Raw genomic sequence first — 57,671 nt, forward strand, 5'->3', positions numbered from 1 at the left:
GGTCTTCACGGCGGTCTCGCCGATGTAGCGTCCGATCAGCCCGGACCGGGACGTCTCGACCAGGTGGCCCGAGGACAGGACGCCGAGGTCCTTGAGGACGCGGGCGAAGAGGCGCGCGACGACGGTCTTGCCGGTGCCGGGGTTGCCGGTGAAGACCATGTGCCGGGCCGGGCCCGCGGGGACGGGCAGCCCGGCGTCGCCGCGCAGCTTCGCGGCCTTCGCGCCGGCGATGATGAGCTCGATCTCGTGCTTGACGGTGCCGAGGCCCACCAGGGCGTCGAGTTCGGCCATCGGGTCGTCGGCGGGCGTGTCGAACGAGGCGGGGATGTCCGGGCGCTTGACGACGAGCTCCTGGCCGGGCTCGGTCCGCTCGCGGACGGCTTCGACGACGATGTCGGCCAGCCGCTGGGCGAGGCGGGCGTTGCGCAGGTTCCGGACGGGCGGCGTGCGGGCGAGCAGCTGTCCGGCGGCGGTCAGGGCGCGCTTGTGGGCGCGCGCCCCGCGCTGCTGGATGGCCCGGTTGAACAGCTCCGAGTACCCCTCGGCGGTGAACGGGTGCGTCCTGACGACCTGGAACCGCAGGGCGAGCCCGGGGTTCACCTCGCGGATGCGCGCATCCCCACCCGGCTCGCACAGAGCGACGACGTGGAGGTCGTCGTGGACGTCGAGGGCCCGGTGCAGTTGTTCGACGATGGCCTCGCCGCTCTGCGTGTCGCGGGACATGTCGTCCAGGCCGTCGATGACCATCAGCCGCGTTCCGGCGCAGTCGCGCGCGTCGTTGTAGAGGTGGATGGTCGCGGCGGAGACCTCCTTGGCGGCGAAGAAGTCGTCGGCCAGCCAGAGGGGCTCCTCGGTGATGCCGTGCCGCTGGACGAGCCGCGCGATCTCCTGGGCGGCGTCCCGCTTGCCGGTGCCGTCCGGGCCGACGATCATCAGCCGGACCGGGCCGGTGCCGTCGGCGATCTCCTCCAGCGCGGCCACGACGTCCGGCTGGCCGATCAGGCCGGTGGTGATCGGGGGGCGGCGGGCGCCGCGGGGACGGGACGCGGCGGCCTTGCCGAGGTTGGCGGCGAGCGGGTTGACCATCCGGCGGCGCGGCGCGAACAGGCGCCGGACGTCCTTCTGGAACCCTGCGATCGGGATCCACGCGGGGTCGGGAGCGGCGGCGGGGCCGGGGAGCCCCTGGACGACGCCGGTGAAGCGCGTCGCCATGTCGAGCCAGCCGCGGCAGGCGTCGATGGCGCCGGCGCCGAGGGCGCGCGCGAGCCACGCCCATTCGCCGAGGGACCAGGGGTCCGGGTCGAAGGAGCCGCGGGTGTCGTCGAAGTTCGCGAGCAGCGCGCCGTACTGGTCTTCGGTCAGGACGGTCGACAGCTCGGCGGGCACCTGCTTGAGCCCGGCCTGCAACAGCAGGTGGACGAGCAGCTCGTCGACGGTTTCCTCATGCGGGGCGACGTTGCGCAGGTGCTCGTGTACGGGAAGGAGCCCCGAGCACACCCATTCCAGGTAGCCGATGGGGCCGGCCAGTTCGGGCAGGACGGCGATGGTCTCGTCGTCCGCCTGGGCGGCCCACAGGTCGCGCCTTTCCTCCAGCGGTCGCGAGAGCCACTCGCCCGGGGGAGGGGTCTCGAAGAGCTTGACCAGCGCCTGCCGCCGGGCCTCGATCGGTTCGAGGCCCTCGAACACCGTGAGCGCCTCGCGGGCGAGGGTGAGGGAGAGGTCCTGGTCGCCGGACTCCTCAAGCCAGTCGAACGGCCGGAACGCGCCCGAGCCCGCACTCCAGTCGACGCTGTTCTGCTGAGGGTCGAGCGGTTCGGTCAGGAGACGTCCGAAGACCTCGTGGAACAGCTTCGTGCTCGACCCGGACAGGACGGTCGCGGAGCCTTGCAGGAAGCCGAACAGGGTCATCATCTCGGCGACGACCAGCGGGGCCGGGTTGGCCATCAGCGCGTGGTGGTCGGTGGTCAGCGGGACGCCGCGCGGGTCGGCGGCGAGGGCGTCGATCCGGTCGCGGATCTGGTCGAACAGCCCGTCCGGAACGCGCCACGGTCCCGCCGCGTAGAAGTCGAGGACGGGCTCGTCCGAGACGAGCAGTTCCAGATGTTCCGGCAGCCGCACCGCGTTCCTCTCAAAGCACACAACCCCGGCGGAACAGCCTAACGAGCGCGGCGTCGCCCGGGGCCCCGGACGCCGAGACGGTCCCGGACGCCGAGACGGTCCCGCGTTCCAGCAGGTCGCCGGACACACCGGACACGCCGAAAGAACCGTGCAAATTTCTCAGTAGACGCGATCTATCACTTTGTTCACAAACCACGATCGGTTCCCGGTGCTCGCCGAACCGTTCAACTGGGTAGGTATCCGAGGATTCAGCCTGTGCCCGCCCGTCTGGGAGAGTTACGTGATCGCAAAGCTGCTCGTCGCCAACCGGGGCGAGATCGCCGTGCGCGCCTTCCGCGCGGCCTACGAACTCGGCATCGCCAGCGTCGCCGTCTACGCCCACGAGGACCGGCTGTCCCTGCACCGGCAGAAGGCAGACGAGGCGTACGAGATCGGCGAGCACGGCCACCCCGTCCGCGCCTACCTGGACGTGGACGGGATCGTGGAGACCGCGCTGCGGGTGGGCGCCGACGCCGTCTACCCCGGGTACGGGTTCCTGTCGGAGAGCCCCGAGCTGGCGAAGGCGTGCGAGCGCAACGGGATCAGGTTCGTCGGCCCGCCGTCCCGCGTGCTGAGCCTGGCCGGCAACAAGATCGAGGCGGTCGCGGCGGCGCGGCGGGCGGGCCTGCCGGTGCTGCGCTCGGCGACGCCGGAGCCGGGGCGGGAGCTGGAGGCGGCCGACGAGGTCGGGTTCCCGCTCTTCGTGAAGGCCGCGGCGGGCGGCGGCGGGCGGGGCCTGCGCCGGGTCGACCACCGCGAGGAACTGGAGGCCGCCGTCGACACGGCGCGCCGCGAGGCCGAGAGCGCGTTCGGCGACCCGACGGTGTTCCTGGAGCAGGCGGTCGACCGCCCCCGCCACATCGAGGTGCAGATCCTCGCGGACGGCGCCGGGAGCGTCGTCCATCTGCGCGAGCGCGACTGCTCGGTGCAGCGCCGCCACCAGAAGGTCGTGGAGATCGCGCCCGCGCCGCGGCTGGACCCGGACGTGGCGCGGCGGCTCTGCGACGACGCGGTCCGGTTCGCCCGGGAGATCGGGTACGAGAACGCGGGCACGGTCGAGTTCCTCGTGGACGACCGCGGCGAGCACGTGTTCATCGAGATGAACCCGCGCATCCAGGTCGAGCACACCGTGACCGAGGAGGTCACCGGCGTCGACCTGGTGCAGAGCCAGCTGCGCATCGCGGGCGGCGAGACCCTCGCCGACCTCGGCATCGCGCAGGACCAGGTGAGCGTGAGCGGCTTCGCCGTGCAGTGCCGCATCACGACCGAGGACCCCGCGAACGGGTTCCGCCCCGACACCGGGAAGATCTCGGCCTACCGGTCGCCGGGCGGCGCCGGGGTGCGCCTCGACACCGGGACGGCGTACGGCGGCGCGATCGTCTCCCCGCACTTCGACTCGCTGCTGGTGAAGCTGACCTGCCGCGGCCGGACGTTCGAGGAGGCCGTGCGGCGGGCGCGCCGGGCCGTCGCCGAGTTCCGCATCCGCGGTGTCGCGTCCAACATCCCGTTCCTGCGGGCGCTGCTGGACGAGCCCGACTTCCGCGCGGGCGGGGTCACGACGTCCTACATCGCCGACCATCCCGAGCTGCTCACGGCCCGCTCCAGCGGTGACCGCGCCACACGGCTCGTCCGGTACCTGGCGGACGTCACCGTCAACAAGCCGCACGGTGATGCGCCCACGGACCTGGACCCGGCGACGAAGCTGCCGCCGCTCGACCTGGACGGCCCGTTCCCGGAGGGCTCACGCGACCGGCTGCTGGCGCTCGGCCCGCGCGCGTTCGCCGAGCGGCTCCGGGACCAGAACGCCCTGGCCGTCACCGACACGACGTTCCGTGACGCCCATCAGTCGCTCCTCGCCACGCGAGTACGCACCTACGACCTGCTGGCGGCCGCGCCCTACCTCGCCCGCATGACCCCGGAGCTGCTGTCCGTCGAGGCGTGGGGCGGTGCGACGTACGACGTCGCCCTTCGCTTCCTGGGCGAGTCGCCCTGGGACAGGCTGGCCGCGATCCGGGAAGCCGCACCCAACCTGTGCATCCAGATGCTCCTGCGTGGGCGCAACACGGTCGGCTACACCCCGTACCCCGACTCGGTGGCGCGCGCCTTCGTGAAGGAGGCGGCCAGTACGGGCGTCGACATCTTCCGGGTGTTCGACGCCCTCAACGACGTCGAACGCATGCGGCCGGCCATTGACGCCGCGCTTCAAACCCACGCGCTGGTCGAAGGAACCCTCTGCTACACCGGCGACCTGTCGGCCCCGGGCGAACGGCTCTACACGCTCGACTACTACCTGCGGCTCGCAGAGGAACTCGTCGAAGCGGGCGTCCACATCCTGTGCATCAAGGACATGGCCGGCCTCCTTCGCGCCCCTGCCGCGCGCACACTGGTGAAGGCACTCCGCGACCGGTTCGACCTGCCCGTCCACCTGCACACCCATGACACGGCCGGCGGCCAGATCGGCACCTACATCGCCGCCATCGAAGCGGGTGTCGACGCCGTCGACGGTGCCGCGGCACCGCTGTCGGGCACCACGAGCCAGCCGCCCCTGCAGGCGATCGTGGCCGCGACCGACTTCACCGACCACGCGACCGGCATCGACCTGGACGCGCTGACCGTCATGGAGCCCTACTGGGAGGCCGTGCGGAAGCTCTACGCGCCGTTCGAGATGGGCCTTCCGTCGCCGACCGGACGCGTCTACCAGCACGAGATCCCGGGCGGCCAGCTGTCGAACCTGCGGCAGCAGGCGGTCGCGCTCGGCCTCGGCGACCGCTTCGAGGAGATCGAGCGCCTGTACGCGGCGGCCGACGCGATCCTCGGGCGGCTCGTGAAGGTCACCCCGTCCAGCAAGGTCGTCGGCGACCTGGCCCTGCACCTCGTCGCCGCGGGCGCCGACCCGGACGACTTCGCCGAGAACCCCGACCGCTACGACATCCCGGACAGCGTCATCGGGTTCCTGAACGGCGAGCTGGGCGACCCTCCGGGCGGCTGGCCCGAGCCGTTCCGCACCAAGGCCCTTGCGGGACGGCAGTACACGCCCGCCCGTGCCGAGCTGGACGGAGCCGAGGAGAAGGCCCTGGACGGTCCGGACGTGCGCGACACCCTCGATCGCCTGCTCTTCCCCGGCCCCGCGAAGGACTACCGCGAAGCCCGTGCGGCCTATGGCGACCTGTCCCTCCTGCCGACCGGCCCGTTCCTCTACGGGCTGCGCACGGGCCACGAGGTCGCGTTCGACCTCGAACCCGGTGTGCGCGTCCTCGCCGGGCTGGAGGCGGTCGGCGACATCGACGAGGCCGGCGTCCGGCAGGTCATCTGCACGGTGAACGGGCAGCTCCGCACCCTGTCCGTGCGCGACAAGTCCGTCGTGTCGGACGCGCCGCCGGTCGAGCGCGCCGACCCCGCGGAGCCCGGCCACGTCGCCGCGCCCTTCGACGGCTCCGTCACGCTGCGGGTGGCCAAGGGCGAGGAGGTCGCGGCCGGGGACGTCGTCGCCACCATCGAGGCGATGAAGATGGAGGCCGCCATCACCGCACCCGTCGGCGGCACCGTCGCGCGGCTGGCCGTCCCGGAGGCCACCCCGGTCCAGGCGGGCGATCTCCTCCTCGTGATCCAGGAGTAGCCGTGAACCGGTCCTGGGCGCCAGCGCCGCGGCTCGCGGCGCGCGCTACGGCCTGCGGATCGCGTAGGCGCCCAGGGACGGTTCCAGAAGGTCGAAGGCGGTTGTCGCGGACTCGGCCAGAGCGGCCGCGATCTCGTCGTTCGTCTCACCGTCGAGGGTCCGGCGGAGGATCTCCTGGAACAGGACGCGGTGGACCCCGCCGACCTGCGCGGCGACGAGGCGGGGGAGGACGCCGTCCGGCCCGGCGCCCGTCTCCTCGGCCAGGACGGCGGCGAGGGCGTCCTCCCGCTCCTCGTGGAACTCGCGGAGCCGCGCCACCAGCGCCGGGCTCTCCACGATCATGCGGGCGAAGTCGGGGCCGGAGAACCCGATCACGGCGTCGTGCTTGGCGACGGCCTCCAGGAAGGCCCGGCGGAGGGCTGTCAGCGCCGACTCGCCCGGCGCCCGTCCGGCGACCGTGCGGGCCAGGAGCGCGACGAACTCCTCGTGCAGGTCGAGGGCCAGGTCCTCCTTGCGCGGGAAGTAGTTGGTGACGGTCATCTTCGCCACCTGGGCCGCCGCGGCGACGTCGGCGATCGTCACCCGGTCGAAGCCGTGCCGCATGAACAGGCGCGTCGCCTGGTTCGAGATGTTCTGCCGTGTCTGCCGCTTCTTCATCTCCCGCAGTCCCATGCCCGCCATCCTCTCACAGCTCGACCTAAATTTATAGTTGACATACTTCTAGGTCCATTCTAAGTTTATGTCGCAGGGCAGGCGGGTACCGAGATCGGGTGACCCGTTCCCTCCCGGCAGGACGAGCAAAGGACACCGCCCTGAACGCCAGCCACGCGCCGAGCGCGTCCCCCCGCGCCACCGTGACCCTCGTCGACCCGATGAAGGACTACCTCTCCCGCATCGGGCGCACCGCACTGCTCACCGCCGAGCAGGAGGTCGACCTGGCCAAGCGCATCGAGGCCGGTCTGTTCGCCCGAGAGCGTCTCGAAACCCTCGGCGACGAGCTGAGCCTCCAGGACAAGCAGGACCTGGAGTGGATCGCCGCCGACGGGCGCCGTGCCAAGGAGCACATGGTCGAGGCGAACCTCCGCCTCGTCGTTTCACTGGCCAAGCGCTACATGGGCCACGGCCTGCCGCTGAACGACCTCGTCCAGGAGGGCAACCTCGGGTTGATCCGCGCCGTGGAGAAGTTCGAGTACCGCCGCGGCCTGAAGTTCTCCACCTACGCCGTCTGGTGGATCAAGCAGGCGATCAGCCGCGCCCTCGCCGACCAGAGCCGGACGATCCGCATCCCCGTGCACGTCGTGGAGGTGCTGAACCGGATGACGCGGGTGCGGCGGCGGATGATGCAGGACCTCGGCCGCGAGCCGACCTCGCAGGAGCTGGCCGCCGAGCTGGACGTCACGCCGGAGAAGGTCGACTGGCTGCGCCGGCAGTCCCGGGAGCCGCTGTCCCTGCACACCCCGCTCGGCGAGGACGGCGACGGCGAGCTCGGCGACGTCATCGAGGACCCGGACGGCGGCGACCCCGCCGACGTCGTCGCGTCCTCGATGCTGCGCGGGCGCCTCGACGCCGTCCTGGAGACGCTCACCGAGCGCGAGGCGGGCGTGATCTCGCTGCGGTTCGGGCTGTCCGGCGGCGAGCCCAAGACCCTTGAGGAGGTCGGCAAGGTCTACGGGGTGACGCGCGAGCGCATCCGGCAGATCGAGTCGAAGGGCATGCACAAGCTGCGCCACCCGTCCCGCAGGGAGACCCTCGCCGACCTGCTCAGCTGACCGTCACCCAGGGGGCGGCACCCGTGTCGCCCCCGGGTGATGCTCACCGCTTTTTCGTGGTTGCGGACGGATTTTCCCCCGCCGGGGTGAGAGAGTGGATGATCTCTCGAGTATCCGGCGGGTGGGGAGACGATGGCGAGGCGGTCGGGACGGCTGGGGCGGCTCACGGGCACCCGTGCGGTGCGGGGAGCCGCGGCCGGCGGCGCACTGGCGCTGACCCTCGCCCTGGCACAGGCGCCCGCGACGGCGGCGCCCGGTCCGGTCGCCACCGCGCGGCCCGGCGCGTCGACGATGCCGTTCGACCCGGCGAAGCTGCGCGCGACGCTGGACGCCACCCACGACGCGGGCATGTACGGGATCTTCTCCGAGGCCCGGGACGGCAACACCTCGTGGGACGGAGCGTCCGGCGTCGCGGACGTCGACACCGGCCGCCCGGTCACCTCGACCATGCGGCAGCGGGTCGGCAGCATCACCAAGTCGTTCGTCGCCACGGCGCTCCTTCAGCAGGTGGAGAGGGGCCGCGTCAGCCTCGACGCTCCGATCGCCTGGTACGCGCCCGACCTCGTTCCGGGGCCGCTCGGCCGGCAGATCACGGTGCGGATGCTCCTCAACCACACCAGCGGCATCGGTGACTACGTCGGCACGGCGTTCCCGTCGTTCATGGAGCTGTCGCCCGCGAGCCTGGACGAGTTCCGCTTCCGCGACGTCCGGCCCGAGCGGCTCGTCAAGTGGGGACTCCAGGCGCCGCGAACCGGTGAGCCGGGCGAGCGCTGGTCGTACTCCAACACCAACTACATCATCGCCGGGCGGATCCTGGAGAAGGTGACCGGGACCAAGGCGGAGAAGTACATCACCCGGAACGTCATCGCCAAGGCCGGGCTGAAGCACACCTACTTCCCGTCCTCGCCGTGGATCTCCGGACCCCACTCGCGTATGTACGAATCGCTGTACCAGCACGTGAAACCACCACGTGACTACAGCACCTACGACATGAGCTGGGCCTGGACGGCCGGCGAGCTGGTCTCCACCATGGACGACCTCAACCGCTTCTACCGTAGGCTCCTCACCGGCGGCCTCATCGGCACGAACACGCTGGCGCAGATGAAGCGGACCGTCCCGGTGAAGGACGCCGACGGCAACCTCCTGATGAACTACGGGCTCGGGCTGTACTCCCTCGACCTGCCGTGCGGGACGTTCTGGGGCCACGACGGCGCCGTCTTCGGCGCCGGTACCCAGTCGCTGTCGTCCGCCGGTGGCGCGCGGCAGATCTCGCTGGCCCTCAACCTGATGAAGTACCAGCAGCTCAACGCGAACGGCACGCCCGTCCCGCACCCGATCGACAACGCGCTGGGCGCGCACGTGGTGGAGGCGCTCTGCGGCACCCAGGCCGCCACCCGCTCGACCGCCGCCGAGCGCCCCCTCCGCCTGCTACCGCTCCAGTCCCTCCGCGCCCCCCGGTGAACCGCCGCTGACCGCCGGCGGAGCCCAGGGGCACCTCACGGGCTGAGGGCGAGGTCGGACGGGTCGGTGTTCGCGCCGCACAGGACGACCACGACCCGTTCGCCCGGGGCCGGGCGGTAGGCGCCGGTGCGCAGCGCGGCGACCGCGGCGGCGGTGCCGTGCTCGACGACCAGCCGGTACTCGGCCCACAGGAACCGGCGGGCCTCGATGATCGCCTCGTCCGTGACGAGGACCGGCCGCACCCCGGTGCGGGACGCGACGGCGAACGCGATGTCGCCGAGCCGGGTGGCGCCGAGGGAGTCGGCGGCGATCCCGGAGACGTCCACGTCGACCGGGCGCCCGGCGTGCAGGGCGCGCTCCAGGGTCGGGATGGTCTCGGGCTCCACGCCGACGACGCGCGCCGTCCCTTCGAGGGCGGCGGCGACGCCCGCCATCAGCCCTCCGCCGCCGACCGCCAGCAGCACGGTGTCGGCCTCGCCGCCGGTCTGCTCCAGGACCTCGGCGCCCAGGGTGCCCTGCCCGGCGCACACGGCGGGCAGGTCGTAGGCGTGGCAGAACAGGGCGCCGGTGTCGGCGGCCCGCTTGGTCGCGGCGTCCTGCGCCTCGGCGTACCGGGTGCCGACCTGGACGACCGTGGCGCCGAGCGCGCGCAGCCGGGCGACCTTCACCGCGGGCGCGGTCTCCGGGACGAACACCTCGGCGGGGACGCCCACCTCCGCCGCCGCGTACGCGAACGCCAGGCCGGCGTTGCCGCCCGAGGCCGCGACGACGCCGACGCCGGGCAGCCGGCCCTCGTCCCGCGCCGCCAGGATGTGGTTGAACGCGCCGCGCGCCTTGAACGACCCGGTGTGCTGCGCCAGTTCGAGCTTCAGCCACGTCCGCCCGGCGGGGGCGAGCGGGGCCGGGTCGACCTCGATCAGCGGCGTGCGCCGGATGCGGCCCGCGACGCGGTCCGCCGCGGCCTGGACGTCCGAATGTGCGATCACCGGGGGTTCCTCTCCGAGGCATCAGTAGCCAATCCAAGTTTGGGACATGACCAACGGTACGGCGACCCAGCGGTCAGCGAGCGGTGCGAGGACGGTCAGCGGCTCGCGCTCACCAACCGGGCGCGGGTCGAGGCGCGGCGCGACGCCGCGACGGGCGGCGGTGAAGGCGGCGGTGACCAGGCGGTCGACTTCCAGGACTTCGGGGAGATCGTCAGCTCGTTTCGGCCGAAGGCCTACTGAGGGCGGCGGCGCGGTCCAGCAGGACCCGGCGTTCGGGCGTGTTGCGGGTGAGCTCCGCGGCGCGCTCGAACTGCGCGCGGGCCTCGTCCGCCCGGCCGAGGCGGGCGAGCAGGTCGCCGCGGACGCTCGCCAGCAGGTGGTGGTCGCGCAGCGGCGGCTCGTCCACCAGGGAGTCGGCGATCTCCAGGCCCTTCTCCGGGCCGTGCGCCATGCCGACCGCGACCGCGCGGTTCAGCTCCACGACCGGGGACGGCGCCACGGTCGCGAGGATCTCGTAGAGGGACGCGATCTGCGTCCAGTCGGTGTCCTCGGCGGTGGCCGCCTGCGCGTGGCTCGCGGCGATCGCGGCCTGGAGGACGTAGGGGCCCGGCGGCTCGCCGATGGCCTTGGCGCGGAGCAGGGCGGCGAACCCGCGGTGGATGAGGAGCCGGTCCCAGCGCCCGCGGTCCTGCTCCTGGATCGGGACGGGCTCGCCGGACGGCCCGGTGCGCGCCCGCGTCCGCGACGCCTGGATCTCCATCAGCGCGACCAGCCCGTGCACCTCCGGCTCGCCGGGGGCCAGCTCGGCGAGGACGCGGCCGAGGCGCAGCGCCTCCCGGCACAGGTCGGCCCGCACCCAGGCGTCGCCGGCGGTGGCCGCGTACCCCTCGTTGAAGATCAGGTAGACGACCTCCAGGACGGACGACAGCCGCGCGGCGCGGTCCGGCCCCTCCGGGACCTCGAACGGCACGCCCGCCTCCGACAGCGTCCGCTTCGCCCGGACGATCCGCTGGGCCACGGTCGGCTCGGAGACGAGGAACGCGCGCGCGATCTCGTCGGTGGTGAGGCCGCCGAGCATCCGGAGCGTCAGCGCGACCCGCGCCTGCGTGGACAGGACCGGGTGGCAGGCGGTGAAGATCAGCCGCAGCACGTCGTCCTCGATGTGCTCGTCGTCCGGCACGTCGAACTCCGGCGGCGGCCGGCTCTCCAGGTCGCGGCCGATCTCCTCGATCCTGTTCTCCAGCCGCCGGAGCCGCCGGATCCGGTCGATGGCGCGGCGCTTGCCGACGGCCATGAGCCAGGCGCCCGGGTTGTCCGGGACGCCTGACTCCGGCCACTGTTCGAGCGCGGCGACCAGCGCGTCCTGCGCGAGTTCCTCGGCGAGCCCGACGTCGTGCACCATCCGGGCGAGGCCGGCGATGATGCGGGCGGCCTCCAGCCGCCACACCGCGTCGACGCGCGCGTGCACGTCGGACCTGCTCGAATCCGTCACGCCGCCGATGAGAGCACCCGCACCGGCCGCCGCGCAAGCTCAGCGGGCGCTCACTCCCCGGGGAACGGGTCGCCCGGCCCGAAGACCTGCTTGATGACGCCCTCGCCGTCCCCGACGATCGAGTAGAACCGCGAGGACAGCTCGATCGCCTCCTCGCGGGACCGCACCTCGACCAGCGCGAACCCGACGACGCTCTCCTTCGCCTCGGTGAACGGGCCGTCGGTGACGGTGACCTTCCCGCCGGACGACTTGATGTAGGTGCCCCTCGGCTCCAGCCCGCCGGTCGCGAGCAGGACCCCGGACTTGGACATCTCCTCGATGAACCGGCCCATCTCGGCCTGCATCTTCTCGTCCGGCGGGGTGTCGTCGGCGTCCGTCGTCATCATCAGGAACCGCATCGTGTGCCTCCTCATGTCCGCCGGGCTCCTCCCGGCCTCTCGCTGACGCGTCGAAGAAGGGGTGACCGGATCGACATTCCGGCCGGACTTTCTCCGGATTTCTTCGCCGGAACCGGATCGTGCCAGGTCAGGACCGTGTCTGCCAGAGAAGTTCAGTAAACCCGGGCGGACTAGGACGGAACAGGATGTGCCGGGCCGGTGGGCAAGCGGGCTCCCGCCGAGTAACTTCTTCTCCGAAGGAAGGTTTCTTGCGCGTCGAGGAGGCGTCCCGTGGGAGAACCGGCCCCGGGTGCCGGCGTTCCGCCCGTCCCCGAGATCGACGGCACGGTGCCGCACTCCGCGCGCATCTGGAACTACTGGCTGGGCGGCAAGGACAACTACCCCGCCGACCGCGCGGCCGGCGACGAGTTCATCGCCGTCTACCCCCAGATCGTCGACATCGCCAAGCACTCGCGGACCTTCCTCTCCCGCGTCGTCCGGTACCTGGCCGGCGAGGCGGGCGTCCGGCAGTTCCTGGACGTCGGCACCGGCCTGCCGACGGTCGACAACACCCACGAGGTGGCGCAGCGCGTCGCGCCCGACGCCCGCATCGTCTACGTCGACAACGACCCGCTCGTCCTCGCGCACGCCCGCGCGCTGCTCACCGGCACCCGGCAGGGCGCCACCGACTACATCGACGCCGACATGCGGGACCCCGACCGCATCCTCGCCGAGGCCGCCCGCACGCTCGACCTCGACCGGCCCGTCGGGCTGATGCTGCTGAACATCCTCGGGCACGTCGCGGACTACGACGAGGCGCGCTCCATCGTCCGCCGCCTCCTCGGCGGGCTGCCCCCGGGCAGCCACCTCGTGGTCGCGGACGGCACCGACGTCATCACCGGCGAGGCGTTCCGCACCGCGATCGACCTGTGGAACCGCGCCGGCGACACTCCCTACCACCTGCGCACGCCCGAGCTGATCGGCGGCTTCTTCGCGGGGCTGGAGCTGCTGGAGCCCGGCGTGGTGCCGGTGTCGCGGTGGCGCGCCGAGCCGGAGCCGGCCGGTGAGCCGGACGACGTCGACGAGTTCTGCGCCGTGGGGCGCAAGGCCTCGTGAGCCCCGCCGAACCCCGCGAACCCGCCCGCGTCGACCCCGGCCTCCGGACGGCGGGCCCGACGGTGCTGCGCATGGTGGTGGGCGCGCAGCTGCGCCGGTTCCGGGAGGCCGCCGGCATCTCCACCGAGGCCGCCGGCTACGAGATCCGCGGCTCCCACTCCAAGATCAGCCGGATGGAGCTCGGGCGCGTCGGGTTCAAGGAGCGCGACGTCGCCGACCTGCTGACCCTCTACGGCGTGACCGAACCCGACCTTCGCGAGCCGCTCATGGAACTGGCCGAACACGCAAACACACCGGGATGGTGGCAGCAGTACGGCGACCTCGTCCCCGGGTGGTTCGAGCCGTACCTCGGCCTCGAACAGGGCGCGGTGCTCGTCCGCGTCTACGCCGTCCACGAGATCCCCGAGCTGCTGCAGGCCCCCGGCTACGCCCGCGCCCTGATCGCGGCGCGGTACCCCGACGCGCCGCAGGAGGAGATCGACCGCCGGGCCGAGCTGCGGGCGCGCCGCCGCCGCGTCTTCGAGCGCGCCGACCCGCTGCGGCTGTGGGCGATCCTGGACGAGGCGGCGCTGCGCCGGACGGTCGGCGGCACCGCGGTCATGCGCGCCCAGATCGAGCATCTGATCGAGATGGCGGAGCTGCCGCACATCACCATGCAGATCCTGCCGTTCGCCTCCGGCGGCCACGCGGCGGAGAGCGGGCCGGTGACGCTGCTGCGGTTCGCCGAGCCCGAACTGCCCGACGTGGTCTACCTGGAGCAGCTCACCGGCGCCCTCTACCCCGACCGGCCGTCCGACATCACCCGGTACCGGGACGTCATGAACCGCATCGGGGTCCAGGCCGAGCGGCCGGCCCGGACCGCCGCGATCCTGCGGGACGTCCTGTCCCGGCTCCGCTGACGCGCGGGCTACTTCTTCGCGGGCTACTTCTTCGCGGGCACGTAGGTCGCGACGATGACGCCGGTCTCGAACGTCGTCGTGCCGGCCAGCTCGAAGGTCGCGGAGAAGTCCTCGCGGGTGAGCAGCTCCGCCGGGTCGCCGGTGCCGACGACGACCGGGTGGATCCACAGGCGCAGTTCGTCCAGCAGGCCGTGCTCGACGAGCGTCCGCGAGACGGGGCCGAAGCCGTACTGCAGGATGTCCTGGCCGTCCTGCTCCTTCAGCTTGGTGATCTCGGCGACGGCGTCCGCGCGCGGGATGACGGTCGTGTCCCCCCAGCCGGGCTTGCGCAGGGTGTCGGAGACGACGTAGTGGGGCAGGGTGTTCATCCGGACGCCGAAGTCGCCGGTGGCCTCCTCCATCGCCGGCCACGCCTGCGAGAAGCCGTCGAACGTCGCCCGGCCCATCAGCAGCGCGCCGCAGGAGAACAGCAGCTCCTGCGCGTAGGCCGCGGCCTCGTCCTGGAAGTAGGCCGACGTCCAGTTCTGCGGGTTCTCGATGACGCCGTCGAGCGAGATGTAGGTCGAGCTGATGATCTTGCGCATGGTGTCCTCCGTGGTCGATCGTTCGCGGTCTCGCGATCCGGGACCACTGTGCGCGACACCGTTTACGGGATCCTTACGGTTTCTCTGCGCTGGTCGGTGCGCATTAGGGTCACCGCATGCGCTTCGGGGTGCTCGGGCCGCTCGCCGTCTGGACCGACCAGGGCGGGCTCGTCCCGGTGCCCGGGTTGAAGGTGCGGGCCCTGCTGGCGGACCTGCTGGTGCACGAGGGCCGTCCGGTGCCCGCCGACCGGCTCGTCGACGACCTGTGGGGAGACGCGCCGCCCGGCAATCCGATGGGCGCGCTGTCGGCGAAGGTGTCGCAGCTGCGCCGGGTGCTGGAGGACGCGGAGCCGGGCGCCCGGACGCTGGTGGAGTCGCGCCCGGCCGGATACCTGCTCGGGGCGGGCGACGAGCGGGTGGACGCCCGCAGGTTCCAGGATCTGGTCGGTACGGCGCGCCGGGCGGAGGAGCCGAAGGAGAAGTCGGCGCTGTTCGCGGAGGCGCTGGGCCTGTGGCGCGGCCCCGCGTTCGCCGACCTCCGGGACGAGCCGTTCACCCGGGCGGCGGTCACCCGGCTGGAAGAGCTGCGGCTGACCGCGCTGGAGGAGCACGCCGAGGTCCGGCTCGACCTGGGCGAGCACGGGGCGCTGGCGGCCGACCTCGGCGACGCGGTGGAGGAGCACCCGCTGCGGGAGCGGCTGAGGGCCGCGCACATGCGCGCGCTCTACCGGGCGGGGCGGCAGAACGAGGCGCTGGAGAGCTACGAGCGCTACCGGACGCTGCTCGCCGACGAGCTGGGCCTCGATCCCGGGGCCGAGCTCGCCGACCTCCAGCGGGCGATCCTGCGCCAGGACCCGGGCCTGGACGCGCCCGCTCCGTCTCGCGGGCGGTCGAACCTGCCCGTCCCGCCGACGGAGCTGATCGGGCGGGACGGGGCCGTCCGGGAGATCCGGGCGCGGATCGGCACCGACCGGCTGGTCACGCTGACCGGGCCGGGCGGGGTCGGCAAGACGCGGCTCGCGATCGAGACGGCGGGCGGCCTCGTGGACGCCTTCGCCGACGGCGTGTGGATGGCGGAGCTGGCGGGCTTCGAGCGCTCGACGGTCCCCGACCTGGCGGAGGTCGTCACGGCGATCCTCGACATCCGGGACGCGCCGGGCGCGCCGGAGGCCGCGCTGGACCGGCTCGCGGCGGCGCTCGGCGCCCGCCGGCTGCTGCTCGTCCTGGACAACTGCGAGCACGTGGTCGAGCAGGCGGCCGGGCTGGCGGAGCTGCTGCTGCGCAGGGTGCCGGGCGTGCGGGTGCTCGCGACGAGCCGGGAGCCGCTCGGGCTGCCCGGCGAGGTGGTGTGGGCGGTCCCGCCGCTGGACGTGCCCGGCGATGGGGACGATCCGGCCGCGGCGAGCGCGGTCCGGCTGTTCGCGGCGCGGGCGGAGGCGGCGTCGCGGGACTTCCGGCTGGACGAGGCGACGGCCGGTCCGGCCGGCGAGCTGTGCCGGCGGCTGGACGGCATCCCGCTCGCGCTGGAACTGGCCGCGACCAGGGTGCGGACGCTCGGGGTGGAGGGGCTCGTCCGGCGGCTCGACGACCGGTTCCGGCTGCTGTCGTCCGGGCACCGCGGCGCCCCGGCCCGGCAGCGGACGCTCACCGCGATGATCGACTGGAGCTGGGACCTGCTGACCGGGCCGGAGCGGGCGGTGCTGCGGCGGCTGGCGGTGCACGCCGACGGCTGCGCGGCCGAGTCGGCGGAGGCGGTGTGCGCGGGAGAGGACGTCCCCGAGGAGGAGGTCCTCGACCTGCTGGTCCGGCTGGTCGACCGGTCGCTGGTCGTGATGACGGAGCGCCCCGGCGAGGGCCCCCGGTACCGGCTGCTGGAGTCCGTCGCCGCGTACGCGGCCGAGCGGCTGGCCGAGGCGGGCGAGGCCGAACGGGCGCGGGCCGCGCACCGCCGCTACTACCTGGACCTCGCCGAACGGGCGGAGTCCCGGCTCAGGGGAGCGGAGCAGGCGGCCGAACTCCGCGGGCTCGACATCGAGTCGCCGAACCTGCGGGCCGCGCTCGACGCCGCCCCGGGCGAGGAGGCGTTGCGGCTGGTCAACGCGCTCGCGTGGTACTGGTTCCTGCGCGGCAGGCTGACCGAGGCGCTGCGGTCGCTGGAGGCGGCGCTCGCGCGGGACGGCGGGTCGCCCGCCGCGCGGGCCAGGGCGCTGGCGTGGCAGGCGGGGCTGGCCGTGCTGAAGGGCGTCCCCGGCGACTGGGCGGCCCGCCGCGACGAGGCCCTCCGGCTCGCCGACGCGACGGGCGACGCCGAACTGAAGGCCTGGGCGCGCTGGTTCCTGGCCTTCGCCCGGTTCGAGGTGGACGACGTCACGGCGAGCACCGTTCTCCTGGACGAGGCGCTGGCCGGCTTCCGGGCGCTGGGCGACCGCTGGGGCGAGGCGGCGGCGCTGGCGCAGCGCGCCATGTTCGCCCACGCCCGCGGCGACCCGGCCGCGCTGGAGCGCGACGCACAGCGGGCCGAGGCCCTGTTCACCGGGCTCGGCGACCGGTGGGGGCGGCTCCAGGCGGTGGAGTGGCTCGGCGGGCTGGCGGAGCTGACCGGCGACTACGACCGGGCCGAGCGGCTCCAGCACGACGCGCAGCGGATGGCCGAGGAGCTGCGGATGTGGCCGGACGTCGCCATGCGGATGGCGTGGCGCGGCTGGATCGCCCATCTGCGCCGCGACCAGGCGTCCGCCCGCCGGCTGTTCGGGCGGGCGCACCGGGTCGCCGTCGAGCAGGGGTTCGCGCAGGCCGTGACGTTCGCCGAGCTCGGGCTCGGGCTGGCGGCGCGCTGCGAGGGCCGGCCGGACGACGCGGAGGACCGGCTGCGGCCCATGCTGGCGGCGGTGTCGCCCGAGGAGTTCCCGCCGCTGTACCTGCCGATGATCCAGACCGCGCTCGGGTTCGCGGCGGAGGCGCGCGGCGACGCGGTGTCCGCCGTCCGCTACCAGCGGGACGCGCTGGCCGTGGCGATCCGGCTGGAGGCCCCGCGCGACCTGGCGGGCTCCCTGGAGGGCCTGGCCGGAGCGCTGTCCCTGGCGGGCCGGGCGGACGACGCGGCGATCGCGCTGGGGAAGGCGGCGGCCGTCCGGAAGGCGGCCGGCGTGCCGGCCGGGCCCGTGGAACAGGACGACATCGACCGGGCCGCCGCGCGGATCGGGGACGCGGCGGGCGCGGACGCGTTCGCCGCCGGAGCCGCCCTTGAGCCCGGGGAGATCCTGCGCCGCGCGGAGGCCGTCCCGCCCGAAGGCCGCTCGGTCTGGGCGGACGATAGGTGATTTGTCCGTATTGCAGGAAGGTTGCGAAAGGTCAAGAAGTCGTCACACCCCCTTGTGGCGCCCCCGCCCTTGAATGATCATGATCCGCCGTGGGACGACGGGGGCTGGTGCTGAGCCGGATGGCCGGCGATCGCACGCTGGTGCTCGCCGCGTGCGCGACCGCGCTGTTCGCGACCACCGTCCTCGCGGCCCTGGTCGGCTACACCGGGTCGGTGACGCGCGAAGGGCTCCGGCGCACGCTCGCCGACGCCACGTTCGCGTCCGTCGGGACGACCCTCGGCACGCAGGTCCCCCCGAACGGGCTCGCCGAGGTGCGGGGGCAGGTCGACCGGGCGCTGAAGCAGATCTACCGGGACGTCCCGCTCGCGGTCTCGATGAGCGTGCGCAGCGACTCCTACACGCTTCCCGGGCAGGAGGAGAGCGACCACCCCGAGCTGACCGCCTTCGGGACCTACACCGGCATCGAGCGGCACGCGCGGCTCGCCGAGGGCCGCTGGCCCGGCGCCGGCTCCGGGAAGGGCGCCGGCTCCGGGGAGATCGAGGCCGTCCTGCCCGTGGCCGCCGCCCGCGCCATGCGCGCCGAGCCGGACGACGTCCTCACGCTCCACGGGCGCGTCGACAAGAAGTCGGTCGTGAAGGTGCGCGTCGTCGGGCTCTTCGAGGTCCCGAACCCGCAGGACTACTTCTGGCAGGACGACAAGCTCGTCACGACCGGTGTCGAGAAGCTCGACTACACGACCTACGGGCCGTTCGTGGCGTCCCCCGAGGTGTTCGCCGACCGGTTCACCGGGACCGGCTCCGAGGCCCGCTTCACCGTCATGCCCGACCTGCGCGGCGTCGCGCCCGGCGACCTCGGCCCCCTCGGCGACCGCGTCGCCGGCGGGGCCGACACCTTCAAGGAGGCCGGCGACGGCGCGCAGTTCAGCGTCGCGACGGACCTGCCCGAGCTGACCGGCCAGCTGCGCACCGCCCTCCAGGTGGCACGGTCCACGATGCTCATCCCGGTGCTCCAGCTCGTCCTGCTGGCGGGCTGCGCGTGGCTGCTCGTCGCCCGGCTGCTCGCCGACCACCGGCGCGGCGAGGTCGCGCTGCTGCGCACCCGCGGCCTCGGGATGCGGCAGCTCGCCCGGCTCGGCCTCGCCGAGGGCCTGCTGATCGTGCTGCCCGCCGCGGTGCTCGGCCCGCTGCTCGCCCGGCCGCTGCTGCGGCTCGCCGGGCACGCGCCGGCCGTCCACGCGTCCGGGCTGCGGCTGGACGCCGGGCCCGCCGCGCCGCTGTGGATCGTGTCCGCGCTGACGGCCCTCGCCTGCGCCGCCGTCCTGACGATCCCGACGCTGCGCGGCGCGAACCGCACGTTCGTCGAGGCGCAGGCCGGGATCGGGCGGCAGGGGCGCGGCGGCCTGCGCGGCTCGGGCGTCGACCTCGCGCTCCTGCTCGTCGCGGGGCTCGCGATCTGGCAGCTCACCCGGTACGGGGCGGACGGCGCGGGCGCCGGGGACGGCACGTCCGGCATCGACCCGTTCATCGTGTCCGGCCCGGCGCTGGCGCTGCTCGCCGGCGGGGTGCTGCTGCTCCGGGTGGTGCCGCTGGTCTCCCGCGCCGCCGAACGGGTCGCCACCCGGGGCCGCGGGCTCGTGCCCGTCCTCGGCACCCGGCAGGTCGGCCGGCGCCAGCTCCGGTACACCGGGCCGGTGCTGCTGCTCGTCATGGCGATGGCCGTCGGGGTGCTGTCGGTGACGACGATGGCGACTTGGCGCCGGTCGCAGACCGATCAGGCCGACTTCCAGAGCGGCGCCGACCTGCGGCTGTCCGCCTCGACCCGCGAGGCGGGCCCGGGGCCGCTCGGGCAGGGCGCGCGGTTCGCGGGGCTGCCCGGCGTCACGGCCGCGTCGCCGGTGCTGCGCACGGACGCCGACCTCGGCACCGAACCCGCGACGCTGCTCGGCGTCGACGCCGGAGGGCTCGGGCCGCTGCTGAGCGTCCAGCCCGGCCTGCGGGACGACCTGCGGCTGGACGAGCTGGCGAGGGCCCGCCCCGCCGCCCCCGCGCTGACCGTCCCCGGCAGGCCCCGGCGGGTGCTGTTCGACCTGCGGCTCCGCCGCACCGGCCCCGTCCCCGAGGTCCCGCCCGCGTACACGCCGCCGCCCGGCAAGGGGTACCGGGTCGCGGTGACCGTCGTGGACGCGCGCGGGCTGACGCGGCGGGTGACCCTGCCCTCGATCGACGCGGACGGCGAGGAGCACACCGTCGCCCTCGACACCGCGGAGCTGGCCGGGCCCGGCGGCGTGCCGTCCTACCCGCTGTCCGTCCGGAGCGTCCACTACCTCTACGACGACAACACGTTCTCCGGCACCCTCGACCTGGAGCTGCTCGGCGTGCGCGGCGACGGCACCGGGCAGGCCGCGCTGCCCGCCGGATCCCGCTGGGACGCGTTCGCCGACTCCCCGAACGCCGAGAACCCGATCAAGCCGAGTGTCAAGGACCCGGGGGACGCGCTAGCCGAGTTCGCGCTCCCCGCGTCCCCGGCACCGAACCCGAACCGGGGCATCTACGGCTTCGCGACCGGCGCGGGCGTGCACGCCGTCCTCGGCACGTCCGCCCCGCCGTCGCACGACGCGCAGAACACCGACCTCCTCCCGGCCGTCCCCGGCGTGGTCACCGGCGAGATGGCCGGACGCGCCAGGACCGGCGTCGGCGGCACCCTCACCGTCAGCACCGTGGACGGCGACCAGCCGATCAAGGTCATGGGCATCGTGCCGGCCCTGCCGAGCGTGCCGGCCGGCCGGCCCGGCGTCCTGGTCGACCTGCCCACCCTCACCCAGAGCCGGATCTCCGTGCTCGGCGCGGCCGGCGACAGCGTCACGCCCCGCGAATGGTGGGCGTCGGCGCGCGCCGGCCGCACGGGCCCGGCCGTCCGGGAGCTCGCCCGGCACCCCGGCTGGGGCGAGGTCGCCGCCGACCGCGCCCGGACCCGCGCCCGGCTCCGCGACGCCCCGCTCGGCGCGGCCCTCCAGGGCGCCCTCATCCTCGGCTTCGGCGCGGCGCTGGCGTTCGCCGTCATCGCGTTCGTGGTGAACGCGGCCGTCACCGCCGGGGAGCGGCACCGCGAGTTCGCCGTGCTGCGGGCGCTCGGCGTCCACCCCCGGCAGGTCGCGGGGATGCTCGCGATCGAGCAGGCCTACCTGGTCGCGCTGGGGCTGCTCGGCGGGACGGTCCTCGGGCTGGTCGTGGCGCGGCTCGTCGTCCCGCACATCGTGCTCAGCGTCCAGGCCGCGCAGCCGTACCCGCCCGCCGACCTCGTCGTCCAGTGGCCCGTGGTGCTCGGCGTGCTCGCGGCCGTGGCCGCCGTGCTCGGGCTCGTCCTCGCGCCCGTCGTCCGGACGCTGCGGCGCCGCGACCCCGGCGCCGGCCTGCGGGTGGGGGAGGACCGATGAGGGGCACCGGGGCCCGGCTCGCCCGCGCGCAGTGGGCGCCGCTCGCCGCGCTGGCCGTGCTGACGTTCGTGGCCGCGCTGCTCGCCACCGCCGTCCCGTCCCGCACGACCGCCGGATACGACCGCGCCGCGGCCGCCGCCGTCGGCCCGGCGGCCGACATCCGGGTGCGCGGGGAGGCGGGCGGCAGCACCGCCTTCGCCGCCGTGCCCAGCGAGGCCGCCCTCGGCGCCAACGCCATCTCCTGGCAGCAGCGGCTGCCCCGCTCGCTGAGCGACGTCTCCGGCGAGCCGGAGTCGTCGGTCACCTCCTCCGTCAACACCGTCGAGGGGACGTTCCGGCGGCCCCGGCTGCTCTATCTCGGCTGGGACCCTGGCGCGTGGCGGCGGATCCGCCTCGTCGAAGGCACGCCGGCCTACAACCGGCAGGGGCAGACGAGCGGCGACATGGCGGTGATGATCGCCAAGGAGTACGCCGGACGGCTCGGCTACAAGGTCGGCGACCGGATCGTCCTCGACGCCGTGACCGTCCGCGTCTCCGGCCTGTACGAACCGGTCGACCCTCGCGACCCCTTCTGGGCGCCGAGGGAGCGGCTCGTGCGCCCGACCGTCGAGTTCCTGCCCAAGACCACCATCGAGGCCGACGCGGGAACCGCGCTGATCGACGCCGCCGCCTACGCCCGCCTCACGCGCGACCCGACCCGGAAACTGAGCTACGAATGGCGGTTCCCGGTCCGCGCCGGCCAGGTCAGCGCCACGCAGGCCGAGGGCATGGCCGCCGACCTGGACGCCTTCCGCTCCGCCGTCGAGGGGCGCGCCGACCTGTTCCCCTGCGAGGTCTCCACCCCGCTGGACAACCGGCTGAAGGAGTTCACCGACCGGCTCCGCACCGCGCAGTCCGTCCTCGGCCTCGCCCTCGGCGGCCTCGTCGCCGTCGCCGCCGGGTTGCTGCTCCTCGCCGCCGGGCTGCTCGCCGGGCGGCTCCGCCCGGTCCTCGGGCTGATGCGGGCGCGCGGGGCGTCGCTGCGCCAGCTCGCGGTGCCCGCCTGCGGGCTGACCGCGCTCGCCGCCGTCCCGTCCGCCGGGCTCGGCTACGCGGCCGGACGGCTTCTGGACGCCGGGCCGCCGCAGGCCACGTCGGTGTACGCGATCGTCCTGCTCCTCGCGGCCGTGCTCGGCGTGCCGGCGGCGATGGTGGCGCGGGAGCGCGGCGGCGCGCTCGGCTCGGTCACCACCCGGCGCGACGACCTGGTCACCGCCCGCCCGTCCCCGCGGCGGCTCGTCCTGGACGTCCTGCTGGTGGCGCTCGCGGTGATCGGCGTCGTGCTGCTCCGGGAACGCGGCGGGACGTCCGGGACCGACCCGCTGGTCGCCGCCGTCCCCGTGCTGCTCGGCGCGGCGCTCGGCGTGCTCGTCCTGCGCGCCTACCCGTCCCTGCTGCGCGCGGCCGGGCCCCTCCTGCGGCGCCGCAGCGGCGCCGTCGCGTTCCTCGGCATCGCCCGCGCGTCCCGGCAGAACCTCGTCGGCGCGCTGCCGCTGGTCGTCCTGCTGCTGGCCGCGACCGTCGCCGGCTTCGCCGCCACCGTCGACACCGCCCTGCGCGACGGCCAGGTGCGCGCGTCCTGGGCCGAGACGGGCGCCGACGCCCGCGTCGAGGCCGCGGCGATGGACGACGCGGGCCTGCGCCGCATCCGCGCCGTGCCCGGCGTGACGGGCGCGGTCCGGGTCCGCGTCATCGCCCGGGCCTCGGCCGCCTCGGACCCCGCGCCGATCACCATCGTCGGCGTCGACCTGGACGCCTACCGGAGACTCGCGCCCGAGGTGCCCGGCATCCCCGGCTCGGGCTCGGTGCTCGCGTCGCCGCTGGCCTCCCGCACCATGGGCCCGGGCGCGGTGACGCTCGGCCGCGCCGGGATGGACCCGATCCGCGTCACGCCGTCCGGGCGGATCGAGCGCTTCCCCGGGCAGGAGACGGGGTCGGCGTTCGTGCTCGTCCCGTACGACATGGTCGCCGGGGCGACCGGGTTCCCGTCCCAGGTCTTCGTCGCCGGGCACGACCTGGACGCCGCGGCACTCCGCGCGGCGGCCCCCGGAAGCGACGTCCAGACGCGGGACCGGGTCCTGCGGGACATGACGCGGCTGCCGCTGGTGTCCGTCGTCCACGAGACGTTCCAGAGCGGCGCGCTCATCGCCGGCGTGCTGGGGCTGCTCGCCGTCCTGCTCGTCCTCGTCGTCGGCGCCCGCGCCCGCGGCCGGACGATCGCGCACCTGCGCGCCCTCGGGCTCAGCCGGCGGCAGAGCCGGGCCCTCGCGCTCGTCGAGATCGCGCCCGTCCTGCTGTGCGCGGTCGGCGCCGGCTGGGTGCTCGGCCTGCTCCTGCCCGACATCACCGGCCCGGTCGTCGACCTCGGCCCCTACACCGGCGGCTTCGCCGCCACCGCACACGTCCCGGGCCTTTCCGCGCTGCTCGGTCTGCTCGCCGCCCTGCTGCTCGCCGCCGCCGCCGCTGCCGTCGCCGTCGACCGCGCCTTCGACACCGACCCCGGAAACGTCCTGAGAACGGGGGACTCATGACCGACACACCGGACCTCGCCGAACTGGAGCGCCGCGCCGCCGAACGCGGACCCGTCTACGGCGAGGGCGCCCACATCGTCTGCGACAACCTCGTCCGCATCTACAAGACCGACGGCGTCGAGGTCGTCGCGCTCCAGGGCCTCGACCTGCTCGTCGACCCCGGCGAGCTCGTCGCCATCGTGGGCGCGTCCGGCTCGGGCAAGTCGACGCTGCTGAACATCCTGTCGGGCCTGGACGTGCCGACCGCCGGCGTCGCCCGCGTCGCCGGGTCCGACCTGCTCACCATGGCGTCCAGGGAGCGGCTGAGGTTCCGGCGCGAGCAGGTCGGGTTCATCTGGCAGCAGACGTCCCGCAACCTGCTCCCGTACCTGACCGCCGCGCAGAACGTCGAGCTGCCCATGAAGTTCGCCGGCCGGTCGCGGCGGGCCCGCGCCACCCGCGCCGCCGAGCTGCTCGGCATGCTGGACGTCGGCGACTGCGCGGCCCGCCGCCCGGACGAGCTGTCCGGCGGCCAGCAGCAGCGCATCGCGATCGCCGTCGCCGTCGCCAACGAGCCGCACGTCGTGCTGGCCGACGAGCCCACCGGCGAGCTCGACACCGTCACCGCCGCCGGGGTGTTCGCCGCCCTCCGCCGCGTCAACGAGGAACTGGGCACCACCACCGTCGTGGTCACCCACGACACGCAGGTGTCCGAGCGCGTCGACCGCACGGTCGGCATCCGGGACGGCCGCACCAGCGTCGAGGTCCGCCGCGGCGGCGGCACCGCCGAGGAGTACGCCGTCCTCGACCGCGCCGGCCGCGTCCAGCTCCCCGCCGCCTTCACCTCGGCCCTCGACATGCGCGACCGCGTCCGCCTCGCCCTGGAAAGCGACCACGTCGGCGTCTGGCCCGACCGGGAGGAAGCAGAATGACCGACCCGATGGTGGCCGTCGAAGGGCTCGTCCGGACCTACCGCACCGGAAAGATCGAGGTCCCCGCGCTGCGCGGCGCGTCCTTCACCGTCGGCGCTGGGGAGCTCGTCGCGATCAAGGGCCGTTCGGGCTCCGGCAAGACGACCCTGCTCAACCTGATCGGCGGCCTCGACGGCCCGGACGGCGGCACCGTCCGCGTCGACAGCCGCGACGTCGGCGCCCTCCCGGAGGACGACCTGCTCGCCCTCCGCCGCGACGACATCGGGTACGTCTTCCAGTCGCACGGCCTGATCCCCGTCCTGTCGGCCGCCGAGAACGTCGAGGTCCCGCTGCGCCTCGTCCGCACGCCGCCGGCGGAACGCGACGAACGCGTCCGCGTCCTGCTCGGTCTCGTCGGCCTGGCCGACCACGCGGCCCAGCGCCCCTACGAGCTCTCCGGCGGCCAGCGCCAGCGCGTCGCCATCGCCCGCGCCCTCGCCAACCGTCCCCGCCTGCTGCTCGCCGACGAGCCCACGGGACAGCTCGACTCCGAGACCGCCGCCGCCATCATGCCCCTGCTCCGCGCGGTCGTCTCCAGCGAGGGCGTGACCGTCCTGGTGGCCACCCACGACCAGGCCCTGCTGGCCGAGGCCGACCGCGTCCTGAACCTGGAGGACGGCGTGATCACCGAAACACCCGTCCCCGCCTGACGTCGCGGGACGGCCAGCGGTTTTATCTCGCCTTTCAACGGTCCTTGATCTATTGGCGGCACCGACACCGATGATCTTGGAGGTCCGATGAAACGCGTGCTTCGCGCCGGGCTCGTGGCCGCGGTCCTGGCCGGAGCGGCGGCACCCGCCGCCGCGGCCACGACCCCGCCCGACCCCGCTCCCGGTGGCCCCCAGCGGCCCTTCGAGCCCGACGTGGCGGGACCGCGCAACCTCGACTCGCTCCGGGTGACCGCGACCAAGGGCGAAGGTCGCAGCGTGACGGTCGCCTTCGACCGCCGCAGCCGCACCGCCGAGGGCACGGTCCCCGCGGGCGCCCGCCGGTTCGTCTTCCTCTTCGACCGGGCGATCTCCTTCAACCCCCAGGCGTTCCCGACGTGCGCGCGCACGGTCATCACCGAAGACGGCCCGGACGCCTGCCCGCCGGGCTCCCAGGTCGGCAGTGGCATCGGCACCTCCTTCGACGGGACCGAGCAGCCGGTTCTGGTGTTCAACACCGGGGTCGGATCGCTGCCCGGGGTTCTCGTCGTCCTCCCCGAAACGAACGTCGTCCTGAAGCAGACGTTCGAACGGGTCTCCACCCCCTACCGGGGCACCTACAGGTGGACTCTGGACGAGATCCTGCCGCCCACCTCCGTCCCGCCCCAGGACCGCGCCGGCACCTCACGGTTCAGGCTCGCCTTCGGCGCCACCACCCACCGTCACGGCCGCCCGATCGGTTTCGCCGAGACCTCCGCGCGTCCCGGCACCCCGATGCGGTTCGGCCTGTGGAGCGAGTTCGTCACAGGCCAGGTGGTCCTGCCCACCTCCACGACCGCTCTCCGGTAAGCCGCACCCGGCCGCGGTGGGTGAGGGTCATGGCGATGCGGTGCGGGTGGTGAGGGTGTGCTTCCGGGTCACGTAGATGCGGGCCACGGCGGTCAGGACGACGGCCTGCGGAAGCCACACGGCCACCATGATCGGGAAGTTCTCGCCGCCCGCACTGGCCAGGAGCGGGGTGAAGAGGCCCGCGAAGAACAGGGTCACGGCCAGGCCGAGCATGGCGGCGAAGCCCCGGGTCGCTTCCGGGTCCCCACGGCGGGCCAGGCGCCATGCGCACGCGGCCGCCACGAGGAGGGCCGGGGGGACCACGATCAGCGCGGCGATGAGGAACCGCGCGCGCATGTCGGCCGGGGCGACGGAGGTGTCCTGGGTGTCCCCGTTCGCCGCGATCTCCGTCAGCCGTCCGCGCCAGATGGTGCCGGTGACCCGGTCGCCCTTGCCGAGGTCGTCCAGGACGGGACCTGAGTTGGGGTAGGACGTCTCCCACCTGACGCCGTCCGGGTCCGTCAGGAACGCGCGATCCAGCTCGCCGCGCTTGGCGGTCCTGTGGACGCCCGTCACGGTGAACTCCCGGGTCCAGCGGCATTCGGCGGGCGCGGGCGGCTCGGCCGGGCAGCGCGGCGCGGCGTTGTAGGCGTCCAGGGCGCGGGTTCCGCCCGGGGCCTCCGTCGCGACGAAGTACGCGGTGATCGCCGCAACGGCGACGGCAGCGAGCAGAGCGAGCACGGTCGCGACCGTGCCGCCCAAGCTTCCGGAATGTCGCATGTCCTGATTATCCCATTTGGTGGATCTTGGTGGCGCACGCCGCGGTCGAGGTCCACCGCGTGGTCGCCGTGTCGCCTGAGCGCATCGGCCAGGCGACCGCGGCGACCCGGATGCCGAGGGCCGTGGATGGCGTGGCCGACCGCCGCGGGCCGGTTGGACGGTGATCGGCAGGGGCATATCTCGTGCCGTAGGTCGGCTCGGGACGGGAGTTTCACTGTGGCGACCGTTGTGCTCGTGGGGACACTCGACACAAAGGGCGCGGAGTACGCATGGCTGCGTGACCGGGTGCGGGAGCTGGGGTGCGACACCGTGCTCGTTGACGCGGGGGTCGGGCCGTCCGACGTGGCCGCCGACGTCTCCGCGGAGGAGGTCGCGCGGGCCGGTGGGGCGTCGCTGGAGGCGCTGCGGGACGCGGGGGATCGCGGGGCCGCCGTCACGGCGATGGGGGAGGGCGCGGCGGCCGTGCTGGCGGGGCTGGAACGGGTGGACGCCGTCCTCGCGGTCGGTGGGAGCGGTGGATCGTCGATCGCGGCGCGGGCCGTCCGGGACCTGCCGATCGGGCTGCCGAAGCTGATCGTGTCCACGATGGCGTCCGGGGACGTGACGCCGTACGTCGGCGCCAAGGACGTGACGCTGATGTACAGCGTCGTCGACATCGCGGGCGTGAACCGGGTGTCGCGGCTCATCCTCGGGAACGCGGCGGCGGCCGCGGCCGGGATGGCGAAGGCGTACGAGCCGTCGGGCGCGGAGGACGACCGTCCCCTCGTCGGGGCGTCCATGTTCGGGGTGACGACGCCGGCGGTGGACGCGGCCCGCGAACGGCTGGACGAACTCGGCTACGAGGTGCTCGTCTTCCACGCGACCGGGGCCGGAGGCCGTGCGCTCGAAGGACTCGTCGAGAGCGGGCTGCTGGCCGGAGTACTGGACCTGACCACGACCGAGCTGGCCGACGACCTCGTCGGCGGCGTCCTGTCCGCCGGGCCGGACCGGCTGACGGCGGCGGGAAAGCACGGAATCCCGCAGGTCGTGGCGCCCGGAGCCCTCGACATGGTCAACTTCGGGCCGCGCGAGACCGTCCCGGAACGCTTCCAAGGACGCAACCTCTACGTCCACAACCCGACCGTGACGCTGATGCGCACGACCCTGGAGGAAATGGCCGAACTGGGACGGCGGGTCGCGTCCAAGCTGGCCGCGGCGACCGGCCCGGCCGTGCTCTTCCTCCCGCTCGGCGGCGTGTCGGCGCTGGACGCGTCCGGGATGCCGTTCCACGATCCGGAGGCGGACGCGGCCTGCTTCGCCGCCATGGAGGGCGCCGTGGAGACGGAGAGGCTCGACATGAACATCAACGATCCGGCCTTCGGCCGCGCCATGGCCGACCGGCTGCACCGGATGATCTCGGAGGAGGCGCAGTGAACCGCGAGACCGTCCTCTACCGGCTGCGGAACACCGTCGCGGAGGGCAGGCCCGTCATCGGCGCCGGGGCGGGCACCGGGCTGTCGGCCAAGTGCGCCGAGGCCGGCGGCGTCGACCTGATCATCATCTACAACTCGGGCCGCTACCGGATGGCCGGGCGCGGCTCGCTCGCCGGGCTCCTGCCGTACGGGGACGCCAACCAGATCGTGGTGGAGATGGCGTCCGAGGTCCTCCCGGTCGTGGCGGACACGCCCGTCCTCGCCGGGGTGTGCGGCACCGACCCGTTCCGGGTGATGCCCGTCTTCCTCGACCAGCTCAAGGCCATGGGGTTCGCCGGCGTGCAGAACTTCCCCACCGTCGGGCTCTACGACGGGGTGTTCCGGCAGAACCTCGAAGAGACCGGCATGGGGTACGACCTGGAGGTCGAGATGGTGCGGCTCGCCCACGAGCGCGGCCTCGTCACCGCCCCGTACGTGTTCGACGAGGACCAGGCGCGCGCGATGGCGGAGGCCGGCGCCGACGTCCTCGTCCCGCACGTCGGCCTCACCACCAAGGGCAGCATCGGCGCCGGCACCGCCCTGACGCTGGACGAGGCGGTCGAACGCGTCCAGGCCATGCGCGACGCCGCGTCCGCCGTCCGCCCGGACATCCTCGTCCTCTGCCACGGCGGCCCCATCGCCGAACCGGACGACGCTTCCTACGTCCTGTCGCGGACCGAGGGGGTCGCCGGCTTCTTCGGCGCCTCCTCCGTCGAGCGGCTGCCCACCGAGCGCGCCATCACCCGGCAGGTGGCCGCCTTCAAGAACCTGGAGCTCTGAATGCTGGTCAAACCCGGCGACGTGACCACGATGACCTTCGGCTGGGGGTCGATCAAGTGGTTCGTCACCCCGTCCACCGTGCCCGCCGCGGGCAGCACCCTGGGCGAGGTCATCGTCAACCCCGGCCAGGGCCATGCGCGCCACCACCACGCGAACGCCGAGGAGATCATCTACGTCGTCTCCGGCGAGGCCGCCCAGATGGTCGACGACGGAGAGCCGTTCACGATCGGCGAGGGCGACGCCGTCCACATCCCGAAGGGCGTCTGGCACTCCACCTACAACACCACCTGGCGCCCGCTCCGCCTGATCGTCACCTACACCCCCGGCGGCGAGGAAAAGGCCCTGGAAGCCGCCCCGGACTACACCCTCCACGCCGCCGGCGCCATCCCCGAATGGCACCAAACCTAACCCACCACCTCGGCAAGGCGACCGAGCGTTCACCCGCAGGCAAGGACGGCGAGGCCCACGTGCCGCAGCCGGACGATAAGACGGCCGAGCATGGCCACTCCTCGACCCCCAGAGCGCCGCGGCGTCGCCTCCCCGCGGCGCCGAGGCCAGGCGGCATTAAGGCCAGGCGGCGTCGCCTCCCCGCGGCGTCGCCTCCACGCGGCGTCGCCTCCACGCGGCGTCGCCTCCACGCGGCGTTGAGGCCAGGCGGCGCCGAGACCACGCGGCGTTGAGGCCAGGCGGCGCCGAGACCACGCGGCGTTGAGGCCAGGCGGCGCCGAGACCGGGTGGCGCCGAGACCGGGCGGCGTTGAGGTCAGGCGGCGTTGAGACCGGGCGGCGCCGAGGCCAGGCGGCGCCGAGACCGGGCGGCGTTGAGGTCAGGCGGCGTCGCCTCCACGCGGCGCCGAGACCGGGCGGGAATGCGGCACGCAGCCAGTCCAGCGGGTTTGGCATGCAGGCCGGGCGTGAACCCGTCGGGTCGGCGACATGTGGGCGGGGGGCGGGACTCTAGGTGTTTGACCAGGCGGCGAGGCCGTCTTCGGTGAGGATGTTGTCGAATGCGGCGTCGGCGGCGCCGGTCACGGGGCCCAGGGCGCCCAAGGCTGTCGGGCGGACGGGGGGTGGTGTCGCCCGGCGGTAGCGCATGAGGGCGGCGTTGTAGCCGGTTTCGAGGGCCACGGGCGCCGTCTCGGCGAGGTCGGTCGCGAGGCCGGAGAGGGTGACCACGTCGGGGTCGAGGCCGTTGACGAGGGCGCCGATGCCGCGTCCGAGCGCGTGCGCGGCTGCGGCGACGGCCGTGCGGGACTTCGGGTCGGCAGCAGCGGCGGCGATGATCTGCTCGGCCGTCGTGCGGGGGTCGCGGGGCGCGGGGCGGCCGAGCGTCCGGGCCATGGCGCGGCCGTCGACCTCCAGGTCCCAGCAGCCGCGGGCGCCGCACGGGCATTCGCGCGCGGGATCGCCGAACGGCATGTGGCCGAACTCGCCGCCCGCGCCGGTCGCGCCGTCCACCGGGCGCCCGTCCACGACGAGGATGCCGCCGACGCCGACCTCGACGGTGAGGTGCAGGACGACCCGCGCCCCGGTGCCCGCGCCGCGCCTGGCCTCGGCCAGCCCGGCGAGCGAGGCGTCGTTGCCGACGAGCAGGGGGACTCCGGCGAGTTCGAGCGGCTCCAGGGCGACGTCGCGCCACCCCATGCCGGACGCCTGGACGACCGTCGTCCCGCTGACCGTCCCGGCCACGCACGCGGACACCGCACGGAGCCGCCGTCCGAAGCGGGCGTGCAAGGCCGATACCTGCTCGCCGAGCGTTCCGAGGACCGCGAGGGAGCCGGAATGGCGGCCCGCCTCCTCCGTGATGACGCGGCCGCCGAGTTCCACGCAGGCCACGCGCCAGCGCTCGTGGCTGATGTCGGCCACGCACACCAGCGGGCCGTCCGGATGGGCGGTGAGCGCGGGGGAGGGGCGGCCGCGTCCGCCGGTTCGGGTGGACGTGCTCTCGTCGACCAGCCGGGACGCCTTGAGCCGGCCGGTGATCTCCGTGGCCGATCCGCTGCTCAACCCCAGCGCGCGTGCCGCGTCCGCGCGTGTCGCGGACGGGTGTGCGTGGACGTACCGGAGCACGGCCAGCGCCCCCTGGCTGCGCAGGGCGCGTGCGGAGTGCGCGGTCTTCTGCATGGTGACATCCTGGCGCTTGGCGATTATCCTCGTTGCACGAGCATATTCCGGGAGGCGTGCGACGATGGACTCTGCCGACACGGACCGGGCGCCCGCCGCGGCAACCGCCCCCGCCTCGTCCGGACGGGGAACACTCGCGCTCTATGGCACGTTCGGGTGCCTCGGCTACCTGCTCACCGCGCTCGGTGCCGTCCTGCCCGAGTTGCGCGAGGAGCGAGGGCTGCCGCGAGCCGAGGCCGCCCTCTACCCTTCGGCCTTCGCGCTCGGCCTCGTCGTGGTCGGCCTGGTGGGCCACCGCCTCGCGGAGCGGCTCGGACGGTACGCATTGCCGACGGCCTTGACCGCCCTCGTCGGCGGCGCCGCGCTGCTGGCCGCCGGCGGTGGACGTCTCGGAACGGCAGCCGGCGCCCTGGTCCTCGGCCTCGGTGGCGCGGGCCTCGTCCAACTCGTCCCGGCGGCTCTGCGCGCGGCACACCAAGGCGATGGAACGATCCAGATCGGTCAGGCCAACGCCGTCTCCAGCGCCGCGTCCGTCCTCTCCCCGGTCATCATCGGCGTCACCCTCGCCCACAACCTCGGCTGGCGCGCCGCCTTCGCCATCCCCCCAGCTCTCCTGGCCGTCACCATCCTCCTTCCCCTAACCCGAACCGCTGCCCCGTCCACAAACCCCACCGCTCCCACCGTCCCCAACAAACCTGCTACACCTGAAGGATCTCCCGCCCCCATCATCAACCCCACGGCTGCCCCCACCGACCCCACCGTCCCCGCTCCCGCCGTCCCCAGTGACCCTGCCGTTCCCAGCGGGTCTGCTGTCTCCCGCGGGCCTGCCGTCCCCGGTGATCCTGCCGTTCCCAGCGGGTCTGTTGTCTCCCGCGGGCCTGCCGTTCTGAGCGTTCCGGTCGGCGATGGGGTGGTCGGTGGTTGGGGTGTTCTGTGGGGGTTTTGGGGGCGGTGGGTTGATCTTGTGCTGGCGGTGGGGGTGGAGTTCTGCATGGTGTTCTGGGCGGCGGACTTCTTGCGGTCGGTGAAGGAGTTCGGGGCCGGGACGGCGACGACGTTGTCGGCGGCCTTCGTGCTGGGCATGGCGGTCGGGCGAGCCGTGGCGGGGCCGGCCGTGAGGTTCGGGGGACGGCCCGACCGGCTGCTCGCGTTCGCGGCGCTGGTCGGCATCGGCGGGTTCGCGATCCTCTGGACGTCGCCGGCACCCGTCGCGGTCGCCGGGCTGCTGGTCACCGGGCTCGGTGTGGCGCTGCTCTACCCGGTGATCCTGGGGCAGGCGCTGGCCGCGTGGGAGTCCCAGCCGGTGCGGGCCGCCGCGCGGTGCGCGCTCGCGTCCGGGGTGGCGATCGGCGTGGCCCCGCTCGCTCTCGGGACGCTCGCCGACCTCACCACTCTGCGCGCCGCCGTCTTCGTCGCCCCCGTCCTGCTGGTGGTCCTGCTGGTGCGGTGCGCGTGGCGGCTCAAGGCATCGATGCGGTTTCCGCTCAGCTCGACGGTGGCCGGACGCTGACGGCACGGCGAGCCCCACGGGTGTGAGGATCGCCGTGCCGACATGCTGGACGGCGTCCAGTGTCAGAAGGGGATGGGGGTTGTGATCATGCCTGCGTGGGCGAGGATCGTGGGGGCGTCGTCCACGGGTGGGTGGATGACGTCCATGAGCCAGCGCTTGACCCACTTGCCCTCCGCGCCGGACAGGGCGATGCGGCGGTCCCAGCCGCGGGTGTAGACGGCGCCGGCGGCGCCCAGGTCCACGTCGGTGACGTAGGGCGCGGGGGCGAAGTCGACCAGCGGGACGCCCAGGAGGTCGGCCGCTGCGTTGTGTCCGGCCGTCTTGCCCATCGGGGTCGCGTGCTGGCAGCTCTGCACCGTCCAGTGGTCCTGGTCCGCGCGGGCGGCGGCGACGTCGCCGGCGGCGAAGACGTGCGGGTGGGCGCGCAGGTGCGCGTCGACCTCCAGGCGGCCCAGGTGGTCGCGCTCGCCGGGAATGTGGGACGTGAGCGGGCTCGCTTCCAGGCCCGCCGTCCACACGACGGCGTCCGCCGGGATCCGGGAGCCGTCGGCCAGTACCGCGCCGCCGTCCAGGACTTCGGCCACGGTGGCGCCCAGGCGCCGCTCGATGCCGAGCCGGTCCAGCGCCACCTCGATCGCCGGGCGCGGGCCGAGGCCGAGGTCGGGGGCCACTTCGGAGGCCTTCTCGACGAGGACGACGCGGCCCCGCCCGGCGAGTTCCGTGGCGACCTCCAGGCCGGCGAAACCGGCGCCGACCACGACGGCCGTGTAGCCGTCCCGGCCGCGCAGGTGGCCGCGGAGCCGCTGGGCGCCCTCCAGCGTGTCCACGTCGAACAGCCGCTCGGCGCCCGGAATGTCCGGCCGGACGAGGTGGCTGCCCGCGGCGAGGACGAGCCGGTCGTACTCGATCGGGCGGCCGTCGGCGATCACCACGCGGCCGTCCACGTCGATGTCCTGGACCACCGCGCGGACGTGCTCGACGCCCACCGGTTCCAGGATCCGCTTCAGCGCGACCGTCGCGCGTGCGGGCTCCGGCTCGTAGAGGCGGGGGCGCAGCACGAGGTCCTTTCCGGGCGCGACCAGCGTGATGCGCAGGTCTTCCGAGCCCCGCACCCGGGCCGCCGCGGCGGCGCTCCACACCCCGGCGAAACCACCGCCCACGATCACAACATGCGACATGTCCGTCTCCCTCATCTCGGTTCGCGCCAGGAAGACAAGACACGCCCCGCACATGTGACCGAACGCCCGCGGGCTCGACGCCCTACCTCAGCCCCCGTCCACGTCCGCTGCCGCCCGACCCTGGGGTGAGGGCCCGGTGGACGGGCGAAGGTGGCGCCGCGAAAGGTTGATAGGTGGCTGTCGTGTGCGGCCTGGTTGGAGGCGCTGGGCAGGCGAAAGCGGCACCGAAGGGGTCGAGGGCGTGTGGTGCTGGGTGCGCTGCTTGGTGAGGTGGTTGTAGGGGGCCAGTGACTATCGGTGGTGGGGCCGGCGCGGTTCTTGCGGTGTGCTGGGGCCTCGGCGGCTGGGGGCCAGAGAGTATTGGCGTCCTGCTGGTCTGGGTGGGTGGGTTAGAGGTGGGTTAGCTTTTCGGGGTTGGCTAGGCGGTGGTACTTCGTTATGCGGCCGTTTTGGATTTCTAGGGTGTCGATCCAGATGATGCGGCCGTCGCGGTGGGCGGCCAGGGCCGGTTCGCCGTTGATTTCGATGGGCTCGATGCGTTCGACCCGGTAGTGGGTGGTGACGTGGGCGAGCAGGCGGGCGACGCGGTCGGCTCCGACGACCGGGCGGCGGGACGCGACGACCTTGCCGCCGCCGTCCGCCACGTAGACGGCGTCCGGGTGCAGGAGTTCGACGAGGCGGGCGAGGTCGCCGCGCTCGGTGGCCGCGCGGAACGCGGTGAGGACGCGTTCGCGTTCCGCGCGGCTCGACCTCGGGTGCTCGCCGCGGGCGTCCGCGACCCGCTTGCGGGCGCGGGACGCGAGCTTGCGCGAGGCCGCCGCCGAGTTGCCGAGCACCTCCGCGACCTGGGCGAACGGGACCTCGAACACGTCGTGCAGGACGAACGCGACCCGCTCCGGCGGTGTCAGCTCATCCATCACCAGCAGCATCGCGGTGCCGATCGAGTCGTCCACGATCACGCGTTCGGACGCGTCCGGGCCGGTCGGGAGGGGTTCCGGCAGCCACGGCCCGGGGTAGCGCTCGCGCCGTACGCGGGCTGATTTCAGGACGTTGTACGCGAGCCTGGCCGCGATGGTCACCAGCCACGCGCGGGGGTCGGCGACGGCCGAGCGGTCGGCTGCGGAGGCGCGGAGCCAGACGTCCTGGACGACGTCCTCGGCCTCGGCCACGCTGCCGAGCAGCCGGTACGCGGCGCCGAACACCGCCGGGCGGTGCGCCTCCCAGTCCAGGTCGTCCACGTAGGCGGAGCCTACTCGTCGGCGAACGAGCAGTCGGGCGGGAAGTCCGGCGGCTGGAAGCCGCCGGAGGGGATCTCCAGCGGCGCGTCCTTCACCGTGTACCCCTTCAGCCATTTGCCGAATGGGCCGGAACTGGCCGGGCTGAACGGCGCCGGACCGCTGCCCATCTGCTGGCACTGCGGGAACACGACGCCCCAGGAGAAGCCCATCCGGTCGTGCTTGTGCCCGCGCGGCGACTGGTAGAAGGTCAGGTTCGCGCGTTTCTGGTTCGGCGGGACCTCGTGGGCGCCCGAGACCCGGATTCCGGACACGACCGCGACCGGCCCGGACGCCATGACGTAGTCGACCTTGATCTCGCCCCAGTGGTGCTGGGACGGGCCGCCGGGCTCGTCCGGCGAGAAATGGTCGAACTTGACCGTTCCGCGGGCGGCTCCCATGACCATCTTCCCGTCGACGAACTTCCACGGCCCGCCGTGCGCGTCCACGATGAAGCGCCGGTACGGGTACTCCTTGTCACCCGGGAACGTCACCCACGCGTCGCCCGTCACATGGGCTTCCTTGGGTGCCCTCGCGCCGTTGTCCTGCGCCATCGCACTGCCGGTCCCGATCGCTCCGGCGGCGCCGAGCAGGGCGACTCCGGTGATCAGGACGCGCCTTTTCCGCGACATGTGGATCCCCTTTCCGCGGACGTCCGTCGTCCGCTTTCCACAACGTTCGCAGTGGTGGGGAGGCCGTTCCTCCCCCGCGCGACCGAACCGGCCTACCCGCGCGGGGGATCGTCAGGTCACTTTTCCCCTGACGTAGGTCCAGAGGCCGTCATGGCGGACGAATCTGCTGACCTCGTGCAGTTCTCCCGGCTCGGATCCCGCCAGGTAATGGGCGCGGAATTCGACGACGCCCCTGTCGTCGTCCGGTCCGCCCGCCTCTTCCCGGACGATCTCCAGCCGCGTCCAGCGCGTTCCGTCGTCGAACCCGATCCGCTCCGGGCGGGTGGCGGGATGCCAGGTGCTCAGCAGGTAGGACTCGTCCTGTACCGCGAACGCGCTGAACCGCGACCGCATCAATTCGCCGGCGGTTTCGGCGGACGCCTCGCCCCGGTGCAACCGTCCGCAACAATCCCGGTACCGTGCGCCGACACCGCAGAAACATCTCTTGGCCACATCCGAATTCTGCCTTGCGGCGCGGGGTGGGCGCGGCCACGATGAGCGCCATGTCCGCACAGGAGCCACCCGAGATCGACACTTCCCGGCCGCATCCCGCCCGCATGTGGAACTACTGGATCGGCGGCAAGGACTACTACGAGATCGACAAGGTGGTCGGCGACCAGGCCGCCGCGGCCTTCCCCTCCATCGGGGACATCGCCCGGCATTCCCGGGCCTGCCTGGGCCGCATGGTCCGCCACCTCGTCGAGGAGGAGGGCGTCCGGCAGTTCCTCGACATCGGCACCGGGCTGCCCACCCACGACAACACCCACGAGGTCGCGCAGCGCGTCGCGCCCGAGGCGCGCGTGGTCTACGTCGACAACGACCCGCTCGTCCTCGTCCACGCGCGGGCGCTGCTGGTCGGACGCCAGGAGGGGAGGACCGACTACATCCAGTGCGACGTGCGCGACCCGGACCGGATCCTCGCGGAGGCGGCCCGCACCCTCGACCTCTCCCGGCCGGTCGCCCTGATCATGTTCGGCATCATGGGCAACGTCGTGGACGACGGGGAGGCGTACGCCGTCGTCCGCCGCCTCCTCGGCGCGCTCGCCCCGGGCAGTTTCCTGGCCTTCAACGACGGCACCGGCGTGCTGGACGCGAAGGGCCGTGAGGAGGGCATCCGGATCGCCACGGAGCAGGGCTCGACCCCCTATGTCGTGCGCACCCCGGAGCAGATCGAGGGCTTCTTCGAGGGCCTCGACCTGCTCGAACCGGGCGTCGTCTCGACGTCCCGGTGGCGGCCCGGGCCCACCCCGTTCGGCGTGCCGCCCGAGGTGGACGCGGCCTGCGGTCTCGGCCGCAAGCCCTGACGGCGGGGTAATTTCCGCGGCATGTCGGATCCGGGCGTCTCCCGATCGTCTAGGGGGTGTCGGCCCTTGAAAGGAGCACGCCATGGATCTGACGATGAACACGATCGACATCGTGGTGTCCGACATGGACGCCGCCGTCGCCTTCTACCGCCGTCTCGGGCTGGAGTTCACCGTGGACGCGTCCTACCCCGACCACGCGGACTGCGCCCTGCCCGGAGGGCTGCAGCTGATGCTCGACACCGAGAAGTTCCGGGGGCCCACGGTCGATGGCTGGACGCCGCCGTCCGGCGGGCCCCGGACGTTCCTCGCCTTCCAGGCGGCGAGCCCGGCGGACGTGGACGCCGCGTACGCCGAGATGACCGCGGCCGGGTACACCGGTGCCAAGGAGCCGTGGGACGCGTTCTGGGGGATGCGGTACGCCACCGTCCTCGACCCGGACGGCAACGGCGTCGACCTGTACGCTCCGCTGCCCGCCGGATGAGGGGGAGACCGATGAAGTACGTGCTGATGTTCGTCGAGACCGAGAAGTTCGCCAAAGAGCTGGCCGACATGACCGAGGGCGAGCGCCAGGCGTCCTACGAGCAGGTCGCGGAATGGTTCGCGCGGCACTCCGACACGATCACCCATCACGGGCACCTCCAGCCCGCGCACACCGCCACCACCATGCTCCTGGACGGGGGAGAGGCGGTCCTCACCGACGGCCCGTTCGTCGAGGGCAAGGAGGTCGTCAGCGGATACGCCGAGGTGGAGGTCGCCGATCTGGACGAGGCGCTGGCCATCGCCCGCACCTGGCCCGCGTGCCCGCTGATCGAGATCCGCCCGCTGACCTGATGGACCCGGCGCACGCCGAGCTGGCCCGCGTGCTGCGCGAGCACGCGGGCCGGCTCACCGCCTGCCTGGTCCGGGTCCTCGGCGACTTCGCCGCGGCGGAGGACGTCATGCAGGACGCCGTCGAGACCGCGCTGCGGCGCTGGCCGCAGGAGGGCGTCCCGGAGCATCCGGACGCCTGGCTGCTCACCACGGCCCGCCGCCGCGGCATCGACCTGCTGCGGCGCCAGGCCGCCTACCGCGACAAGCTGGCCCGGCTCCAGTGGCCGGTGCCGGGCGAGCCGGACGACCGGCTCAAGCTGATCTTCACCTGCTGCCATCCGGCGCTGCCCGTCGCGGCCCAGGTCGCGCTGACGCTGCGGACGGTGTGCGGGCTGACGACCGGGCAGATCGCCGCCGCGTTCCTCGTCCCGGAGGCGACCGTCGGGCAGCGCATCACCCGCGCCAAGCGCAAGATCACCGACGCGGGTATCCCGTACCGGATCCCGGCGCAGGACGAGCTGGACGAGCGGGTGGGCCAGGTGCTGGCCGTGGTGTACCTGCTGTTCAACGAGGGGTACCTGACGAGCCGCGGCGACCGCGGCCACGCCCGCGACCTGGCGGAGGAGGCGCGGTGGCTCGCGGAGCAGCTCGCCTGGCTGATGCCGCGCCGCCCGGAGGTCCTCGGCCTGCTCGCGCTCTTCCGGCTCCACCAGGCGCGCACCGCCGCCCGTTTCGACGACGAGGGCCGCCTCGTCCTCCTGCGCGACCAGGACCGCGCCAAGTGGGACCACGACGCGGTCAAGGAGGCCGGACGGCTGATCGAGCGCGCCGCCGCGATGCGCGCCCCTGGCCCGTACCAGATCCAGGCGGCGATCGTCGCGTGCCATGCCGAGGCTCCCACCTGGGACGACACCGACTGGGACCAGATCCTCGTCCTCTACGACATCCTCGTGCACATGACGGGCACACCGATCGTCCGCCTGCACCGGGCCATCGCCGTCCGGTACGTCCATGGTTCCGCGGCGGCGCTGGACGAGCTCGCCCCGCTCGCGAAGGCCCTCGACGGCCACCACCTCTACCACGCCACCCGCGCCGAACTGCTGCGCGACCTGGGCCGCCGCCGCGAAGCGCACGCGGCCGACCGCCGCGCCCTCGCGCTCACCGGCAATCCCGCGCAGCAGGCGCTCCTCAGCCAACGCCTCGCCTGGACGTGACGCGTAGGTCCTGCGTCAGGATCGGCGGTCACGGTGTCAATATCGCGTAGCTGAAGGCTCCGTAGCCGGAACACGTCCATATCGTGTGCCTTATAGGCGGGTTTCAAGAATTGCAGACCGTGCCCGCCGAAACCGGAAATCCGACTGGGGTGGACGTACGTGAGCGACGTGGTCTTCGTGATGCTGACAGTGGCGGTGTTCGTCCTGCTCGGCCTGCTGGTGAAGGGCGTGGAGAGGCTGTGACCGCGGAGAACGCCGTAGGGCTCGTCCTGGCGGTGGCGCTGGTCCTTTTCCTCGTCGTCGCGCTGTTGTTCCCGGAGCGTTTCTGAATGATCACGACCTTCGCGGGGATCCTTTTCGTAGGGTCCCTCATCGTCGCCCTGGCCGTCGTTTATCGGCCATTGGGCGACTACATGTATCGCGTCTACAGCCGTCCCGGCCACAGCCGGGTGGAACGGGTCGTGTACCGCGCCGTGGGCGCCGACCCGGACGGTGAGCAGACCTGGGGTGTCTACGCCCGCAGTGTGCTGGCCTTCTCGATGGCCGGCGTCCTCTTCCTCTACGGGCTGCAGCGGCTCCAGGGCGATCTGGCGCTGAGCCTGGGACGCGACCCGGTGCGGCCCGACCAGGCATGGAACACCGCAGTCAGCTTCGTCACCAACACCAACTGGCAGTCGTACGCGGGCGAGTCGACGATGGGCCATCTGGTGCAGATGACGGGGCTCGCGGTGCAGAACTTCGTGTCCGCGGCCGTCGGCATGTGCGTCGCCGTCGCGCTGATCCGCGGTTTCACGCGGAACAGGACCGGCCGCCTCGGCAACTTCTGGGTGGACGTGACCCGGACATGCCTCCGGATCCTGCTGCCCCTGGCGTTCGCCGCCGCGGTCGTGCTGATCGCGGGCGGGGTCGTGCAGAACTTCGGTGACGGCCGTTCCGCCGACACGCTCGTCGGGGCCCGCCAGTGGATCCCCGGCGGGCCGGTGGCGAGCCAGGAGGCGATCAAGGAACTCGGCACCAACGGCGGCGGCTTCTACAACGCCAACTCGGCCCACCCGTTCGAGAACCCCACGGCCTGGACGAACTGGCTGGAGATCCTGCTGATGCTGGCGATCCCCTTCGCGCTGTGCCGGACGTTCGGCCGGATGGCGCGGCAGAACCGGCAGGGCTACGCGATCCTCGCGGTGATGGGCTTGATCGCGCTCGTCAGCGTCACGCTGGTCACCGCCTTCCAGCTGATGCACCACGGCACCGTCCCGATGGCCGCGGGTGCGTCCATGGAAGGGGTGGAGACGCGGTTCGGCGTCGCGAACTCGGCGACGTTCGCCGGCGCGACCACGCTGACGTCCACCGGCGCCGTCGACTCCGCCCACGACTCCTTCACGAGCCTCGGCGGCATGGTGACGCTGCTCAACATGATGCTCGGCGAGGTCGCGCCCGGCGGCACCGGATCCGGTCTCTACGGGATGCTCGTCCTGGCCGTGATCACCGTGTTCGTCGCCGGCCTGATGGTCGGCCGCACGCCCGAGTACCTCGGCAAGAGGATCGGCTCCCGCGAGATCAAGTTCGCGGCGATGTACTTCCTGATCACGCCGCTTCTCGTCCTGACGGGGACGGCCGCCGCGATGGCGACGCCCGCCGGACGCGCCGGCATGCTCAACCGCGGCCCGCACGGCTTCAGCGAGGTGCTGTACGCGTTCACGTCGGCGTCCAACAACAACGGGTCGGCGTTCGCGGGGCTGACCGCGAGCACGGTCTTCTACGACACGGCGCTCGGGCTATGCATGGCGCTCGGGCGGTTCCTGCCGATCGTCTTCGTCCTCGCCCTGGCCGGGGCGCTGGCGAGGCAGGGGCACGTCCCCGCGTCGGCCGGGACGCTGCCGACCCACCGGCCGCAGTTCGTCGGGATGGTCGCCGGTGTCACCGTCGTCCTGGTGGCGCTCACGTTCCTGCCCGCGCTCGCGCTCGGCCCGCTCGCCGAAGGGATCCACTCATGACGACGCAGGCGGCGTCGCCTTCGCGCCCGTCCGCCGGCGCGCCGCTCGGCCCGGCGCGCCTGCTCGACGCGCTGCCGGACGCGTGCCGCAAGCTCGACCCGCGCACGCTGTGGCGCAACCCCGTCATGCTCGTCGTCGAGATCGGCGCCCTGTGGACGACCGTCCTGGCGGCCGCGGACCCGAGCGTGTTCGGGTGGCTGATCAGCGGCTGGCTCTGGCTCACCGTGATCTTCGCGAACCTGGCCGAGGCGGTGGCGGAGGGGCGTGGCAGGGCGCAGGCCGACTCGCTGCGCAGGGCCAGGACGGACGCCGTCGCGCGCCGCCTCACCGCCTGGACCCCCGGCCGCACGGGCGCCCCCGAGGAGCGGATCCCGGCGTCCGAGCTGCGGAAGGGCGATCACGTGGTGGTCGAGGCCGGGGAGGTCGTCCCGGGCGACGGCGACGTGATCGAGGGCATCGCCAGCGTGGACGAGTCGGCCATCACCGGGGAGTCCGCCCCGGTGATCCGCGAGTCGGGCGGCGACCGGTCCGCGGTGACCGGCGGCACGAAGGTGCTGTCCGACCGGATCGTCGTCGAGATCACCCAGGAGCCGGGCCGGTCGTTCGTCGACCGGATGATCGCGCTCGTGGAGGGCGCGAGCCGGCAGAAGACGCCCAACGAGATCGCGCTCAGCATCCTGCTCGCCGCGCTCACCATCGTGTTCCTGCTGGCGGTCGCGACGCTGCAGCCGATGGCGATCTACGCCAGGGAAGTCAACCCGGGCGTTCCAGGCTCCCCCGCCCTCGGCACCGGCGGCGTGACCGGCATCGTGCTGGTGTCCCTGCTGGTCTGCCTGATCCCGACGACGATCGGGGCGCTGCTGTCGGCGATCGGCATCGCCGGGATGGACCGGCTCGTCCAGCGCAACGTGCTCGCGATGAGCGGGCGCGCGGTCGAGGCGGCGGGCGACGTCGGCACGCTGCTGCTCGACAAGACCGGCACGATCACGCTCGGGGACCGCCAGGCCGCCGGGTTCGTCCCGGTCGAGGGCACCGCGGAGGACGAACTGGCCGACGCGGCGCAGCTGGCGAGCCTCGCCGACGAGACCCCGGAGGGGCGGTCGGTCGTCGTCTTCGCCAAGCAGCGCTACGGCCTGCGGGAACGCGCGCCGGGCGAGCTGTCCCACGCCACCTGGGTGCCGTTCACCGCGCAGACCCGGATGAGCGGCGTGGACCTGGACGGCGCGAGGTGCGCCCCTGCGGGAGGACGACCCACACCCCCCGGAGGAGCCGCCAGGTCGCTTCGCAAGGGCGCGGCCGGCGCGGTCGCGGATTGGGTGCGGGCGCACGGCGGTGATGTCCCACCCGGTCTGGCCCGGATCGTGGACGGGATCTCGGCGTCCGGTGGAACCCCGCTCGTCGTGGGCGAGCGGGCGGACGGCACCGCGCGCGTCCTCGGCGTCGTCCACCTCAAGGACGTGGTGAAACCGGGCATGCGGGAGCGGTTCGGCGAGATGCGCCGGATGGGCATCCGCACCGTGATGATCACCGGCGACAACCCGCTGACCGCGAAGGCGATCGCGGACGAGGCCGGCGTGGACGACGTCCTCGCCGAGGCCCGCCCGGAGGACAAGCTCGCGCTGATCAGGCGGGAGCAGGAGGGCGGCCGGCTCGTCGCGATGACCGGGGACGGCACCAACGACGCGCCCGCCCTCGCGCGGGCCGACGTCGGGGTGGCGATGAACACCGGCACGTCCGCGGCCAAGGAGGCCGGCAACATGGTCGACCTCGACTCCGACCCGACCAAGCTCATCGAGATCGTGGGGATCGGCAAGCAGCTGCTCATCACGCGCGGCGCGCTGACCACGTTCTCGATCGCCAACGACATCGCCAAGTACTTCGCGATCATCCCCGCGCTCTTCGCGGGCCTGTACCCGGGGCTGGACGCGCTGAACGTCATGCGGCTGCACAGCCCGCAGTCGGCCGTCCTGTCCGCGGTCGTCTTCAACGCCCTGGTGATCGTCGCGCTGATCCCGCTGGCGCTGCGCGGGGTGCCGTACCGGCCCGGCGGCGCGTCCCGGCTGCTGTCGCGCAATCTCGCCGTCTACGGGCTCGGCGGGCTGCTCGCGCCGTTCGCCGGCATCACGATCATCGACCTGTTCGTTCAGTTCCTTCCGGGGATGTCGTGACATGCGCTGTTCAAGCTGGCTTCGAGTGCACCTGGCCGCCGTGCGGGCGCTGCTCGTCCTCACCGCGATCCTCGGGGTCGCGTACCCGCTAACCGTCTACGCGACCGGACGGCTGCCCGGTCTGAAGGACCGCGCCGACGGCTCGGTCGTCACGCAGGACGGGCGGACGGCCGGCAGTGCCCTGATCGGCCAGTCGTTCACCGACCGGGAGGGGAATCCGCTCAGGCGGTACTTCCAGAGCCGTCCGTCCAGCGGCGGGTACGATCCGGCGGTTTCCGGGGCGAGCAACCTCGGCCCGGAGGACGTCGTCGACACGCTGCCCGACCCTCAACGCGCCGGTTCGGGGAAGAAGAGCCTGCTCACCCAGGTCTGCGAGCGCAGCAAGGCCGTCGGCGAGTTCAACGGCGTCAGCGGTGCCCGCCCGTTCTGCACACCGGGCGGGGTCGGCGCGGTCCTGGCGGTCTTCGGGCCCCGCGCCGCGGACGGAACGGTCCCGCGCCCCGTCCGCGTCGTCAGCCTCAACGAGGAGCAGGGCGCGGTGAGGACCCCGTTCATCGCGTCCTACAAAGGAGTGAGGGTCGAGCCGGCCCGATGCGGCGAGGACTACGCCAAGGGCCTGGTCGTCCCGATCAGGGGCGGCGCGCCCGCCGACCCGGCCGTCCCGCCGGACGCCGTGACCGCCAGTGGCAGCGGCCTGGACCCGGACATCTCCCCGGCCTACGCCGCCGTCCAGGTCGACCGGGTCGCCCGGGCGCGCGGGGTCTCGCCCGCACAGGTGAGGAAGCTGATCGGACGGCAAGGCCGGCCCCTCGGCTTCCTGGGTGAACCGGCCGTCAACGTCCTCAAGCTGAACATCGCCCTCGACCGCGAGTATCCGGCCCGCTAGGGCAGGAAGCGGTAGCCCATCCCCGGTTCCGTCAGCAGGTGCCGGGGGTGGGCCGGGTCCTTTTCGAGCTTGCGGCGCAACTGGGCCATGTACTGGCGCAGGTAGTGCGTCTCGCTCTTGTACGCGGGACCCCACACGGTGGTGAGCAGCTGCTGCTGCGCGACGAGCTTGCCGGGATTGCGGAGCAGGACGTCCAGAAGCCGCCATTCGGTGGGCGTCAGCCGCACTCCGCCCGTCACGGTCTTCGCGGCCAGATCGACGGTGTGCTCGCCCACATCGACGGGCGTGACCGGCTCGGTCGCCGGCACCCGGCGGGAGACCGCGCGGATGCGGGCGACCAGCTCCTCGATGTCGAACGGCTTGGTGACGTAGTCGTCCGCGCCCGCCTCCAGCGCCTCCACCTTGTCGTGGCTGCCCGCCCGGCCCGACAGCACGATGATCGGGACCCCGGTCCAGCCGCGCAGCCCGTGGATCACCTCGATGCCGTCCAGATCGGGCAGCCCCAGGTCGAGGACGACCAGGTCGGGCGGCCACGAGCCGGCCCGGCGCAGCGCGGTGGTGCCGTCGGAGGCGACCTCCACCTCGTGGCCGCGGGCACGTAGGTTGATCCGCAACGCCCGGAGCAGCTGCGGTTCGTCGTCGACGACGAGGACCCGGGTCATCGCGCTTCCTTCCGCCGGTGGACGGGCAGCGAGACGATCATCGTGAGGCCGCCGCCCGGGGTGTCCTCGGGGACCAGCTCGCCGCCCATCGCCTCCGTCAGCCCGCGCGCCAGCGCGAGGCCGAGCCCGACGCCGCTCCGGTTGTCCCGGTCGCCGAGGCGCTGGAACGGCAGGAACGCCAGCTCCCGCTCGCCGGGCGGTATGCCGGGGCCGCGGTCCGCGATCCGCAGCTCGACCCGGTCGCGGATCGGGCCCGCGGTGATCAGCACGGGCTCGCCCGGCGGGCTGTGCCGCAGCGCGTTGGCGATCACGTTGACCAGGACGCGTTCCAGCAGGGCCGGGTCCGCGGCGACCTCGGGCAGGCCGGCGTCCAGCCGGACCGACACCTCGCACGACACCTCGCCGCCGCCGATGTCGTCCAGGGCGCGCGGCACGACCTCGTCCAGCGCCAGGGGGCGCGCCGCGATGCCGAGGACGCCCGCCTGCAGGCGGCTCATGTCGAGCAGGTTCGCCACCAGCCGGTCGAGCCGGTCGAGCGACTGCCGGGCGGTGTCGAGCAGTTCGGCGCGCTCCTCGTCCGTCCAGGCGACCGAGGTGCCGCCGAGGCTGTCGACGGCGGCCTTCGCGGAGGCCAGCGGCGTGCGCAGGTCGTGGCTGACCGCGTTGAGCAGGGCCGTGCGCATCCGGTCGGCGGCCTCCAGCGGGCGCGCCCGCTCCGCCTCGGCCCGGAGCCGCTGCTGGCGCAGCGCGCCCGCCGCCTGCACCGCGAACGCCTCCAGGACGCGCCGGTCCCCGGCGGGCATCGGACGCCCCCGGACCGCGAGCGTGAGATCCGCCCCGACCGGGATCTCCGCGTCGCCCTCACCGGGCGCGGCGCACGGCCGGCCGCCGACGGTCGCGACGATCCGCCAGCCGTCCCCGGGCGCCGGACGCTCCAGCAGCGTGACCGACGCGAGCCCGAAGGTCTCGCGAAGGCGCCCGAGCACCGCGTCCAGGGCGTGCTCGCCGCGCAGGACGTCGCCCGCCAGCGTGGACAGCACCTCCGCCTCCGCGCCCAGCCGCGCCGCCTCCCGGGAACGTCGCGCGGCGCGGTCCACCACCGCGCTCACTCCGATCCCGACCAGGACGAACACGGCCAGCGCCAGCAGGTTCTCCTGCTCGGCGACGGTCAGCCGGTGCACGGGCGGGGTGAAGAACCAATTGAGCAGCACGAACCCGGCGACGGCCGTGACGAGCGCGGGCCACATCCCGCCGACCAGCGCGATCGCGACGACCGCCGCGAGGAAGAACAGGATGTCGGACGGCAGCGAGATCGCGGGACGGGCCTCCAGCAGCCCGAACGTCAGCAGCGGCAGCCCGGCCGCGGCCAGCAGGAACCCCGACAGCCGCCGGCTCACCGACAGCCCCCGCTCCCGGCCCTGCCGGACGACGCCGCGCCGCGCCTGGTCGTGCGTGACCATGTGCACGTCGATCGGGCCGGACCGCGCGGTCGTCGTCACCCCGATCCCGGGGCGCAGCAGCTGCGCGAACCGCCCCCGCCGCGACACGCCGAGGACGAGCTGCGTCGCGTTCGCGCCCCGCGCGAAGTCCAGCAGCGCCCGCGGCACGTCGTCGCCGACGACCTGGTGGTAGGTGCCGCCGAGGCCCTCCACGATCTGCCGCTGCCGCGCCAGGTCCTCCGGCCGCGCCCCGGCCAGGCCGTCCCCGGGGGCCACGTGCACGGCGAGCAGGTCCGACCCCTTCGAACGCGCCGCGATGCGGGTGGCGCGGCGCAGCAGCGTGTCGCCCTCGGGCCCGCCGGTCAGCGCGACGACGATCCGCTCGCGGGCCTCCCACGTCCCGCCGATGCCGTGGTCCGCCCGGTACCGGTCCAGCTGGTCGTCCACCTTGCCGGCCAGCCACAGCAGCGCGAGCTCCCGCAGCGCCGTCAGGTTGCCGACCCGGAAGTAGTTGGACAGCGCCGCGTCGACCTTCTCCGGCCGGTAGACGTTGCCGTGCGCCATCCGCCGCCGCAGCGCCTCCGGCGCCATGTCGACCAGCTCGACCTGACCGGCGCGGCGCACCACCTCGTCCGGGACGGTCTCCCGCTGCGCCACGCCGGTGATCCGCTCGACGACGTCGTTGACCGACTCCAGATGCTGGACGTTCACGGTCGAGATGACGTCGATCCCCGCGTCCAGGATGTCCTCGACGTCCTGCCAGCGCTTGGGATGCCCGCTGCCCGGGACGTTCGTGTGCGCCAGCTCGTCCACCAGCACGACCGCCGGGGCGCGGGCGATCACCCGCGCGGTGTCCAGCTCGGTGAACTCGGCCCCGCGGTAGGCCAGGGTGCGGCGCGGGACGGATTCGAGGCCGTCCAGCAGCGCCTCGGTCCGCGGCCGGTCGTGCGTCTCGACGTACCCGGCCACCACGTCGGTGCCCCGCTCGCGCCGGCGCCGGGCTTCCGCCAGCATCGCGTAGGTCTTGCCGACCCCGGGTGCGGCGCCCAGGTAGACGCGGAGCTGCCCCCTGGCCATGCCCCCATCCTTCCCCAGGGCCGATGCCCTGGTCCCTGCCGGTGGCATCATCTCGAAGACAACGTCCGGCCGGTACCCGGCCGTCCCGTCTTGACGGGTTTCATACGCCGGTGGGCTCGTCCTTCACGCATCTCATACGCGAAGACCCGGCCGGGGACGTGCCCGGCCGGGTAGACGCTTGCAGGTCAGAGGTTCGTTGGACGGTAGGCCTTGTACTCGCTGCCCGAGTCCAGGCCGTAGTCGCGCGTCCGGTAGTCGGTGCCGTACCGGCCGCGCTGCTCGAACGCCCAGTAGGCCGTGTGCTTGCTGTTGGCCCACTTCTCGAAGATGACGACGTGGCGGGTCGTGTTGGTCCCCTCCGCGTCCATGACGAGGTCGCCCTTCTTGAGCTCGGACATCTTGATGCGCTTGGTGTACTTCGACGACGTCAGGCCGACGGTGTTCTGGCCCGGCTTGGGCAGCCCCAGCGCCATCGAGACGAAGCCCGAGCAGTCGGCCCGGTAGCCCTCGTGGGTCCTGACCTGGCTGTAGGGGACCCGGTCGTCGGAGTGCGGCTGCCACGACCTGGCCCGGGAGATGACCTTCGAGCGGGCGTCGATCTTCTCGCCGCCGGAGTCGGCGGCGGCCTTCTCCGCGGGGGCCTTCTTCGCCGCCGGCTTCTTCGCGGCGGGCGCGTCCTTCACGACGTTGGCCGTGACGGCCGCCGCCTTGTCGTCGCCGCCCGAGGCGGGCGACACCGCCGCGTGCGCCGTCGTCGCGGCCACGCCGCCGAAGACGGCGAGGCCGACGAGGGCGCCGGCGGCGCGGGGGGTCAGGCCCAGGGGGCCACGGTACTTGCAGTGCTTGCCTGTCACAGGGGGGCTCCTTGGCTTCCATGCCGCCTACCGGGTTAGCTGACGGGTTCGGACGTGGAAGTCGCCCTACGGCCTGCGGGGCAGGCCGATTCACCCCAGTGCGTGGTGGGTCCCCGGCTCCGCGCGATGGCGGACTCGGCGTTGCCGCTGCGATCCTTGGGCGCTCGGGCCCGTCCACGGGACCCTGTCGTCCCGTGCGCGAAAGAGCGGCGCGTGATGTGGCGAGGCCCCGGGGGCCGGGGCCGCGATGGGCGTCTCGTCCCGGCGTGCTCTCGGCGCCTGCACGCTCCGGCGTGCGCATGGTCGGCGCGAGGACGGGCCCGTGGGGGACCCGTGCGACGCATCGGGCTGACGCGAGGCGACGCGTGGATCGCGCCGCCGGCCTCCCGGCGGTGCCGGGTGAGGCCCGCGTGTCCAGAGGGACACGCTGGTCGAAAGCGCCTGGCGGGCGCCTTGATGAGCGAGAAGCTACATGCAACCCCAAGGAAAGGCAAACCGCATCAAATCACCCCACCGCAGGTCAGCGGGCTGGAACTGGGCCTCAGCGCCCCGCCGGCGGGCGTTCCGGCGGCCCGGCGCCGGGTGTGAACGGGTGCGGGTCGATTCGTGGGAGGGTGGCGGCATGTGCGTTGCGGCGGCGCCGGCCAGATTCACCGGCACGATCCTGTACCACGGGCTGCGAAACCATGCCGAGCACGGCCGGGTGCACGTCCTCGGCTACCAGAACACCGCGCAGAACCTCGCGCCCGGCCCGAACGCGATGCTGCTGCATCTGCCCGCCGCGGGCATGACGCAGGCGAACTTCATCGACACGAGCCGGTGCCCCCGCATCCTGCGGGACATGGTGGACACCCTCCGCCCGGTCTCGCGGGGACCGGCGGGCGCCTACGGGGCCGCTCCCCAGGCGGCCGGGCCGCCGCCGGTCCAGGTCTTCGACCACGACGTCTACACCGTCGTGCTCGCCACCGACCCGACGCTGATCCCCGACGCCCTGGAGCAGGTTCCGCCGCACAAGCGGATCCCGGCCAACCGTCCGCTGTTCGACTTCTACGCGGCCATGTACCCGGGTTACGCGGTGGCGCTGTGCTGCTTCGACAACCGGGGGGCGCTGGCGGCGAACCCGCTGCTCATGTGGTATTCCCCACACGACCCCGACCGGTTCGCGCTGCCCGCGATCGACTGCCACACCGGGGCCGTGCCCGACCTGGGCGCCCAGGTCCTCACCGACCACTGGGTCGTCTTCGGGACGGACGAGGCCAGGCCCGGCTGGGGCGCCGAGGTCCGCTACGCGCCGCACTACGACCAGGACAACCTGCCGCAGGCCCCGCTGAACAGCGGGCCCGCCGCCCCCTTCTTGCCGGGCCGGGTCATGGGCGTGCAGTTCGACGGATGGCACCCCAACGGCGACTTCGTCATCCCCTACGCCGACGTCCTCAGCGGCGACCTCGGCACCCTGCGGCGTCTGGCGCCAGGCTGGGCCCCGCCTCTGTGAGACGGCTCAGCCCGGCGCCGTCCCCGAGGTGACCGAGAGCCGCGGCGAGGACGACAGCGTCTGCAGGACGACGCAGTAGCGCTCGGTGAGGCGCAGGAGCGTGTCCAGTTGATCCTCCGCGGCGTCCGTGTCGAGGTCGAAGCGGAGGCGGATCGCCCGGAACCCGACCGGAGCCTCCCTGTCCACGGCGAGCGTCCCGCGGAAGTCCAGGTCGCCCTCGGCGCGGACCGTCCCGCCGCGGACGTCGATGTCCAGGGCGGTCGCGACCGAGCGCAACGTCACGCCCGCGCAGGCGACCAGCGCTTCCAGGAGCATGTCGCCGGAGCAGAGCGCGGTGCCGTCCCCTCCGGCGGCCGGGTGCAGGCCGGCCACCGCGAGCGCGCGTCCCGTCTCCACCGAGCAGGCGATGCCCTCGTCCAGCGCACCCGACGCGCGGAGGGTCACGACCGCCGACTCGGGGTCCTCCCGGTACCGGTCCTTGAGCGGCCGCTGCAGATCCTTCAGTTCCCGGCTCTTCATGACGTCCTCGTCCCGTCGGCACTGCCTCCCTTGGATGATGCCCGCGCCGCCGGACCCATGCTCATCCCTGCGGCGCCGGTCCTGCGGCACGCCTGGCTACAGTGCCTGTAGTGAAGATCCGAGAGGTGGCGGACGTGGCCGAGGAAGGGGTGCGGGCGGCACGCAAGCGCGAGACCAGGGAGCGGATCGCCGCCGCGGCGATGGAACTGTTCGCGGAGCACGGATTCCACGCCGTCCCGGTCTCCGAGGTCGCGCGCGCCGCCGGCGTGACCGAGAAGACGGTCTTCAACCACTTCGCCTCCAAAGAAGACCTGGTCTACAGCCACGACACCCGGTTCGAGGCGGCGCTGGTGGCGGCCGTCCAAGACCGGGGAGACGGCTCGGTCCTCGGCGCGGTCCGCGACTTCCTGCTGGCCCGGTACGCCACGATGCCGACCGACCCGGACGCTCAGGCGCGGCTCCGGACCCTGGCGGCGCTCGTCGCCGACAGCGAGACGCTCCGTGCCCGCGAGCAGGCCATCCTGGCCCGGTACGCCGACCGGCTCGCCGCCGCCATCGCCGCCGACCAGCGCTGCGCCCCCGGCGACCTCCGGCCGCGGATCGCCGCGGACGCCCTGGTGTCCGTGCACCGCGCCGCGATCGACGCGTTCCGCCGCGGCGCGCTGTCCGGCCGCCCGCCGGCCGAGTACGGCCCCCAGGTGGTCGGGGCCGCCGAGCAGGCGTTCGCCCTCCTCGCGCACGGACTGGACGACTTCGCGACCGGCCCCCACGACCCGTGATCCCTCCGGGTACAGTGGGCATGGAGATTACAGTCACTGTAATGAGTGAGGTGCGCGATGCCCGTCCTTCCCGAGCTCGTCCCGATGCTCGACCGGATCGCGCAGGCCCGCGCCCACATGCCCGACGCGTCGACGCCGGTCGCCGAACGGCGCGCGATCATCCACCGCGGCATGGACCAGCGGGCCAAGGCGGTGGCGCTGCCCATGCCGCCGGGCACCCGCGCCGACCACGAGGTCCCCGTCGAGGGCGGCAGCATCACCGTCCGCGTCTACAGGCCGGACCTCGCCGGCGTGCTGCCCGGCCACGTCTACGTCCACGGAGGCGGCTGGTGGCTCGGGGAGCTCCACCACCGGGACGCCGTGTGCGCCCGGCTCGCGGCCGACGCCCGCTGCGCGGTGGTCTCCGTCGCCCACCGGCTGTCCCCCGAGCACCGCTTTCCCGGGCCCGTCCACGACTGCCGGGACGCTCTCCGGTGGGTCGCCGGCAACGCCGGGCGGCTGGGCGTCGACGCCGCCCGCCTGTCGATCGGCGGGGACTCCTCGGGCGCCAACCTGGCGGCCGCGACGGCGCTCATGGTCCGTGACCAGGGCGGACCGGCACTGGTCGCGCAGGTCCTGGAGATTCCCGCGCTCGACCTCACCCTCGGGCAGCCGTCGGTGAACGAGCCCGCCGAGGCGGCGCTGCTGACCCGCGACGACCTCGCCGCCGACATCGAGCGGTACTGCGACCCCGGGGACAGGACGGACCCGTACGCCTCCCCGCTGCTGGCCGAGGACCTGTCCGGGCTGCCGCCGGCGCTGATCATGACGGCCGAGTTCGACATCCTGCGCGACGACGGCGCGGCCTACGGGCGCCGGCTCACCGCGGCGGGCGTCCCGGCGGAGGTCGTCCAGTGGGACGGCCACGTGCACGGATCCCACGAGATGACCGCGATCCTGGAGTCCGCGCGCCGGTGGCAGGCCCATGTCGCGGAGTTCCTCACACGGGTGTGATCAGGGTTCCGTCCGACAGGAACCGCTGGAGGTTCCGGAAGACGAGGTCGCCCATCGCCTCGCGGGTCTCGTGCGTCGCGCTGGCGATGTGCGGCAGCAGCAGGACGTTGCCGAGCGGCAGCAGTTCGTCGGGGACGTTCGGCTCGTCGGCGAAGACGTCCAGGGCGGCGCCCGCGATGCGGCCGTTCACCAGAGCGTCGACCAGGGCCGGCTCGTCCACGACGCTGCCGCGGGCGATGTTCACCAGGTGGCCGGCGGGCCCGAGCGCCTCCAGCGTGGAGGCCGAGACGAGGCCCCGGGTGCCGTCGCCCCCGGCGACCGCGATGACGAGGGCGTCGCTCCAGGCGGCGAGCCCGTCCACCGACTCGACGTACCGGTAGTCGACGCCGTCGACCGGGTGCCGCGAGTGGTAGGCGACCTCGATGTCGAACCCTTCGAGGCGGCGGGCGACCGCCCGCCCGATGCGGCCGAGGCCGAGGACGCCGACGCGCTTGCCGCTGACCTTGGTGGTCAGCGGGTAGGGGCCCGCGTGCCAGTCGCCGCGCCGCAGGTAGCGGTCGGCGTCGGTCATGCGGCGCATCACGTCGATCAGCCCGCCGACGGCGACGTCGGCGACGCAGTCGTTCAGGACGTCGGGGGTGTTGCTGACCTGGACGCCCCGGGCGGAGGCCGCGGCGACGTCGATGGTGTCGTAGCCGACGCCGAAGCTCGTGATCACCCGGAGCCGGGGGAGCCGGTCGATCAGGTCCTTGCCCACCCCGACCGCGGCCCTGGTCACCAGGGCGGTGAACTCGGCGCCGTGCTCGTCGAGGTAGGCCTCGTCCTGCTCGTCGAGCAGGACCACGTCGTGGTGCTCGCGGAGCCGCCGGTGGAGCGAGGGCAGCAGCGCACCGACCTGCAGCACCTTCACGGGCCCGGTCACGCTCGTCGGCTCGTCGGGGGCGAAACGCGTCATGCTGCACGGGCTCCAAGGTCGGGGCGCGGGTCCGCGCTCAGGCTAGGGCCGATCGTCATGCCTGTCCAAAACGCATGCGGCATCCACCGATACCTTCTGCGCATCGCCGGGAAGCCCGGTCGACCCTTGACGGGCACGGGGCCGCCGCTTAGTGTCCGTCTACCCATAGAGATGGCGTTCACCTTGGTGGACAAAATCTCGCCCACGTCGGGCCGCGTGGGGACGCGGCCGTTCGAGTGACCGCGCTCCGGCATGCCCCTGTCTGGAGAGACCATGTCCCTTCCCCCACCCCGAGTCGGACGGCGGCGCCCCCGCCGGGCGGTCGCGGTGCTGCTGGCCGGGCTCCTCCCGGCGGCCGGCTGCGCGGTCGCCAACAGCGACTCCCTGACCGGCGGCGCGGACGGCGCCCTGCGGATCGTCCTCCAGCAGGAGCCGCCCACGCTCGAACCCTGCGAATCGTCCCTGACCTCGACCGGAATCGTCGTCCGGTCGAACATCACCGAGCCGCTGATCGAACGCGACCCCACGTCCGGCGCGCTGAAACCGCTCCTCGCGACCGGGTGGAAATCCACCGACGACAAGACCTGGACGTTCACCTTGCGGAAAGGCGTCACGTTCCAGGACGGGACGCCGTTCGACGCCGCCGACGTCGCGTTCACGGTCAAGCGGGCCGTCGGCTCGAAACTCGGCTGCAACGTCGACGGCTACGTCTTCGCCGACAGCAAGCTCGACGTCGCGGTGGTCGACGATTCCACGGTGCGCGTCACCGCCGACCGCCCCGACCCGATCCTGCCGCTGCGCATGTCGTTCCTGGAAATCGTCCCGACCGGCACCGACGACACGTCCAAAGTGCGCGAACCGATCGGCACGGGCCCTTACGAAATCGCCGAATGGAAGCCGGGCATCAGCCTCCAGCTCGACCGCAATCCCCGTTACTGGGGCGCCAAGCCCGCCTATCCGGCGGTCCGGTACGTGTGGCGTTCGGAGAACAGCATCCGGGCCGCCATGGTCACCAGCGGCGAGGCCGGCATCGCGGTCGGCCTCGGCCCCGAGGACGGCGCGGGCGACCTCGGCGTCGCCTATCCCAACAACGAGACCACCGCGCTGCGCATGGACGCCGGAACGCCCCCGCTGAACGACATCCGGGTGCGCCGCGCGATCAACTACGCGATCGACAAGAAGGGCATCGTGAAGTCGCTCTTCCTCAACCTCGGGGAGCCGGCCGGGCAGCTCGTCCCGAAGGGCGTCGTCGGCCACGACCCGTCGATCCAGGCCTGGCCGTACGACCCGGCCAAGGCCAAGGCGCTCGTCGACGAGGCGCGCGCGGCCGGGACGCCGGTGGACACGCAGATCACGCTCGTCGCGCGCACCGCCCAGTTCCCGAAGGTGTCCGAGACCGCCGAGGTGATCCAGCACGAGCTCGCCCGGGCCGGGCTCAAGGTCAGGATCAAGATGCTCGACACCGCGGCGCACCTGGAGTACCAGCTCAAGCCGTTCGTCACCGACGCCGGCCCGATCCTGCTGCTGATCATGCACGGCAACCAGGCCGGGGACGCCTCGTTCACGACCAGCCAGTACATGGTCGGCGACGGCCCGCAGAGCCGGTACGGCACGCCCGAGCTGGACGCGAAGATCGCCGCCGCGGACGAGACCGCGGGCGCGGAGCGCCAGACCGCCTTCGCCGCGGTGCTGCGGTACCAGAACGAGAACGTCGTCCAGTACGCGCACATCGCGCACATGCGCGGTCTCCTCGGGATCGCGCCGTCCGTCGAGTACCGGCCGAACTCGGCGACCGGCGACGAGCTGCGGCTCGCCGAGGTCCGGCCGGCCAGGTGAGGGGACCAGGATGCTGACCTTCGTGCGCAGGCGCCTCGTCTCCAGCGCGATCCCGCTGTTCGTGGTGGTCGTGGGCGTGTTCGTCCTGTCCCGGCTCACCGGCGACCCGAGCAAGCTCTACCTGCCGCTCAGCGCGACACCGCAGATGCGGGACGAGTTCCTCGCCCGCAACGGCTTCGACAAGCCGGTCCTCGCGCAGCTCCTCGACTACCTCGGCGGGGTGTTCACGCTCGACTTCGGCGAGTCGCTGCGGACCGGGCAGTCCGCGAGCGAGATGGCGCTGCGGGCGTTCCCCGCGACGCTCCAGCTCGCCGGGACGACCATGCTGCTCGCCATCCTCGGCGCCGTGGTGATCGGCAGCTGGGCCGCCTACCGGCCCAACTCGGTCGCCGACCGGCTGACGAGCTTCCTGTCCATGACGGCGGCCAGCGTCCCGGACTTCTGGTTCGCCATCATGGGCGTGCTGGTGTTCGCCGTGACGCTCGGCTGGCTGCCGACCTCCGGCGTCGTCGGCGGCCCCGAGGTCTGGGTGCTGCCGCTGCTCACGCTGCTGATCCGGCCCTTCGGGGTGCTGGTTCAGGTGGTGCGCGGCGCGATGGTGTCGGCGCTGTCGGCGCCGTACGTGAAGGTCGCGCGCAGCAAGGGCGCGAGCGAGCCGCGCGTGGTCTTCGGGCACGCGCTGCGCAACGCGGCCCCGCCGGTGCTGACCGTGGCGGGCGACCTGACCGTCGGCCTGGTCAACGGCGCCGTCGTGGTCGAGACCATCTTCGGCTGGCCGGGCATCGGCAAGCTGATGATCGACTCCATCCTGCAGCGCGACTTCGCGGTGCTGCAGGCGGCCGTGCTGCTGACGGCCGTGACGATCTTCGTCCTCAACCTCCTCATCGACCTCTGCCACGCCCTGCTGGACGCGCGGGTGCGGCAGGCGGTCACGGCGTGACGAACGGAGCCCCGATGACGGCGACCATCGACGACACCGGATCGGGCGGCGTCGCGAAGCCGGGGGAGCGGCCTCCCCGGACCGGGACCCGCTGGTGGCGGCTGCTGCTGCGGGACCCCGCGGCGACCGCCGCAGCGGCCGTCCTCCTCGCGGTGGTGCTCGCCGCGACGCTCGGCCGCCTCCTGATCGGCGACCTGGACACCCGGCAGAACCTCGACGCGACCAACACCCCGCCCTTCCACGTCGGCGACGGCTGGGAGTACGTGCTCGGCAGCGACGCGCTCGGCCGCAGCGTCCTCGCCCGGCTGATCGTCGCGGGCGGCACGACGCTGTCGGTCGCGGTGCCCGCCGTGCTGATCTCCCTCGTCGCCGGCGGCGCCTGGGGGATGTGGGCCGGCTACCACCGCGGCTGGCGGGAGAACGTCTCGCTGCGGATCGCCGACGTCATCCTCAGCTTCCCGTCGCTGCTGCTCGCGGTCGTCGTGCTGTACGTCTTCACGCCCGGCGCCGCCAACATCGTGCTCGTCCTCGCCATCGCGCGGATCCCCGTCTACCTGCGGACGGCCCGCGCCGAGGCGGCGGAGCTGCGCGGGCGGCTGTTCGTGGACGCGGCCCGCACCTTCGGCGCCGGCAGCGGGGCGATCATCGTCCGGCACATCGCGCCGGTCGTCGCGCCGACCCTGCTGACCGTCGCGGCCGTCGACTTCTGCTTCGTGATGCTGGCCGAGTCGTCGCTGAGCTTCCTCGGCATCGGCATCCAGCCGCCCGACGTGAGCTGGGGCCTCATGGTCGCGCAGGGCCGCCAGTACCTGCAGACCGCCTGGTGGACGGCCGTCCTGCCCGGCGTCGCCATCGTCGTCACCACGGTCTCCGCGACCGTCCTCGCGGCCTGGTTCCGCCTCGCCACCGACCCGGACCAGCGCTGGCGGCTGACCCTCCCGCGCCGCCGCCGCGGCGGCCGGTCCGCACTCCCGGAGGTGCACCAGTGAGCTCCACCGCCCTAGAGGTCGAGGACCTGGCCGTCGACCTGCGCACCCCCGAGGGCACGCTGCGGGCCGTCGACGGCGTCGGCTTCTCCGTCCGGTCCGGGCGGACGCTCGCGCTGCTCGGCGAGTCCGGCTGCGGCAAGAGCATGACCGCGCGGGCGATCGCCGGGCTGCTCGACCCGGTCGCGCACGTCGCCGGCGGGACGGTCCGGCTGTCCGGGAAGGACGTGCTGAAGCTGGACCGGGCCGCCCGCCGCAAGCTCGCCGGGCCGGGCCTGTCCATCGTCTTCCAGGACGCGCTGACCGCGCTCAACCCGGTGCAGACCGTCGGCGCCCAGCTCGCCGAGCCGTTCCGCATCCACCGGGGGTCGTCCCGGCGCGAGGCGGCGGCCAAGGCCGCCGAGCTGATGAAACGGGTCGGGATCCCCGACCCCGCGGCGCGCATGCGGGCCTACCCGCACCAGTTCTCCGGGGGCATGCGGCAGCGGCTGCTGATCGCGATGGCGGTGGCGCTCGACCCCACCGTGCTCCTGGCCGACGAGCCGACCACCGCGCTGGACGTCACCGTCCAGGCGCAGATCATGGAGCTGCTGCGCGAGCTGCGCGCCGAACGGGACATGGCGCTCGTGCTCATCACCCACGACCTCGCCGTCGTCGCCGAGCACGCCGACCACGTCGCGGTCATGTACGCCGGACGGGTCGTCGAGACCGGCGCCGTCGGGGAGGTCTTCGGCACGCCCCGGCACCCCTACACGCGGGCGCTGCTGGAGTCGGTGCCGGCGCGGGTGAG

At 73.4% G+C, this 57,671-nt stretch carries 48 protein-coding genes and 1 riboswitch (2 of these 49 cut by a window edge); of the genes, 31 read left to right on the forward strand and 17 right to left on the reverse strand.

All coding sequences use genetic code 11. The features are described from left to right. Positions 1-2,118: the 5' portion of an AAA family ATPase gene (locus tag BM339_RS52365; protein WP_075023534.1), read on the reverse strand. It extends 1,344 nt beyond the left edge of the window; the window shows 2,118 of its 3,462 coding nt (coding positions 1-2,118); the start codon lies at positions 2,116-2,118; its stop codon lies beyond the left edge, outside the window. Positions 2,119-2,398: 280 nt separating this feature from the next. Here BM339_RS52365 and BM339_RS34090 point away from each other — a divergent pair, with 280 nt between their 5' ends. Further along, positions 2,399-5,773, forward strand: coding sequence for a pyruvate carboxylase (locus BM339_RS34090; RefSeq protein ID WP_075023535.1), 3,375 nt, complete (start codon positions 2,399-2,401; stop codon positions 5,771-5,773). Between the two features lie 45 nt (positions 5,774-5,818). On the opposite strand, the gene BM339_RS34095 is transcribed toward BM339_RS34090, so the two are convergent. Beyond that, on the reverse strand, positions 5,819-6,445 hold the full coding sequence (locus tag BM339_RS34095; protein ID WP_256255586.1) for a TetR/AcrR family transcriptional regulator: 627 nt from the start codon (positions 6,443-6,445) through the stop codon (positions 5,819-5,821). A 98-nt stretch (positions 6,446-6,543) separates the two neighbouring features. Between BM339_RS34095 and BM339_RS34100 the strand changes: the two genes are divergently transcribed. Next, positions 6,544-7,542, forward strand: coding sequence for an RNA polymerase sigma factor (locus tag BM339_RS34100; protein ID WP_372506681.1), 999 nt, complete (start codon positions 6,544-6,546; stop codon positions 7,540-7,542). Between the two features lie 132 nt (positions 7,543-7,674). After that, a complete protein-coding gene (locus tag BM339_RS34105; protein WP_075023537.1) occupies positions 7,675-9,003 on the forward strand; it encodes a serine hydrolase domain-containing protein in 1,329 nt (442 codons plus the stop codon). Positions 9,004-9,038: 35 nt separating this feature from the next. Here BM339_RS34105 and BM339_RS34110 read toward each other — a convergent pair whose 3' ends face one another. Beyond that, positions 9,039-9,989: a threonine/serine dehydratase gene (locus BM339_RS34110; RefSeq protein ID WP_075023538.1), complete on the reverse strand. Its 951-nt coding sequence runs from the start codon at positions 9,987-9,989 to the stop codon at positions 9,039-9,041. A 39-nt stretch (positions 9,990-10,028) separates the two neighbouring features. On the opposite strand from BM339_RS34110, the gene BM339_RS34115 reads away from it, so the two are divergent. Beyond that, a complete protein-coding gene (locus BM339_RS34115) occupies positions 10,029-10,229 on the forward strand; it encodes a hypothetical protein (protein ID WP_075023539.1) in 201 nt (66 codons plus the stop codon). Here the strand turns inward: BM339_RS34115 and BM339_RS34120 are convergent. Beyond that, complete coding sequence (locus BM339_RS34120; protein WP_337959939.1) at positions 10,201-11,481, reverse strand: RNA polymerase sigma factor; 1,281 nt, start codon at positions 11,479-11,481, stop codon at positions 10,201-10,203. The two genes, BM339_RS34115 and BM339_RS34120, sit on opposite strands and share 29 nt — an antisense overlap. Before the next feature lie 50 nt (positions 11,482-11,531). Then, a complete protein-coding gene (locus BM339_RS34125; RefSeq protein ID WP_235206380.1) occupies positions 11,532-11,894 on the reverse strand; it encodes a YciI family protein in 363 nt (120 codons plus the stop codon). Between the two features lie 255 nt (positions 11,895-12,149). Between BM339_RS34125 and BM339_RS34130 the strand changes: the two genes are divergently transcribed. Both BM339_RS34130 and BM339_RS34135 read left to right on the forward strand, forming a co-directional pair. After that, complete coding sequence (locus BM339_RS34130) at positions 12,150-12,974, forward strand: SAM-dependent methyltransferase (RefSeq protein WP_021595115.1); 825 nt, start codon at positions 12,150-12,152, stop codon at positions 12,972-12,974. Then, positions 12,971-13,873, forward strand: coding sequence for a helix-turn-helix domain-containing protein (locus BM339_RS34135; RefSeq protein WP_244938726.1), 903 nt, complete (start codon positions 12,971-12,973; stop codon positions 13,871-13,873). Before BM339_RS34130 ends, BM339_RS34135 begins: the two co-directional genes overlap by 4 nt. Positions 13,874-13,896: 23 nt before the next feature. Here BM339_RS34135 and BM339_RS34140 read toward each other — a convergent pair whose 3' ends face one another. Then, complete coding sequence (locus tag BM339_RS34140; protein ID WP_021595117.1) at positions 13,897-14,457, reverse strand: dihydrofolate reductase family protein; 561 nt, start codon at positions 14,455-14,457, stop codon at positions 13,897-13,899. A gap of 116 nt (positions 14,458-14,573) precedes the next feature. Between BM339_RS34140 and BM339_RS34145 the strand changes: the two genes are divergently transcribed. The 6 genes from BM339_RS34145 to BM339_RS34170 all read left to right on the forward strand — a co-directional run bounded on the left by BM339_RS34145 (position 14,574) and on the right by BM339_RS34170 (position 26,227). Further along, positions 14,574-17,777 (forward strand): AfsR/SARP family transcriptional regulator, encoded by a 3,204-nt coding sequence (locus BM339_RS34145; protein WP_075023541.1) that lies wholly within the window; start codon positions 14,574-14,576, stop codon positions 17,775-17,777. A gap of 89 nt (positions 17,778-17,866) precedes the next feature. Continuing rightward, entirely contained in the window at positions 17,867-21,211 is a 3,345-nt protein-coding gene (locus BM339_RS34150) for an ABC transporter permease (RefSeq protein ID WP_143118719.1), read from the forward strand. Beyond that, positions 21,208-23,781 (forward strand): CRISPR-associated protein Cas5, encoded by a 2,574-nt coding sequence (gene cas5 / locus BM339_RS34155; RefSeq protein WP_075023543.1) that lies wholly within the window; start codon positions 21,208-21,210, stop codon positions 23,779-23,781. Before BM339_RS34150 ends, cas5 begins: the two co-directional genes overlap by 4 nt. Further along, entirely contained in the window at positions 23,778-24,692 is a 915-nt protein-coding gene (locus BM339_RS52370) for an ABC transporter ATP-binding protein (RefSeq protein WP_021598824.1), read from the forward strand. The genes cas5 and BM339_RS52370 overlap by 4 nt, the downstream gene beginning before the upstream one ends. Then, a complete protein-coding gene (locus BM339_RS34165; RefSeq protein ID WP_075023544.1) occupies positions 24,689-25,381 on the forward strand; it encodes an ABC transporter ATP-binding protein in 693 nt (230 codons plus the stop codon). The genes BM339_RS52370 and BM339_RS34165 overlap by 4 nt, the downstream gene beginning before the upstream one ends. An 87-nt stretch (positions 25,382-25,468) precedes the next feature. Then, positions 25,469-26,227, forward strand: coding sequence for a hypothetical protein (locus BM339_RS34170; RefSeq protein ID WP_075023545.1), 759 nt, complete (start codon positions 25,469-25,471; stop codon positions 26,225-26,227). A 27-nt stretch (positions 26,228-26,254) separates the two neighbouring features. Here the strand turns inward: BM339_RS34170 and BM339_RS34175 are convergent, their stop codons facing one another. Continuing rightward, positions 26,255-26,986: a hypothetical protein gene (locus BM339_RS34175; protein ID WP_075023546.1), complete on the reverse strand. Its 732-nt coding sequence runs from the start codon at positions 26,984-26,986 to the stop codon at positions 26,255-26,257. A gap of 234 nt (positions 26,987-27,220) precedes the next feature. On the opposite strand from BM339_RS34175, the gene BM339_RS34180 reads away from it, so the two are divergent. Genes BM339_RS34180 through BM339_RS34190 form a run of 3 tightly spaced genes read left to right on the forward strand, consistent with a single transcriptional unit; the run spans position 27,221 to position 29,625 of the window. Then, entirely contained in the window at positions 27,221-28,399 is a 1,179-nt protein-coding gene (locus BM339_RS34180) for a Tm-1-like ATP-binding domain-containing protein (RefSeq protein WP_420883414.1), read from the forward strand. After that, a complete protein-coding gene (locus tag BM339_RS34185; RefSeq protein WP_075023548.1) occupies positions 28,396-29,217 on the forward strand; it encodes a phosphoenolpyruvate hydrolase family protein in 822 nt (273 codons plus the stop codon). The genes BM339_RS34180 and BM339_RS34185 overlap by 4 nt, the downstream gene beginning before the upstream one ends. Continuing rightward, positions 29,218-29,625, forward strand: coding sequence for a cupin domain-containing protein (locus BM339_RS34190; RefSeq protein WP_021598831.1), 408 nt, complete (start codon positions 29,218-29,220; stop codon positions 29,623-29,625). Between the two features lie 548 nt (positions 29,626-30,173). Here BM339_RS34190 and BM339_RS34195 read toward each other — a convergent pair. Further along, positions 30,174-31,340, reverse strand: coding sequence for an ROK family transcriptional regulator (locus BM339_RS34195; RefSeq protein WP_075023549.1), 1,167 nt, complete (start codon positions 31,338-31,340; stop codon positions 30,174-30,176). A 64-nt stretch (positions 31,341-31,404) separates the two neighbouring features. Here BM339_RS34195 and BM339_RS34200 point away from each other — a divergent pair, with 64 nt between their 5' ends. Continuing rightward, the gene (locus BM339_RS34200; protein WP_075023550.1) at positions 31,405-32,850 is read left to right on the forward strand and encodes an MFS transporter; all 1,446 of its coding nucleotides are present in this window, start codon (positions 31,405-31,407) and stop codon (positions 32,848-32,850) included. Positions 32,851-32,912: 62 nt separating this feature from the next. On the opposite strand, the gene BM339_RS34205 is transcribed toward BM339_RS34200, so the two are convergent. The 4 genes from BM339_RS34205 to BM339_RS50290 form a co-directional block, all read right to left on the reverse strand. Then, a complete protein-coding gene (locus BM339_RS34205; protein ID WP_075023551.1) occupies positions 32,913-34,028 on the reverse strand; it encodes an NAD(P)/FAD-dependent oxidoreductase in 1,116 nt (371 codons plus the stop codon). Positions 34,029-34,417: 389 nt separating this feature from the next. Further along, on the reverse strand, positions 34,418-35,266 hold the full coding sequence (gene sigJ / locus BM339_RS34210; RefSeq protein ID WP_256255588.1) for an RNA polymerase sigma factor SigJ: 849 nt from the start codon (positions 35,264-35,266) through the stop codon (positions 34,418-34,420). Between the two features lie 11 nt (positions 35,267-35,277). After that, positions 35,278-35,934, reverse strand: a complete 657-nt coding sequence (locus BM339_RS34215) for a hypothetical protein (RefSeq protein WP_021597902.1) — start codon at positions 35,932-35,934, stop codon at positions 35,278-35,280. A 111-nt stretch (positions 35,935-36,045) separates the two neighbouring features. Further along, positions 36,046-36,426, reverse strand: a complete 381-nt coding sequence (locus BM339_RS50290; RefSeq protein ID WP_075023552.1) for a YchJ family protein — start codon at positions 36,424-36,426, stop codon at positions 36,046-36,048. A 50-nt stretch (positions 36,427-36,476) separates the two neighbouring features. Between BM339_RS50290 and BM339_RS34225 the strand changes: the two genes are divergently transcribed. The 8 genes from BM339_RS34225 (at position 36,477) to BM339_RS34260 (ending at position 44,349) form a co-directional block, all read left to right on the forward strand. Beyond that, on the forward strand, positions 36,477-37,277 hold the full coding sequence (locus BM339_RS34225; RefSeq protein ID WP_075023553.1) for an SAM-dependent methyltransferase: 801 nt from the start codon (positions 36,477-36,479) through the stop codon (positions 37,275-37,277). Between the two features lie 82 nt (positions 37,278-37,359). After that, a complete protein-coding gene (locus BM339_RS34230; protein WP_021597899.1) occupies positions 37,360-37,758 on the forward strand; it encodes a VOC family protein in 399 nt (132 codons plus the stop codon). An 11-nt stretch (positions 37,759-37,769) separates the two neighbouring features. Beyond that, positions 37,770-38,108, forward strand: a complete 339-nt coding sequence (locus BM339_RS34235) for a YciI family protein (protein WP_075023554.1) — start codon at positions 37,770-37,772, stop codon at positions 38,106-38,108. Continuing rightward, the gene (locus BM339_RS34240; RefSeq protein ID WP_075023555.1) at positions 38,108-39,301 is read left to right on the forward strand and encodes an RNA polymerase sigma factor; all 1,194 of its coding nucleotides are present in this window, start codon (positions 38,108-38,110) and stop codon (positions 39,299-39,301) included. Before BM339_RS34235 ends, BM339_RS34240 begins: the two co-directional genes overlap by 1 nt. A gap of 239 nt (positions 39,302-39,540) precedes the next feature. Continuing rightward, on the forward strand, positions 39,541-39,630 hold the full coding sequence (kdpF, locus tag BM339_RS51885) for a K(+)-transporting ATPase subunit F (RefSeq protein ID WP_111832165.1): 90 nt from the start codon (positions 39,541-39,543) through the stop codon (positions 39,628-39,630). Beyond that, positions 39,631-41,295, forward strand: coding sequence for a potassium-transporting ATPase subunit KdpA (kdpA, locus tag BM339_RS34250; protein WP_075023556.1), 1,665 nt, complete (start codon positions 39,631-39,633; stop codon positions 41,293-41,295). Beyond that, on the forward strand, positions 41,292-43,463 hold the full coding sequence (gene kdpB / locus BM339_RS34255) for a potassium-transporting ATPase subunit KdpB (RefSeq protein ID WP_075023557.1): 2,172 nt from the start codon (positions 41,292-41,294) through the stop codon (positions 43,461-43,463). Before kdpA ends, kdpB begins: the two co-directional genes overlap by 4 nt. A 1-nt stretch (position 43,464) precedes the next feature. Then, positions 43,465-44,349, forward strand: a complete 885-nt coding sequence (locus BM339_RS34260; RefSeq protein ID WP_075023558.1) for a potassium-transporting ATPase subunit C — start codon at positions 43,465-43,467, stop codon at positions 44,347-44,349. Here the strand turns inward: BM339_RS34260 and BM339_RS34265 are convergent. The 3 genes from BM339_RS34265 to BM339_RS34275 all read right to left on the reverse strand — a co-directional run bounded on the left by BM339_RS34265 (position 44,346) and on the right by BM339_RS34275 (position 48,381). Next, a complete protein-coding gene (locus BM339_RS34265) occupies positions 44,346-45,011 on the reverse strand; it encodes a response regulator (RefSeq protein ID WP_075023559.1) in 666 nt (221 codons plus the stop codon). The genes BM339_RS34260 and BM339_RS34265 overlap by 4 nt on opposite strands. Further along, the gene (locus BM339_RS34270) at positions 45,008-47,527 is read right to left on the reverse strand and encodes a sensor histidine kinase (RefSeq protein ID WP_075023560.1); all 2,520 of its coding nucleotides are present in this window, start codon (positions 47,525-47,527) and stop codon (positions 45,008-45,010) included. Before BM339_RS34270 ends, BM339_RS34265 begins: the two co-directional genes overlap by 4 nt. A 185-nt stretch (positions 47,528-47,712) precedes the next feature. After that, positions 47,713-48,381 (reverse strand): NlpC/P60 family protein, encoded by a 669-nt coding sequence (locus tag BM339_RS34275; protein WP_021597896.1) that lies wholly within the window; start codon positions 48,379-48,381, stop codon positions 47,713-47,715. 9 nt (positions 48,382-48,390) lie between these two features. After that, a riboswitch (cyclic di-AMP (ydaO/yuaA leader) is annotated at positions 48,391-48,532 on the reverse strand. A 471-nt stretch (positions 48,533-49,003) separates the two neighbouring features. Between BM339_RS34275 and BM339_RS34280 the strand changes: the two genes are divergently transcribed. Then, positions 49,004-49,873: a hypothetical protein gene (locus tag BM339_RS34280; protein WP_075023561.1), complete on the forward strand. Its 870-nt coding sequence runs from the start codon at positions 49,004-49,006 to the stop codon at positions 49,871-49,873. A gap of 6 nt (positions 49,874-49,879) precedes the next feature. Here BM339_RS34280 and BM339_RS34285 read toward each other — a convergent pair whose 3' ends face one another. Beyond that, positions 49,880-50,392 (reverse strand): OsmC family protein, encoded by a 513-nt coding sequence (locus tag BM339_RS34285; RefSeq protein WP_021597894.1) that lies wholly within the window; start codon positions 50,390-50,392, stop codon positions 49,880-49,882. Positions 50,393-50,502: 110 nt separating this feature from the next. Here BM339_RS34285 and BM339_RS34290 point away from each other — a divergent pair, with 110 nt between their 5' ends. Together BM339_RS34290 and BM339_RS34295 are read left to right on the forward strand one after the other, a co-directional pair. Continuing rightward, entirely contained in the window at positions 50,503-51,171 is a 669-nt protein-coding gene (locus BM339_RS34290) for a TetR/AcrR family transcriptional regulator (protein ID WP_143118721.1), read from the forward strand. 57 nt (positions 51,172-51,228) lie between these two features. Next, a complete protein-coding gene (locus tag BM339_RS34295) occupies positions 51,229-52,164 on the forward strand; it encodes an alpha/beta hydrolase (RefSeq protein ID WP_075023562.1) in 936 nt (311 codons plus the stop codon). Here the strand turns inward: BM339_RS34295 and BM339_RS34300 are convergent. After that, positions 52,151-53,119, reverse strand: coding sequence for a 2-hydroxyacid dehydrogenase (locus tag BM339_RS34300; protein WP_075023563.1), 969 nt, complete (start codon positions 53,117-53,119; stop codon positions 52,151-52,153). The genes BM339_RS34295 and BM339_RS34300 overlap by 14 nt on opposite strands. 273 nt (positions 53,120-53,392) lie before the next feature. Here BM339_RS34300 and BM339_RS34305 point away from each other — a divergent pair, with 273 nt between their 5' ends. The 4 genes in view from BM339_RS34305 to BM339_RS34320 are tightly spaced (at most 14 nt apart) and all read left to right on the forward strand, a layout consistent with a single transcriptional unit that may run on beyond the window. Then, positions 53,393-54,955, forward strand: a complete 1,563-nt coding sequence (locus BM339_RS34305) for an ABC transporter substrate-binding protein (protein WP_024934966.1) — start codon at positions 53,393-53,395, stop codon at positions 54,953-54,955. Positions 54,956-54,965: 10 nt separating this feature from the next. Beyond that, the gene (locus BM339_RS34310; protein WP_021595329.1) at positions 54,966-55,895 is read left to right on the forward strand and encodes an ABC transporter permease; all 930 of its coding nucleotides are present in this window, start codon (positions 54,966-54,968) and stop codon (positions 55,893-55,895) included. Positions 55,896-55,909: 14 nt separating this feature from the next. Next, complete coding sequence (locus BM339_RS34315) at positions 55,910-56,884, forward strand: ABC transporter permease (RefSeq protein ID WP_021595328.1); 975 nt, start codon at positions 55,910-55,912, stop codon at positions 56,882-56,884. Continuing rightward, positions 56,881-57,671, forward strand: partial view of an ABC transporter ATP-binding protein gene (locus tag BM339_RS34320; protein WP_075023564.1) — the 5' portion only. Its footprint extends 187 nt past the window's final position; 791 of the gene's 978 nt are visible here — the first part of the coding sequence; its start codon is at positions 56,881-56,883; its stop codon lies beyond the right edge, outside the window. Before BM339_RS34315 ends, BM339_RS34320 begins: the two co-directional genes overlap by 4 nt.

The organism is Actinomadura madurae, from assembly GCF_900115095.1.
GTDB lineage: Bacteria > Actinomycetota > Actinomycetes > Streptosporangiales > Streptosporangiaceae > Spirillospora > Spirillospora madurae.

Bases quoted from the DNA above. Each gene is read 5' to 3' on its own strand.
- BM339_RS34095 (WP_256255586.1), bottom strand. From the start codon at position 6,445: ATGGGACTGCGGGAGATGAAGAAGCGGCAGACACGGCAGAACATCTCG.
- BM339_RS34105 (WP_075023537.1), top strand. From the start codon at position 7,675: ATGGCGAGGCGGTCGGGACGGCTGGGGCGGCTCACGGGCACCCGTGCG.
- BM339_RS34125 (WP_235206380.1), bottom strand. From the start codon at position 11,894: ATGAGGAGGCACACGATGCGGTTCCTGATGATGACGACGGACGCCGAC.
- BM339_RS34140 (WP_021595117.1), bottom strand. From the start codon at position 14,457: ATGCGCAAGATCATCAGCTCGACCTACATCTCGCTCGACGGCGTCATC.
- BM339_RS34145 (WP_075023541.1), top strand. From the start codon at position 14,574: ATGCGCTTCGGGGTGCTCGGGCCGCTCGCCGTCTGGACCGACCAGGGC.
- cas5 (WP_075023543.1), top strand. From the start codon at position 21,208: ATGAGGGGCACCGGGGCCCGGCTCGCCCGCGCGCAGTGGGCGCCGCTC.
- BM339_RS52370 (WP_021598824.1), top strand. From the start codon at position 23,778: ATGACCGACACACCGGACCTCGCCGAACTGGAGCGCCGCGCCGCCGAA.
- BM339_RS34165 (WP_075023544.1), top strand. From the start codon at position 24,689: ATGACCGACCCGATGGTGGCCGTCGAAGGGCTCGTCCGGACCTACCGC.
- BM339_RS34170 (WP_075023545.1), top strand. From the start codon at position 25,469: ATGAAACGCGTGCTTCGCGCCGGGCTCGTGGCCGCGGTCCTGGCCGGA.
- BM339_RS34175 (WP_075023546.1), bottom strand. From the start codon at position 26,986: ATGCGACATTCCGGAAGCTTGGGCGGCACGGTCGCGACCGTGCTCGCT.
- BM339_RS34190 (WP_021598831.1), top strand. From the start codon at position 29,218: ATGCTGGTCAAACCCGGCGACGTGACCACGATGACCTTCGGCTGGGGG.
- BM339_RS34195 (WP_075023549.1), bottom strand. From the start codon at position 31,340: ATGCAGAAGACCGCGCACTCCGCACGCGCCCTGCGCAGCCAGGGGGCG.
- BM339_RS34200 (WP_075023550.1), top strand. From the start codon at position 31,405: ATGGACTCTGCCGACACGGACCGGGCGCCCGCCGCGGCAACCGCCCCC.
- BM339_RS34205 (WP_075023551.1), bottom strand. From the start codon at position 34,028: ATGTCGCATGTTGTGATCGTGGGCGGTGGTTTCGCCGGGGTGTGGAGC.
- BM339_RS34215 (WP_021597902.1), bottom strand. From the start codon at position 35,934: ATGTCGCGGAAAAGGCGCGTCCTGATCACCGGAGTCGCCCTGCTCGGC.
- BM339_RS34225 (WP_075023553.1), top strand. From the start codon at position 36,477: ATGTCCGCACAGGAGCCACCCGAGATCGACACTTCCCGGCCGCATCCC.
- BM339_RS34230 (WP_021597899.1), top strand. From the start codon at position 37,360: ATGGATCTGACGATGAACACGATCGACATCGTGGTGTCCGACATGGAC.
- BM339_RS34235 (WP_075023554.1), top strand. From the start codon at position 37,770: ATGAAGTACGTGCTGATGTTCGTCGAGACCGAGAAGTTCGCCAAAGAG.
- BM339_RS34240 (WP_075023555.1), top strand. From the start codon at position 38,108: ATGGACCCGGCGCACGCCGAGCTGGCCCGCGTGCTGCGCGAGCACGCG.
- kdpA (WP_075023556.1), top strand. From the start codon at position 39,631: ATGATCACGACCTTCGCGGGGATCCTTTTCGTAGGGTCCCTCATCGTC.
- kdpB (WP_075023557.1), top strand. From the start codon at position 41,292: ATGACGACGCAGGCGGCGTCGCCTTCGCGCCCGTCCGCCGGCGCGCCG.
- BM339_RS34260 (WP_075023558.1), top strand. From the start codon at position 43,465: ATGCGCTGTTCAAGCTGGCTTCGAGTGCACCTGGCCGCCGTGCGGGCG.
- BM339_RS34265 (WP_075023559.1), bottom strand. From the start codon at position 45,011: ATGACCCGGGTCCTCGTCGTCGACGACGAACCGCAGCTGCTCCGGGCG.
- BM339_RS34270 (WP_075023560.1), bottom strand. From the start codon at position 47,527: ATGGCCAGGGGGCAGCTCCGCGTCTACCTGGGCGCCGCACCCGGGGTC.
- BM339_RS34280 (WP_075023561.1), top strand. From the start codon at position 49,004: ATGTGCGTTGCGGCGGCGCCGGCCAGATTCACCGGCACGATCCTGTAC.
- BM339_RS34285 (WP_021597894.1), bottom strand. From the start codon at position 50,392: ATGAAGAGCCGGGAACTGAAGGATCTGCAGCGGCCGCTCAAGGACCGG.
- BM339_RS34295 (WP_075023562.1), top strand. From the start codon at position 51,229: ATGCCCGTCCTTCCCGAGCTCGTCCCGATGCTCGACCGGATCGCGCAG.
- BM339_RS34300 (WP_075023563.1), bottom strand. From the start codon at position 53,119: ATGACGCGTTTCGCCCCCGACGAGCCGACGAGCGTGACCGGGCCCGTG.
- BM339_RS34305 (WP_024934966.1), top strand. From the start codon at position 53,393: ATGTCCCTTCCCCCACCCCGAGTCGGACGGCGGCGCCCCCGCCGGGCG.
- BM339_RS34310 (WP_021595329.1), top strand. From the start codon at position 54,966: ATGCTGACCTTCGTGCGCAGGCGCCTCGTCTCCAGCGCGATCCCGCTG.
- BM339_RS34315 (WP_021595328.1), top strand. From the start codon at position 55,910: ATGACGGCGACCATCGACGACACCGGATCGGGCGGCGTCGCGAAGCCG.